Source organism: Caldiplasma sukawensis, assembly GCF_052315375.1.
Taxonomy (GTDB): domain Archaea; phylum Thermoplasmatota; class Thermoplasmata; order Thermoplasmatales; family Thermoplasmataceae; genus Cuniculiplasma.
This window is the reverse complement of record NZ_JBLSDG010000001.1, coordinates 172,885-230,555: the sequence shown is the minus strand read 5'-3', so window position 1 is coordinate 230,555 and position 57,671 is coordinate 172,885. Positions and strand designations below refer to the sequence as shown.

The window sequence follows — 57,671 nt, the reverse complement described above, 5'->3', positions numbered from 1 at the left end:
ATGAGTTAATAGATAAATGCCTTAGGAGGGCTGCAAAAATAGAGATTCCTTACGACAGGATTTTTGAGGAAAAAATCAGAAAGGAAAACATTGGAAGAATATCTACAATAGAATCTATTTCTGTGGGGTATCTTAAAAAAACGGTTAGACGGTTTCCTGGTATAGAAAGGATACATCCCTATTATGAGGATCTTATAGATCTTAAATTCGGAAGGGTTGAGTACAAAAGATCATTAAACAATGTAGAGTGGGCTGCAGATAAGATAGTTGAACTTTCAACAGATAGCATTAAAAAAATAAAAAAAACAAAGGAAGTTCACAATATGGTATCCATAAGAAAAGAGTTCTATGGGAGATTCTGTTCCATTATTGAGCACATAGATGGTGATTTAAAATTTCTTTCAAAAGTGAGGGGGTTTATTAAAAAATTGCCTGACGTAGAAGCAGACATTGCATATCTTATAATTGGTGGAATGCCAAACGTAGGGAAAAGTTCCCTTGTGAACGCTTTGACTGGAGGAAAAATAAAAACTGCACCATATCCTTTTACCACACTAGATGTTTCAGTTGGTCACTATTATACGGGTGACATAAAAATTGGGGTCATTGATACGCCCGGACTGCTGGACAGAGATTTTGAAAGCATGAATGAGATGGAAAAAAAAGCAATTCTTGCAATGAAAGATATCAAAGGTGAAATAATATTTCTTATAGATTATTCTGAGAGCTGCGGTTATTCCGTTGAAAGCCAGATGACGGTTCTTGAAAATTTAAAGAAAAATTTTAGAAAGGAAATTACCTCAGTTCAGGCCAAAGTAGACATCAGTGATGTTAAGTTAGATATTTGCGTTTCAGTACATGATGCAAAAACAATTGAAAGATTTAAGAAGATTATGGAGGAGAAATTGATCTATGCATCTTGATCAGGAAATTAAAAGATTGGCATTAAAAAATGCAATTTCACATGATGGAAAATGTGATGCGGGAAGCATAATTAACAAACTTATAGGATTGGATCCAAATCTGAAAACAAAAATCAGGGATATTAAGTCAAAGATAGATGAGGTTGTAAATCAGGTAAATATGTTATCCGTAAGTGAACAAAGGGAAATACTGAATGCTGAATTCCCTGAAGAGGCAAAAATAAAGAAAGAAAATGAGGAAGAAAAAAGATTACCTGATTTAAAAAATGTGAAAGGGAGGGTGGTCATGAGAATGGCCCCGTCTCCATCCGGTCCTCTGCATATAGGCCATACCAGGATGTGCATTCTCAATGACGAGTATGTAAAAAGATACGGAGGTGACTTGATATTGAGAATTGAAGATACAAATCCTAACAATATCTTTCCTGGTGCCTATGAGATGATACCTGAAGACAATAAATGGCTGGGTGTTGAATTCACCAAACTCTATATACAGTCAGAAAGATTTCAATATTATTATGATGTGGCAAGGGAGCTTCTTAGGAGGGGAAACGCCTACATATGTACATGTGTGGCTGATGAGTTTAAGGAAAAACTAGCAAGATCGGAGTCATGTGTACATAGAAATACAAATCCAGAGGAAAATCTGGAAAAATTTGAAATGATTTTATCAGGGAAATTCAATGAAAAATCAGCAGTTATGATGATAAAAACCGATTTAAAGGATCCAAACCCTGCACTGAGGGATTGGGTGGCATTCAGAATAATTGAAAAGCCACATCCACACACTGGAAAAAGATACAGATTTTATCCTTTGATGAATTTTAGTGTTGCCTGTGATGATCATGACATGGGATTGACACATGTTATCCGTGGATCCGATCACCTGAATAACACTTATAGACAAAAATGGATATTCAATTATCTTGGATGGGAAATTCCAGAATATTTTCACTATGGAAGAATAAATATTGGAAATGCAGTACTTAGTACAACTCAAATGAGAAAGGGAATTGAAAACGGTACATATGAAAACTGGGAAGACATCAGGATCGCAACAGTAAGGTCCTTTGCAAGAAGAGGATACAGGCCTGAAACATTCAGAAGATACTGGATAATGTCTGGACTGAATGACGTTAATTCTGAATTTTCTTGGGAAATATTTAATTCAATAAACAGGCAGATCATTGATCCCTATTCAGACAGGTACTTTTTTATCCCGGAACCTCAAATGATAAAGGTTGAAAAATCCCCATCAACAGTTTCAAAAATACCAAAATATCCAAACAATCAAAGCAGAGGTTACCGTGAATATGAGGTAAAGGAAAATGCCGAATTAATGGTGGACAAAAAGGATATCCAGAATATCGCTGATGGAGAAATCATTAGGCTGAAGGATCTTTACAACATAGAATTTAAGGATGGAAGATTCATATATCACAGCACAGAGGTAATTGATAGGAAAAAGAAAATTATACAGTGGCTTATTCCAGAAAAAAGCTCTCCTTTCAGCGTTCAAAAACCAGATGGAAGCTGGGAAAAAGGATTGGCAGAGACATACACATTGTCTGCCTCTGGAACCATTCAATTTGAGAGGTATGGTTTTGTGAACAAAATCAGTGAGAGTGAGGCACTTTATCTCCACAGATAATTAAAGCTTTGGAAAATCATGAAGGACAACTATGTCCTCAACTGATTTAACCCACTTGTATGGTATTCCTATGTTTTCTGCCCCATTAATAAGAGGCTTTGCTCTTATCTCTTCTCTCAATTCCGAGACGATGAGTTCTTTTATCTCTTTTAGTTTTCCGTTTTCCTCTATTACTACAAGAACCTCAATTATTTTCCCTATATACTTTCCAAACTGAGTGTAAACATCTTTTCCTATCATTTTTGACATTTCAACTGTTTCGTCCATCTGATCACCGACAATAATCAATGAAGTTTTGAAATATATCCTTTCCGTACATGGTGTGTTCAACTTCCGGATGAAATTGAACGCCAAATATTGGACGCTTAACTGATCTGAATGCCTGCACAGTGCAGTTTTTCGAAAATGCACATCTCAGCATCTCCTCAGGAAGCTCAAATATTTCATCATTATGGTTTTCCCATACTGTAACTGCATCTGGGAGGTTACTGAATATACCACCTTTATCTGTGAATGTTATCACAGTCTTTCCGAATTCTGGAGTTTGTGCCTTTCTCACCTTTCCACCAAGATGAAGGGCCGTGAACTGTGCACCCACACAAATGCCAAGGATTGGCCTATCCTGTTCATCTATAAGTTGACCCATGTTTCCAAGTTCCTTAACATCCGTGTTTATACTTGGAGCTCCTCCTGAAAGTACCCAACCATCTGCATCCTTGATTTGAAGAAAATCCATGCTGTTATCAACAATTTCACTTTCTACACCAAGCTTTGTGAGCAATCTCCACTCTTTGTGTGTCCATTGCCCACCGTTATCCACCACGTATATTTTCAAATCAATCACCATGCTCATAGATTGATAGATAATGATATTGCAACTCCATACTTTCTCTTCTTATATATTTGCCTCTGCTAAAAATTCTATCAAGTTCCTCCTGGGATATTTTAATTTCATCTGGAGGCCCTATCTCAATACCTTTTTTAAATTCTATTAGGTAAGCCTTTTTTACCTTCATTTTTTGAAATATCTCAGGAAGGAATTCGCGACATGGAAAATCATGAAAACTCGTTGACATAAAAACAATATTAGCCCCATTCATATTTTCAGTTTTACAAACATCCTCACATAAAACTGATATGTTATTGATTTTATTTTGGTAAATTTTATTTCTTACAATTTCACACGCCTTTTTACTTGTATCTATGGCAATGACTTTTCCAGCCCTTTTTGAAAATTCCAAGGAATAATAACCGTCTCCACATCCTAAGTCTGCAAGAACATCATTTTCATTAACTTTAAAAAACCTAAAAATCTTTTCTGTATCCATATATTTTTTTCTGAATTCCGATATTCGGTCATAATCAAAATCTTCCTTATGATGATGCATCGAACTGTATATCGATCTCATAAAATAATATTCTCTATCAGAAAAATTTTTTATTAATGTTTTGTAATATTAAATTATTGAAAGATTATTTCTTCCAAGTTCCCTCAGTGAATTGAAACCGGAGAGGGCCAGCTGTATTGAAAGTTCCCCGATCAATTGCCTGAAATATGCCTCTACCCCTTTCTCACCTCCAACTGCCATGGAATATGCGTAAGGTCTTCCTATCATAACTGCATTTGCTCCAAGAGCAAAAGCTCTCATTACATCTGCTGCTCTTCTGACACCTGAATCAAATATTAAATGACCATCGTAATTCCCTTCCCCAGTTATTTCATTTAATGCGTCTATTGATGCTATTGCTCCGTCTACCTGCCTTCCTCCATGATTTGAGACAATAACACCGTTCGCCTTATGCTCAAATGAAAGCTTTACATCTTCTGGAGAGTTTATACCTTTAACAAGAATTGGTAGGCTTGTCCATTTTCTTATATGATCGAAATATTCCCAGTCAAATCCTGGATTTACATATATAGAAGACCATTCCATAATCGCTGACATTCTATCCTCTTCAACAGGTTTTGAAAGTCTTTTCAGAAAATAAGGATCGGTGAAGTAATTTTTAGTGCCATGGCCCTCAACAAATGGAAGGTACCTGTTTTCCAGATCTTTCTCTCTCCATCCAAGCATTGTTGTATCAAAAGTTACCACTATGGCCTTGTATCCTGAGGTTTCTGCCCTTTTTACAAAATTTCTCATTACATCCATGTCCTTTCCTGGATACAGTTGGAACCATTTTTCAGCATTAGGTGCTGCTTTTGCCACTTCCTCGATACTCCAGGAACTAACAGTGGATAGGCAGAATATAAGGCCAAGTTTCTCAGCAACTGTTGCCCCTATGAGATCAGCCTGTGGATTAACTATTGACATGGCACCAAGTGGAGCAATTATAAATGGTGTTAGGAAAGATTTTCCAAATATCTCAGTAGAAATTGTTGAGTTTTCAACATTTCTTGCATACCTTGGTCTTATTCTGTAATGATTTAGTCTTTCTTCGTTATGTAATTCGGTTGAACCGCTGCCTGCTGAGCTTTCAATATACCACCATGCGTTTTTGTCCAGTTTCATTCTAGCAGATTCTCTCCATTTCTCTATGCTTACTGGAAAATCCCCCTCTTCATCTGCCTTCAGATATCTCATAAGCTGGTACTGTGTTCCTAAATTTGTCATCATGATTAAAAAGAGGTGAAAGATATAAAGATTGCTTTATTATTAGAATTAATAAAATTAAATGAAATTTCATATGAATAAAATTATTTAAAAAATAATAAAATTTAATCAAAGATTGCCAAAACATATTATTGTGGAATGGATGCATGACACATGCCAAAGTACGCAGAACTAGGAAAAACAGGAATAAAAATTTCTAAAATTGGCATAGGAACTTGGCAGATGGACAAATCAGAGAAAAGTGTTCAGGCAATTAAGGAAGGTATTAAGGCCGGTGCTAATTTTGTGGATACAGCTGAATTCTATTACAATGAGGAGATGGTGGGAAAAGCCATTTCAGGTGAAGACATAGTGATCGCAACTAAGGTTTTCACAACCCATTTTAGATATGATTCAGTAATAAAGGCATGCAACAGAAGTCTAGAAAAACTTGGAGTAAAAACAATTGATCTTTATCAACTGCATTTTCCAACGAGCTTCGTGAAGATTGAGGAAACCATGAAGGCAATGGAAAAACTTGTTGATGATGGAAAAATAAGATACATTGGTGTTAGCAATTTCAATGTCAACCAGCTTAAAAAAGCCCAGAGCGCTATGAAAAAATATGAAATAGTGTCAAATCAGGTGGAGTATAGCCCCATGGTCAGATATGTTGAGGATGAGTTGCTAGATTACTGTATTAAAAATAATATCACCATAATAGCATACAGTCCACTTGTTCATGGAGATATGAAAAAAATAGTTTCATTGCCAGAAAATCCAGTGGAAAAGCTAGGGAAAAAATACTCTTCAACACCCTATCAGATTGCCCTATCCTGGTTAACATCAAGAAACAATAATGTTGTTGCAATACCTAAAAGTTCCAATCCTGAAAGAGTCAGGGAGAATGTAAAAAGTATGGATATTAATTTGACAGAAGAAGAAATAAATGAAATTTCTGCATATTTCTCAAAATTTAAAAAAACTCCAACTGTAAAAAAAGTGGGCTGGCTTGTTTCCTTATCAGGAATCTTTTAAATTAACATAAACAATATTTAATAGAATTGGAATAAGGGGTAAGTCATGAATGATCTTGAAATAGTGATTCTTGTGCTTTTTTTATGGGTAATTATTCTTGTTTCACTGAGGCCAAGAATCAATAAATCAAAACATTTTCAAACATATTTTGGAATATTACTTCTTGTAAAAATTACAAAAAACAGAGGAATTCTTGATAAGGTAGCAGGGAACAAAAATAAGAAGTATTTCGCAAAACTTTCCGTACCAATTGTTTATTTCCTTCTAATTTCCGCAATTGCCATTTTGTTATACAGTGCAATTCTTTCCTTCTCAGTAAAAGAGAGTATTCCTTTAAATGAATATATTGCTTTACCTGGAATTAATCCAGATATACCGATAATTTATGGGCTCATAGCATTTTCATTGTCCGTGATCATACATGAAATGTTTCACGGAATAGTGGCTAGGAAACACAACATTGATGTAAATTCAGTTGGTGTAATGTTTCTTGTGGTTCCAATAGGTGCATTTGTTGAGCCAAAACAGGATCAGATTGAAAAGGCAGATCCTGTTGCGAGAAGAAGAGTTGTGGGTGCAGGTATAGCAGTAAATTTTGTGATAGGTGTGATCTGTTTTCTCCTTTTATCCCTTGCTATGTCCCATCTGGCAGTTCAGAAGGAGCCAGGTTCTTATCTTGATGGCGTATGTGAAGGCACCCCCATGTTCAAGGCAGAAAGTTATCCATCTGAACTTGTTAAGTTTGGGAATTATTCAGGAAACAATATATATGATATAGCATACAATTCAAATATTATGCCCGGGAAAACAGTTAATGTAACTTTATACAATGGTAAAACGTTCATTCAAAGTCAAACTTTATCAGGAGTTTTTGTAGTTTCCACCATTGAAGGATATGGAGCTTACGGGAATATTACAAACAGATCCTATCTTATATCAATTGATAAAACCATAATATATAACGAATCTCAGCTTTCACAATATTTGAATTCGATTAATCCTGGTACCAATATCACAGTTGAGTTTGCCACAATAAATATGTCCAGTCAAGGATATGGAAGGTTAAATTACCACAATACAACCTTCATTACTGGATCCGTTTATTCATACTATGAAAAATATGACCCGTCAGCAGCAACTCCGCAGATGAAACACGAATCTTTCATAGGCGTGGAAACAATATATGCAGGTCTAGAACTTGTTCCAATGAACTATTTCAAAAACATTATTTTTGGCGACATTGTATATTCAACCAACGTAAGAAATGACCTTGCAATTTTCGGTTTGCCATTGGAGGGGTTATCACCGGTACCCTCGGCCTTCGCACACCTATATTCTGTTCCACTTGGTTATAATGTATTTTGGTTTACTGCAAATCTGCTTTATTGGTTTTTCTGGGTAAACATACTTCTTGCTCTAACTAACGCCTTTCCGGCAATAATATTTGACGGTGCTCAATTTTTCAGAGACACCCTTTTGATTGCATCGAAAAAAGAGAGGTTTAAATACCTAAGGGATGAAAGAAATGTTGCAAATATAACATCACTTGTATCAACGCTTATAATTTTTCTTATTCTACTGACTCTAATTCTACCAAGGATAGTTTAGGAAAAACCTTAATAATTCAATAAAAATTTCCCCTGGATCATAGATGCCGTTTGCTGAATCGATAGAAAGAAGACTGAATAAGAAAATCTGCATGAAATGCGATGCAAGAAACCCTGTTAAGGCTACAAAATGCAGAAGATGTGGATATACAGGGCTTAGGATGAAAGCTAAGGAAAGAAGGGGCGGGCAGTAAAATTTGGATTCCAATCCACTTAAGGCAGCTATTCTTAGGATGGAAGGGACGAATAATGAGATGGAGGCTTTTCGCTCCTTCCAGGAAGTTGGTTTTAAGCCAGATTACGTACACATAAGGGAAATAGAATTAAATAGGAAAGATATTGAAAATTATGATGCCATTTTTCTCCCAGGAGGTTTTTCTGCAGGAGATTATGTGAGAGCAGGCATAATATTTGCTTCCAGATTAATGAAAGCAGCAGGAAAAAAAATACAAAAGATGGAAGAGGATGGAAAACCAATCATTGGTACATGTAATGGGTTTCAGGTTCTTGTGGAATCTGGAATGCTGAGTGTTAAAAATGGCTCTAAAGATATGGCCCTGTCTGTGAACAAAAGTGGAAATTTTGAATGCCGCCATATTTTTATCAAATATATGGGTGGGAACAAGATTTTTGATACTTTGTTTAAGAAAAATGAGGTTTTTGAGGTTCCGGTTGCTCATAAGGAAGGAAATTTAATAATATCAGAAAATGTGGATAAACAAAGCAGTATAATGGATAGTGGAAGGGCAATTTTCAGATATACTGATCAGTATGGGGAATTTAAAGATTATCCATGGAATCCAAACGGATCTTATGGATCAATAGCAGGAATTTCTTCGGAAAAAGGGAATGTTTTAGGATTGATGCCTCATCCTGAGAGAATTTTTTATGAATATCAGATGTCGACCTACGGCAAACTTAAGAAAATGGAGCCGATGGGTAAAAAATTTTTTAAATCCATATATTTGTATGCTTCCATTATTTGATTAAACTTCAGGATGATTTTCAATGATCTTTTCAATTAATTTTTTTGAATTTATACGGAAATCTTCAAGTGTACTGTCATTAACTATCATGTAATCCGCAAGAGATATTGCATTTCCCATACCCCATCCGAGTTCCCTGTTATCCCTAGACTCCAGTTCACTTTGATTTTTTATATCATCCTCTCGATTTCTCTTAAGTATTCTTCTTAGACGCTCTTCTCTTTCCGCGTATATGGCAACTAGAACTACGTTGTTCCCAAGACTTTTAAAATAGTTAAGTTCTTCAAGATTTCTCAAACCATCTATAATAATTCTCTTTTTTTCCTTAAGATTCTCAGAGAGCCGCCTTGCCCATATATCCATCCCAAATTTAACTCTCTCCTGATTAGCAAATTTTCCAATTTCAGAATCTATAAATGAAATTCCATTCATTGAGGCGTATTTTCTTACTGTCTCACCCATGTGATAATCAATGAAACCCATGGATCTTGCCACCTTAATAAATTCATCTTTTCCTGCACCGGGCATTCCTGTAACAATTATCATCAGGGAAAAGTGATTTCACCTTGCTTAAAATATTTTGCTAATAATCAGGTATTTTTATTATTCAATGGTCGTTATTTAGAATTCACAATAACCAATAAGTTTCGATCTTTTAAATAATACCAATTTTTCAAAATTTTTAATAAAATCAAAAATTTATAAAAATAACGTACCATGACATTAAAAAACATTTTGATCTTGAAAAAAAATAATTTAATAAAATTACTATAATGAAATTAAAATATTACGACAATTATTCTTTTGAAAACTATTTTAATTAAGATGCAATACCTTTCTCGATGAACAAAACAGATATTAACATAACTGTTGGAGGTCCTCAAGGTGGAGGTATAGATACATCATCAAACATCATAAGCAGGGCCTTTGCTGAAACAGGATATAACGTTTTTGGGGTTAGAGAGTATCATTCTAACATCAAAGGAAGGCACAGCTACACACATGTAAGAATTAAGGAAGAGAGACCAAGATCCCTGAAATATCCGGTGGATTTTCTAGTTGCCCTTGATCCAGACACCATTTTTGAACATCTGGAGGATGTGGGAGATAACACCAAAATCATTTACGATACTGATTTTGAAAAGGTTGACCTTATCCAATCCAGAATGATAATGAGAGACACATCCAAAAAAATAAGGGAGATGCTTGAGGAGGAGAAGTTCAAGACTAACATATCTGGTGCTCTGGAATGGATGAAGAAAAGAGGTGCAAAGCCAATAGGTATTCCATTTACAAAGGTTGTTCAGTCTGCAATATCTGAAGGAGTCCCTTCAAGATATTTTAACACATTTGGAGCTGCCATAACATTGGCAATTGCAGGTGTAGAAAAGACTTATCTGGAAAGCAGTATAAAACAAATATTTTCAGGTAAAACTGCTATAATAGAAGAAAATTTAAAAGTTATCAGTGCTGCATATGACTATTGTGAGACAAACAACCTGATTGGGAATAAACTACCATACAGGAAGCATGAGAAAAAGTTTATCCTGACTGGAAACGATGGTGCAGCAATTGGGAAGATAATGGGTGGTTTGAGATTCCAGACCTACTATCCCATTACACCAGCAAGTGATGAAAGTACAATTATGGAAGAACACAGCCATCTTAAGTGGATGGAAAATGAAAAGGAAAGATTAAAGGATGCAGGAGTAGTGGTTGTACAGACAGAAGATGAACTTGCCGCAGTTACAATGGCATCTGGAGCAGCACTTACAGGAGTTAGGGCAGCTACAGCAACGAGTGGCCCTGGTTTTTCACTAATGGCAGAAGCCATATCATTTGCTGGTACAGATGAGGTGCCACTAGTTATAACTATGTATCAGAGAGGCGGTCCTAGTACAGGATTGCCAACGAGAAATGGACAATCTGATCTTTTCTTTGCTTTAAATACAGGTCATGGGGAGTTTCCCAGGTTGGTAATATCATCAGGTGATGTGGAAGAATGCATATATGATTCCATGAAAGCTCTCAATTATGCTCAGAGATATCAGATGCCAGTAATACATCTTATTGATAAGAATCTGGCAAATTCAACCGATTTCATAACTGAAATTGACACGAAAAGGGTTAAGATTGAGAGACCTGATATGTCTCCCCATGGTGATTCTTTCAGAAGATACAATCTGAATACTGATAACGGAGTATCAAACTTTGGAGTCTTCGGTAAGGATATATTCTGGATGACTGGGGATGAACACGATGAACTTGGTCATGTAACTGAGGATTCAGAGATAAGGGACAGAATGATGGAGAAAAGATTCAGAAAACTTAAGACTGTGGAACAGGAGGTCCCAATGGAAGACAGAGCTATACTTTATGGTGATAAAAATGCAGATATTACATTTATCACTTGGGGTAGCCAAAAAGGACCTGTGCTTGATGTGATTGATCTTTTGAAGGAAGAAGGAATTAATGCAAATCTTCTCTATTTAAAGATGTTTAGCCCGTTCCCAACTGAATTTGTGAACAATATTCTTTCAGGAGCCAGATTGATAATTGATGTGGAAAGCAATTTCTTGGGACAGGCTGCTGAGATTGTTACATCAAAAACAGGAATAAAGATTGAAAACAGGATTTTAAAATATAATGGAAGACATATGACGGAGGACGAAATTTTGAGAGCCTCTAGGGATATTATAAACAAGAATGTGAAAAATGAGGTGGTGTTGAGACATGGTGCATAATTTTAAAACGGATCTGACTATTGACTGGTGCCCTGGATGCGGGGATTTTGGTATACTGAATTCAATTGTTCAGGCTCTTACCGAAATGAATTTTGATCCTCATCAGGTGGTGATGGTTTCAGGAATAGGATGCTCAGGAAAAACTCCACATTATATAAATGTGGCTGGAGTTCACACACTGCATGGGAGGTCTGTTCCATATGCAGTCGGAGTGAAATTGGCGAACCCAAAACTAAATGTCTTAGTGACTGGAGGAGATGGGGATCTAATGGGTATAGGTGCTGGACATCTGGTTGCTGAAGGAAGGAGAAATAGTGGTGTTAAGATAATTATGTTTGACAATGAGGTTTATGGACTTACAAAGGGACAGGCAGCTCCAACAATGCCTCTAGGTGAGAAGACCAAGAGTCTGTCAAAACCAAATATCTTCACAAGGTTAAATCCAATAAGTCTAGCCCTTTCTTCTGGTTATTCTTTTGTTGCAAGGGGTTTCTCTTTTGATATGAAACAGCTTAAGGAAATAATCAAAAAGGCAATAAATCACCCTGGTTCGGCATTCATAGATGTATTGCAGCCCTGTCCTACATATAATAATGTGAACACAATGGAATGGTTCAAAGAGAGAGTTTACAAAATAGAGGATAAGGATAAATCATGGAATCCAATAATTGACAAAAACAATCAGCAGGAAGAAGGAATTGTATTTGCAAGGGCCATGGAAAAGTCCCTGGAATTTGGAGACTCGATACCAACAGGAATATTTTACGAGAACAGGTTAATAGAGCCATTCACCAAAAGAATAGAGAGAAATGTTCCAAATTACATGGAAATAACCCCTGCAGAGCAGGAGATAGTTGGAAAGGATGGTTACACTGTTCTTGATCCGGAAAAAACATTTGAGGATAAAATCATAGGATGAATAATTTCATCCAATTATTGTACCTCTAAAATCCTTTTCATTGATTGCATTTTCAATATTAGAAAAATCCTTTCCACCAATTATAACAATTTTTATATTTGATCTCTTGGCAATAAGAATTGATACTGAATCCATAAATTGATTGCTACCAGCCCCCGTGTAGGAACTTAATGATAAGTTAAATGCTTCATCATATTTTAAGGTCTTCAAGAATCTTGCGTTTTTATTTTGTTTAGGATCTGAATCGTAAACACCATCAACCGATGTGAGATTGTAAACCTTTTTTATGCCAAGAGATTCTGCAAGCAACATGCTTACTGTATCGGTGGTGTGTCCTGGTACTGTTCCACCCATAACTACTTTTCCCTGCGAATTTATCATGTCAATGGCATCATTTATGCTCTCTGGAATATGAGTCTGATCCACGTCTATAACATATGAAACCAGTCTTGCATTCATTCTCGTTGCCTGAATGCCTATCTCGTCAAGAAAAAAGTTGTTATCAGTAAATTGCTTCATGCTTTGTATGTAATTTCTTGCTGTTTTACCTCCTCCAACGACAACTCCAAGACACTGATTACCGAACTTATTCCAGAAATCCCTGAATGAATTCAAAAACTTCAGATCGGGAAGGTCTGGTATCACAAGAGACCCTCCAAGAGAAATGACAAATTTTTCCATTGAAAAATTGATAGAGTTATATAGTATTTATAAATTTTGAGTTTATGGGAAATGATGAAACCCAGCTCAGAAAATATGAATTTAAAAAAGCTCTAGAGGAGCTGGAAAATCTTAGGGGAAGAGGTACCGAACTTATCAGCCTCTACATACCCCCTGATAAGATGATATATGACGTGGTACAGTATCTAAGGGAAGAATATTCCACATCAGCAAATATAAAATCAAAATCAACAAGAAAAAATGTTCTATCTGCCATTGAATCCATAATGTCCAAACTTAAGTATTATAAGAGTCCTCCAGAAACAGGACTGGTATTTTTTGTGGGACATATACAGAAGCGAGGGGATCAGACTGAGATGTACAGTCAAATTATAGAACCCCCAGAACCAATACAGACATTTATATATAAATGTGATTCTCAGTTCTTCCTTGACCCTTTGAAAATTCAATTGAAACCGAAGGAGGTTTATGGTCTTATTGTAATAGACAGAAAAGAGGCCACAATAGGATATCTAAATGGTACTAACATAGTGGTGGTGACAAACGAACAATCACTTGTTCCAAGCAAACATCACCAGGGAGGACAGTCATCACGAAGGTATGAAAGACTCATAGAAATTGCAGCAAATGAATATTTCAAAAAAATAGGAGATATAGTAAATAATACCTTTATGCCAAATATTAAGGAGATAAAGGGTATTTTTATTGGAGGTCCCGGTGCTACTAAAAATTTCTTTTTTGAAAATGATTACATGTTCAACGAAATAAAGAAGAAAGTTGTTGACCTTTTTGACGTTGGCTACACTGATGAATCAGGGCTGAGAGAACTTGTTGAAAAGGCATCTGAATCTATAAAGGATCTGGAGATAGCTAGGGAAAAGGATCTGATCAACAGATTTATGAAAGAAATAAGAAAGGGTCCTGAAGGGCTGGCAGTTTATGGTGAAAATGAGATTATTGATGCGCTGAACCGAAAGGCATTGGATCTTCTTCTCATATCGGAAAGTCTGCGAAGGACAAAATATTATTATAAATGTCCACAATGTTCACATGAAGAAGTGTTCAGCAGCAGACCTGAAGATAATACATGCCCTGTTTGCGGTTCTTCAATGGAAATGGATCATGAAGAGGATCTTGTAAAGACACTTTATAAAATGGCTGAAGACTCTGGAGCAACAGTTGAAATAATCGGTGAAGGAAGTGAAGAAGGGGAGGTTCTTAAAAAAGCTTTTAATGGACTGGCAGGTATATTAAGATATTCTCTCCAGAAGCAGCAAATTTAAGAAAAAATTTTTTATTTTTATTGCTCTTTCACCATTATCTGGTTAGGTCCAACGGTAATCTGGCTTACAGGTATTCTTATGTTGTTGTTTGTATCAAACTTGAATTCAGTCTTCACATTCTCTCTTGGCTCAACAATAAGGTATAGGATTCTTCCAGTAACTGGATTGAATCTAAGATCAAGTACCCTTCCAAGGTTTCTTCCACCCATTGTTGAGACCTGAGCATCCTTTATGTTGTTATAGAGCGTTAGCACCTCTTTTTTCTCCATATTTATCCCTCAGTTGTAAAGTCCTGTTTCCTCCAGTGACCTTCTTTTCTCTTTGCTGCTTTTTCCAAGGTTCTTGGAAAGATTTTCATAAAACTTTACCACCTCATCATCAACTGACGGCTTTATAACTTTTGTGGCATTTATGAAATCTTCATGAGTCACACCAGAAACTGAAGGATCTCTCCTGTAACTTATCATTCCAGCCTCTCTGCATAGATTTTCAAGGTCTGCACCAACATATCCCTCCGTAATCTCTGCTATTTTTCTCAGATCCACTGTGCTATCAAGAGGCATGTTCTTTGTGTGTACTTTTAGAATCTGATACCTTGCCTCAAGGTCAGGTGGAGGGATGTAAATCATTTTATCAAACCTTCCTGCTCTTATTAGTGCATTATCTAGGATGTCAGGTCTGTTTGTGGCACCAATAACCACAACACCCTGAAGAACTTCAACACCATCCATAGAAGTGAGAAGCTGATTTACAATTCTCTCTGTTACACCTGAATCACCGTATGATCCCCTTTTTGGTGCGATTGAATCTATTTCATCGAAAAATACAATGGATGGTGCAACCTGCTTTGCCTTCTTGAAGATTTCCCTCACAGCCTTCTCACTTTCTCCGACCCACTTGCTTAAAACTTCAGGGCCTTTTACAGATATGAAATTTGCATTGCTTTCATTTGCAACAGCCTTAGCAAGCAAAGTCTTACCAACACCCGGAGGTCCGTAAAGAAGAAATCCTTTTGGTGCTCTGATTCCAAGTTTTTTGAATACATCTGGGTTAAGTAAGGGCATTTCAACACTTTCCCTCAGTTCCCTCTTAACTTCCTCCATCCCACCTATATCAGACCAATGAACGTCAGGAATTTCTGCCATGACTTCCCTTAGACTACTGGGCTCTATACTTTTAAGAGCTTCCCTGAAGTCATCCTCTGTGACCGCCATCTTTTCCAGTATTTCCGTAGGAATTGGTTTGTCAAGATCAATTTCTGGAAGATATCTTCTGAGGGCATTCATTGCTGATTCTCTTGAGAGTGCTGCCAGATCTGCCCCCACAAATCCATACGTCATATCTGCAATTTCATCAAGGAACTTTGACTTCTGATCCTCATCCATATTCAATGGCATTGCCCTTGTATGAATCATCAGAATCTCCTTTCTCCCGTTTTTATCTGGAACCCCTATATTTATTTCTCTGTCGAATCTTCCTGGTCTCCTGAGGGCCGGGTCCACCGCATCTATTCTGTTTGTAGCTCCAATTACTATGACGTGGCCTCTCTCCTTAAGACCATCCATCAATGTAAGCAGCTGAGCCACCACTCTCCTTTCAACCTCTCCTTGAACATCCTCTCTTTTTGGAGCTATAGAATCGATTTCATCAATGAATATAATTGAGGGTTCTTTCTCCTCTGCATTTGTGAATATCTCCCTCAACTTCTGCTCACTCTGTCCGTAATATTTACTCATGATTTCTGGTCCATTTATGGAGTAGAAATTTGCCCCTGATTCGTTTGCAACCGCTCTTGCTATGAGTGTTTTTCCTGTACCAGGAGGTCCATATAGAAGGACGCCTTTCGGTGGTCTAATTCCTAACCTTTCAAATAGCTCTGGATGCTTTAGTGGGAGTTCTATGATCTCCCTCACCTTACTCAACTGATTTGAAAGTCCTCCAATATCCTCATAACTTATTTTCGAAACGTCTTCAAGAACATCAGAAGCTGGCTCTTCCCTTATCTCTATTTTCGTAGTTTCTCCTATCTCAACAGGTACTCTTGATGGTATGGTCTTAACAACTTTGAATAAAAGACCGGAATGGCCAGCTAGTGTAAGCCCAGGCACACTAATATTATCCTGTTCAATAATAGGCCTTCTTGAAAGAGCCCTTTGAACAAAATCATCTATACCCTCTCCAAACTTCAACCTCTGCTCCTTTCTTATTATGGGTGCAAGCACAACTGATCTGGCGATTTCAGTTCTTACTTTTTTTACCTTAACTTTGTCACCTATTGATGCCCCACAATTGTTCCTCATTACGCTGTCAATTCTAACTATTCCCTTTCCTTCATCCTCATTTCTTGCTCTAAAGACCCTCCCCACAGTCTTTTTGCTTTTTTCAATTTCCACCACATCGCCTATATCAACATTTAATTGAGCTCGTGCATCTGAGTCAAGTCTCACCCTTGACATTCCTGGATCAGTAGGATTGGATTCTGCAACTCTAAGAAAAATGCCTTCCCCTTCAACGTAAGACATATTTGGTAAATTTTTTTTAACTATTTAATGGTAATTAAAAAAAGGTAGATTGTATTTATTATGGGATTTTAACAATAATAAAATAGAAATAAGCAAAACCATCTGTTCCTGTTAGCAATAATATCTTGTCCACAAATGAAGTGGCTGAAGGATTCGATTGATTATAATATGGTAACATGTTGAAAGTTGAACTATTTACATACAATTTCAGAGATATCTGAGTGCCATTTTTAAACCCTGTAATTTTTTCAAAGTTGTAAACGCTGTTGAACTGGGTTATATTATAATTCATTCCATTAACGGTATAGTTTGCAAAATTGAAAGCATAGACAGTGGAACTTGAACTATAAAGTGTGAAGTTAATATTAATTGTTTGAGTGCTGCTCTCTATTTCCTTCACTATAACATAATTGTATGTACCGTTGACATTAACCTTTTCAACAGTTGACCCTGTGATATTTATTGAATTTTCATTTATATATGCATAACCCTGACTTGTTCCAAGAGAAACATTACTCTTTAAAATTGTTGCACCAGCCATCAGTGCAAAAATAATCAAGAGAACAACTGAAAGTGTGGCAGTTGTTTTTTTTCCAATCATAAAAGAACATTACTTGAGACTATTTAATATTTAATGTATAAATTGATTATTACTTAACTATTTATATTCAAAAGTGATAAACTGCTGGTGATTTATTGGTTCAATATAAATGGGTGGCTCTTTCAAATACAACCCTGGGAGTTTTAATGGCTTCAATAAATGGAACCATTATCCTAATATCATTACCCCCTATATTCAAAGGTATAGGTATTGATCCATTTTTGGGTTCTTCATTCCAATACCTTTTGTGGATCTTGATGGGTTACATGATAGTTACAGCTGTCATGCTTGTAACAGTTGGAAGACTCTCAGATATTTTTGGGAGGGTTAGATTATTCAACCTTGGATTTCTTGTTTTTACAATAGGATCAATTCTACTCTTTCTAACACCGGGAAAGGGGGACCAGGGTGCTCTTGAATTGATCATTTTCAGGATGATACAAGCTGTTGGTGCCTCATTTCTCTTTGCAAATTCAGCTGCAATAATAACAGACAGTTTTCCACCAACTGAAAGGGGGAAAGCAATGGGTATAAATCAGATAGCAGCTCTTGCGGGATCATTGATTGGACTTATACTTGGAGGTATCCTTTCAGTAATAAACTGGAGATATGTGTTCCTTGTGAGCGTTCCTGTTGGAATTCTTGGAACAGTCTGGTCATATGCAAAGCTTAAGGATAAATCTCAGAGAATTGCAAACCAAAAATTGGACATTCCCGGAAATATTTCATTCGCAGGCGGTCTCACACTTATTCTGCTAGGTGTTACATACGGATTGATGCCTTACGGTAGCTCATCAATGGGATGGGGTAACCCGCTGGTGATCATATCAATGATTGTGGGTGTTGCTCTCCTGATACTTTTTGTGTTCATAGAAAGGGTTGTTGAACAGCCAATGTTCAATCTTGGACTGTTCAGGAACAGGGCATTTACAACAGGTAGCTTTGCTTCCATGCTTCAGTCAATGGGAATGGGAGGAATGATGTTCATGATAATAATTCTTCTTCAGGGAATATGGCTCCCCATCCATGGATACAGCTTCAGCAGTGTTCCCTTCTGGGCAGGTATATACACAATACCAATGATGCTGGGTTTTGTGGTCTTTGGCCCCATAAGTGGAGCCCTTTCGGATAAGATGGGTGCAAAACTTCTATCTACACTTGGTCTGGTAATAAGTGCATTTGCCTTCTTACTTCTTTCAACGCTTTCATATGATTTTGCATACGTACCATTTGCTTTGATGTTGTTTATGATGGGCTCAGGCATGGGTCTGTTCGCAGCTCCAAATATTGCAGCAGTTATGAACTCTGTGGCCCCACACATGAGAGGTGTTGCATCCGGTATGAGGTCAACATTGCAGAATACAGGGCAGACTGCAAGTATGGGAATATTCTTCACCATAGTTATTGTATATCTTTCAGGACTTCTTCCAGGATCATTCACACCTGCTCTTGCGAAATCAGGGGCTCCTGTTCTGATACCCATATTTGATAAAATTCCCCCAACTTCAGCCCTTTTTGCTGCTTTTCTTGGAGAAAACCCAGTTGGAGTTATAGTTAGTGCACTAGGGCCCATTTCAACAATAATTCCCCCAGCCGTGCTTTCCACACTTGAGAGTAACACATGGTTTCCACTTGCAATTTCAGGGTCTTTCATGCAATCATTGAGAATGACGTTCTACGCAGGCTTCTTCATATTCATTATTGCAGCCATTCTTTCTGCACTAAGAGGTAAAAGAGTGATTTATGATGAAAAGACTTTCCAGAGTGAAGAGCAATCAAAGACAAAGATAGAACAATCGAAAATAACTGAACTAAATGCAAAAATAGAAAATTAATTTTTTTTAAACTATTTCCATTTTGAATTTTTCAAGTAGATTCATATTAAAAGCTTTTTCGAAATAAAGATTTAGGGCATCTTTCCCTCTTTGTCCGAAATCTATGGAAAGTTCATTTACATACATTTTTATGAATTTTGTCTCAAGTTCAAGGTCCTTGTATCTGGCATATTTCATTGCGTATCTTGCTGCTTCCTCTGTATGTTCAAGGGCATATTTAATTGACTTTTCAAAATCTTTTATGTACATATCTTTGACTTCCTGTGGAAGGCTTTTTCTTATTGCATTAAAACCCAAGGGTATTGGCAGGTCACCAGCATATTCCTTCCATTTTTCATATATGTCTGCAACTTTCATTAAACCCTTCTGTTGATAAGTTAACTGCTCATCATGTATAATAATTCCAGCATCTATTTCTCCCCTGATTATTGCCTGGGGAATCATATCAAATCTCATGGGCATCATTGTTGCATCTTTTTCAACAAACATTCTGAAAAGGAGATGAGATGATGTTCCGGGTCCTGGTGTTCCCACCTTTGCTTTCTTAAAATCAACCACACTTCTTGCAACCACTATTGGACCGTAATTTATGCCAAAGCTTGCCCCTGAATGAGTCAACTGATATATTCTAAATACCCTTGCATACTCATTTGCTGAGATTGCTGTCACATCGTAAAGCTCTTCCTCAGCATTTTTATTCAATGTCTCAATATCTTTAATTATCTGTTCATATTCCATCGATGTTTCAATTTTTCCTGTTACCATCGCGTAAAACATAAATGCATCATCCGGATCCGGTGTGTGAGCAACTGTTAATTTCATAGTTCTGGATAAATTAATTCAATAAAAAGAATTGTACTAATTATAATGATTTTTCGATTGTGCAAAACATCATGCCAAAATATTTTTCCATATAGTAATAAACTTTTTTGCTTACGTAATTATTTCCTTCCATCAACCCGGAAAGTATTACCATATTCCAGTAACTGTCAGGTTTGGCCTTCTCGATTATTTCATCCTTTACCTCCCTTATTTTATAAACCTTATTTTTTTCAAAAAATTCCTGTATCATATTGTCATATTCATCGGCTTCAGGTGAGTAACCATAAGGGCCGGTTTTACTGTGTGTATGTGCCTGATCTGCACTGAATATGACAGTCACTTTTTTTCCATAGTTCTCGGCAACATTGTGTAAAATTTGTCCAAATCTTATAAGGAGGTTTCTGTCGCTGATTCTAGGTTGCCCAATTATTACAACGCTTCTTCCCTTAAAAAAATACAAGGGTATTGCAGAGCCAAAATCCTCTGGAAAATCAGATAATTCACCTGATGATGTCACAAAATCTATGAGAACACCTTCCCTGAAATTTTCAGATAGTTTTTCTGCAAGTTTTCTTTCAACTTTTCTACTTTCCTTAAGGATAAAATTATCCATCTCGTAGTAACATGAAACGTTTTCTGTATGTACTATTCCTATTCCATTGCTCAATCTTACGGAATGTGGTGATATTATTAGAATTACCTCACTTCTGTCGTTTTTTGTTTTTTCCCTTATACTTGAAAACATTATCTCTGATTCATTATTTGGTCTTGTAAGTATTTCGTCTCCATGAGGTATAACAAAAATATTTTCAATTGTCATTATCTGAATATATAAATTAAGTATAAATAGAAAGTCTATGTTGATAAAAAGTTATTGAATATGTTTCTTTTTTTAATCAACGCTTTGATCCTTCAAACTTATCTCAGCTCTAGCAGCTGCAAGTCTTGCTATTGGTATTCTGAATGGACTTGCAGATACGTAATCCAGATTTATTTTTCTGCAAAAATAAATTGTTTCAGGATCTCCCCCCTGTTCACCACATATGCCTATTTCAAGGTCCTTTCTTGTAGATTTTCCCTTTTTTACTGCCATTTCCATTAGCTGTCCCACTCCTTGAGTATCAAGTGTCCTGAATGGATCGTTTGGAATTATTTTTTCATCCAGATATCTTGGAATGAATTTTCCCTCAGCGTCATCCCTGCTATAACCAAAAGTCATCTGTGTAAGATCATTTGTTCCAAAAGAGAAGAATTCAGCATGTTTTGCAATTTTATCAGCTGTAACACAAGCTCTTGGTATTTCAATCATAGTCCCAATTTTGTATTCAATAAAATCGTTTCCAAGCTCCTGTTTTATACTGTTTTCTATGTTTGTTCTCAAATTCTCCATCTCTTTTTCTGTTCCAATCAATGGAACCATTATCTCTGGAAGGATTTTCTTACCCTCCTTTTTGATTGACATGGCAGCCCTCATTATTGCCCTGGCCTGCATGTTGTATATTTCAGGATATACTATACCAAGTCTGCAACCTCTGAAGCCAAGCATTGGATTGAACTCTCTCAAGGATTTTACAACATTCAGAAGGTCTTCCTTCTCCCTTATGGAATTTAAGATTTTTTCAAGCTCTTCAGTATCATTGGCCTTTGTTAACCTAAATTTAAGTGAGAATATCTCTTCCATTATCTCCTCAGTGTCGGGAAGAAATTCGTGCAATGGAGGATCAAGCAACCTGATTATTACAGGAAAGCCATCCATAGTCCTGAAAAATTCTTCGAAATCATGTACCTGCATAGGCATCAAACGGGAAAGTTGCGCCTCCCTTTCCTCCCTTGTCCTGCTCATTATCATTGCCCTCATTATACCAATTCTTTCATTTCCCAAAAACATCCTTTCAGTTCTGGCCAGTCCAATGCCTTCTGCACCATTTTTCCTTGCAAGTTGAGCCTCCTCAGGTGTATTTGCGTTTGCCCTTATTCCAAGTTTTCTTATTTTATCTGCCATAGAGAGCAGTTCATCTGTGAAAACGTCATTTTTTATAACCTCAAGTTCGCATTTTCCAAGAATAAAATTACCTGAGGTGCCATCAACCGTTATCACCTCCCCCTCTCTCACTGTGGTTCCGTTTATTGAAAAAAACTTTTCTTTTAAATTTACTGTCATTTTTTCTGCCCCAACCACAGCAGGTTTACCCATTGCCCTCGCCACTACTGCTGCATGAGATGTCATTCCACCCTTCTGTGTTAAAAATCCTTCGGATACTGCCATACCTCTCACATCATCAGCAGTTGTTTCTTGTCTTACAAGAATTATTTTTTTACCTGATTTATGAGCTTCTATTGCATCTTCCGAAGAAAAGTATACTGATCCTGAAGCGGCTCCAGGAGAGGCAGCCAAACCCTTCCCCAGTATGTTCTCCTTACCATTGTATTTTACCTGTGGGTGGAACAGTATATCAAGTGTCTCTGGAGTGATCCTCATTACTGCCTCTTCCAAGGAAATCAGATTTTCCCTGTACATCTCAACAGCAATTCTCACTGCTGCCCTGGCACTTCTCTTTCCAGACCTTGTCTGAAGCAGATAAAATTTTCCATTTTCAACTGTGAATTCTATATCTTGCATATCTCTGTAATGCCTCTCCAATATGTCACAAGATTTTAAGAAATCCCTGTAAGCTACCGGCATTAGTACCTCCATCTCCCGTACATCCCTTGGTGTTCTGATTCCAGCAACAACATCCTCACCCTGTGCATTTTGTAGGAATTCTCCAACTATCCTTTTTTCGCCAGTGTTAGGGTCTCTTGTGAATGCAACACCTGTTGCACTGTTCTCCCCCATGTTTCCAAATACCATCTCGACTATATTCACTGCAGTACCAAGATCATCCGGGATTCTGTTAAGTTCTCTGTAAACTTTAGCCCTTTCAGAGTTCCAGGAATGGAACACTGCCTCAATTGCCATCTCAAGCTGTTTCCATGGATCCTGTGGAAAAATTTTATCATGTTTAGAATAAATCTTATCATAGATTTTTATGAGTTCTTTTAAATTCTCAACGCTGAGTTCGTAATCATATAAAATGCCAAGTTTTTCTTTTAATCCATCAAGTGCCTCCATAAATTCGGAATGTGGTATGGACAAAACTATTTCACCAAACATTTGCTTTAGACGCCTGTATGAATCCATTGCGAATCTTTCGTTTTTGAATTTTTTCGATAAACCGGAAACACTATGATCGTTTAAACCCACATTCAGTACTGTATCCATCATACCAGGCATGCTTATTTTAGCACCTGATCTTACTGATACCAGAAGAGGATTATCAGGATCTCCGAATTTTTTTCCAGATTGTTTTTCAATCTTTTCAAAACCATTTTTAACCTGATCCATCAAACCATCTGGAAACTTTCCTATTCTTTGAAATTCTCTGCATGCCTCAGTTGTAATGGTAAAACCTGCGGGCACATTCAGGTGAAGGGATGTCATCTCTGCGAGGCCAGCACCTTTCCCCCCAAGCAGGTCAACCATTTCTTTAGAACCTTCAGAAAACAGGTATACATATTTTTTATCCGAACCCATGTTTGCTTATCTTTTTTGTATAAATATTTTTTCTATAATTTTTTGTTAAAATCTATAATATTATATTGAAAAAATTTTATAAAATATTTTTTTGATCAAATCTAAAAAATTTTTTATCTTCAGAACAGATAGGCATATATATGAGAAGAGATTACATTGAAACCTCCTTTGGAAGAATTTCGTATTTATATAAAAATGGTAAAAAGGTAATTTTACTGCTTCATGGATTGGGTGGAATGGGAAATAATTTTTTAAAACTTAGCTCATGCTCAGGTGACGAGTTTGGTTTTATATTACCAGATTTACTTGGACATGGAAGATCTCAGAAGATGCATAAACTTTCAGTGGATATTCAGGCAAAATCCATCTTTGAAATGATTGAAAAATTAGGACTTGAAAATTTCATAATTGGAGGTCACTCCTATGGTGGGTGGGTTTCCCTTTATATGGAAAGCAGGATGGATACAAAATCAGAAAAAATTATATTGATAGATAGTGCTGGGGTTTCTCCAGGGGTTGGTGAAACCGGAAAAGGCGACTTTATGCTTGAAAGGGTAATGAATATGAACCCAAAAAATGATCCAGAAATAATAAGAGAAATAATCTTGGAGAATTCCAATGAAATATACAAAATAAAGGATGAGGATTTGTCAAAAATAAATAAAAAAACCCTTATAATTTGGGGGGAAAGGGACAAACTGATACCGCCTATTTACGGGAAAATTATGGCGGAAAAAATTAAACAGTCTAAATTCGTTATTATTAAAGATGCGGGACACACACCATTACAGGATAATTTAGAGTATGTTTGCCATTCCATATCTGATTTCCTTAACTGGAAATGAATAAATTCCCGGATCTTCTTCCCTTCTCATATCCCTTCTTTTCCTTATCTTTTCAGGATCCACAACAACGCTGAACTTTTCCATGTTTTCACATAAAAACTTTGATATTCTTACACCCGGATCATCTTCATATGGAATGCATGCAATTGAATCGCCGTCAAATAATGGATTTAGTGAATTAACAGATATAATAGGTATCCTGTTTTCAAGGGATCTTCCAGATATGTATGTGTGCCATTCATCATGAAATCCCTTAATTATGAGGGATGGATTCAATATCATATCACTTTTATTTCTGCTTGACACAGCTGCAAAAAATGGGAAATCTATATCGTAGCAAACTGCAACAGAAAAAGAATAATTGGGGTTTTTGAATATTTTAACTGCATTTCCTCCAGTGATTTGCCCTTTTTCACTTCCATATGGAACTATTTTATCCTGAAAACCTATAACATGACCATCATTGTATACATATGACCTGTTATATATCCTTGCCATTCTTCTTATCAATATGGATCCAAAAATAACCGTCCTTCCTTTGGAAAACTCCTCAAAAATTTTTTTGATATCTATTGGGATTTCTTCAAAAACACCGTTAATGAATCTCTCAGGAAACATTATTATGTCAGATTTTTCATCTATGTTTCTTAAAAAAGTTGAAACCTCATCAAGTTTCAAGATATTGGTCTGAAAACCGGTTATTTTAATTTTCATATTGAACCCTTCTCCAACAATGAAAATATTTTAAAAGCGAGTTTTCTCTTATCCAGATTTCCTGAAAATAATTTATTTCCCATGGAGTATATTTCATAATATGTTCCGTTTTCTCCGAATGGATTGTTTGAAAGCATATTTCTAACAACGATTCCTGAAGTAACTTTATCAGTGCCATCTGAAAGTTTCCATTCCACTAACTTACACTTTATATTTTTCTCTGCTATTACTGATTTTAAAAGATCTCTCAACTTTTCCCTTGGCTCTGCCTTCAAATTCAGGGCCTCATTACTCTTAATTTTCCCCTTTTTCTTCTCTATCTTAAAATCAGATAAAGCTGCTGGAAGAAAAATGTAATCAGGGGTATTCTCAATTTCCCTCAATGCATTGGTATAAAATTCATCAATTTTCAATGCAGGTATAAATTTTATGCTTTTTGGTATCTGAACTTCCGCATTTCCAATCAGGGTTACTTCATATCCTCTCATATAAGCCTCATGTGCAATATTTAACCCTGTTATTCCTGAGCTTTTATTTGTTATGGTTCTTACATCATCAATATCGTTTTCGGATTTTCCTGAAATTATAAGTACTTTTTTTCCGTTTGGTTTTCCCCTTGAAATTCCCCAGACTATATCCTCAGGAAAGGGAATTTTGGCCTTTCCTTCTTCAATTCTTGGTTCAATTATGTTAACACCCATAGTCTCAAGTTTTTTGATGTTGCTTTCCAGTATGGGATTTTTGTACATCTCCATATGCATTGTTGGAGCGATGAAAATTTTTACTCCTGAACCAATAGCATTTGCAAAAAAAGTTTCACCAACACCATCAGCTACTCCACTGGCCATCTTTCCTATCTGGTTATATGTGGCGGGACACATAAGCAAAATGTGATCATAATCACAGTCCTTAATGAGACTTATATGTTCCATCCTACCCGTAAGATTAGTTATAACCTTCTCCTCAGTTGCCCATTCAATGGCCTGTTCTCCAATAATTTTTCCTGCTGCCTCAGATAGTATTGCCGTAACTCTTGCCCCGTTTTTCTTCAATTCTCGTATAATATCTGGCACTCTGTAACTGGAAATACTTCCTCCTATTGAAATAATTACGTGCTTGTTAGAAAGTGGTTTAATGCTATCATTTTCCATATACATTACCTGTAGACATTCCATATTCCGGATGCGCTTATACACTTTTTATTTTCGGAGTCCTTGATAACTATTTCAACAAAAAACAGTTTTCCTCCTTTTTTCTTAACCCAGGACTCCACAATAAAATGAACACATTTAACTGTATCCATAAATTTTGTATCCAGGCTGACTGTAACTGCATTTAAAATTTCTTCATTAGAAAAAACTGACAATGCACCGCATAGATCCATAAAATAGCAGGCTAATCCACCATTTAAAATGTTTCCAACCCTCAAAAGTTCTTCATCCATTTCCACTTTTATCACAGTATGATCAGGTTCAGCCAAAACAACATTTATGTTCTTTCGGCTTGCAAACTTTTCAGCTTTTATTAAATGCTCAGTTCTCTGCAACGTTCATATAATATGTAATAATGATATATATTTTCTGAAACTTTTTCTTTTATATATCATTCCTTAGATATTACCTCTCTATAATATTTTAATTTCCCCAAGAACATCAATGGAAGAATGGCTGAAAGAAAACCGCCTGAAGTGGCAATTAACCAAATTATAATGTGATTGGTTGATATTGTAAGGGCAAATCCCCCCAGAAGCGGACCAAAGGCTCTTCCGAATGAAATAAAAGCATTGTAAATACCTAGATTTTTACCAATATTTTTCCTTCTTGATATCTGGGCAACCAGTGAATTGCCGGTTGGGAATGAAAGATCCTCTCCAACTGTAAAAATTACCGTTGAAAGGGAAAGATCAGTGAGGTTGTTACCCATTCCATAGGAAAAGAAGCCTAATGTGTAAATAAGATTTCCAAGAATTAGAGGTATGTACTCATTACGATCTTTTATTAGCCTGTAAACAAACTGCTGGGAAACTGCAACCATTATTCCATTGATCATGTATATTAGCCCTATCTCTATGAAATTGCCTGAAAAAACTGAGTGTGAATATGTAGATAATGTTATTGTTTCTTGAGCCTGAACAGTGAAAAGAAGAAATCCGCTCACAGACAAAATTATGAGGGCCAGATTGTCTGTTTTAAAATTTAGCTGCCTTGGTTTAATCTCAGATAAATTCACTGGTGTAACCGTAAAAGCAAAAAACAATGCTATCAGGATTGTCATAAATGCAAATATGTAAATGGAGTGAAAACCGAAATAATATATAAAAAAACCGCCGAGCCCGGGGCCTACCCCCCACCCGATATTATTAGCTACCCTGAAGATTGAAAAACCTCTTAGTTGGATCTGGCTCTCCATGGATATAATTGAGCTTGCCTGGGGGTTCTGAAAACCGTTAATAAACATTATTCCAGTGAATACTGCGCTATATAGGTATCCGGACATCATTATTGTCTGTGAAAATGCCATAAGGCCAATTAAAATTGAAATTAATGCGTATGATATGGCATAAAATTTTCTGTACCCATATCTATCACCTACCACACCACCATATAGTTGACCAATGGCAGATAAAATTCCCCCAATTACAAATACCTCAGAAATATTCAAATATGTCCAATGAAGTATTATGATATAGTATAGGGAAGAGAATATCCATACAGATGAGTATCCCAGCCCTCTCATCATACTTGCAATTGAAATTTTCTGTATATTTGTTAAATGCGTCTGACCATAATGTATTGAATAAGATAAATTATTCTAAAGAGGAAAATACACTTATTGTTTCAGTTTTTTCGATTCCACGTATTGAACGAAGTTTGTCCAGTACAAGATTTCCAAGCCCATCATTATCCGGAACCCTCACCTTAACGAGCATATCCCATTGGCCTGCAACTATGTGAACTTCATATACGAATTTTAAATGTGAAATTTCCAGGGCCACTTCTCTCTGGGATCTCCCAGATTTTGGATCGTACTGTATAAAAATAAATGCAACAACAGGAAGTCCAATCTGTCTATAATCAGGTATTGCCGTAAATTTTCTTATAATACCTCTTTCCTCCATTGATTTTATTCTCTCATACACAGTTATCCTTGGAATGTCTAACTTTCTGGATATGTCGGCTATTTTATCCCTTCCCTTTTCCATAAGGTAATCGAGTATCATCTGATCCTTCTGATCCATATAATATGATTATGAAAAAATATATGAACATTATGTCTACTTTAGAAATAATATTTATTAATTTATTAACAATTAGTTCAAATTTTATAAACAAATGATATTTACCCACATTAAATAACAGAATATGGAAACTATAGAAAAAAATGAGAAGCTGGTTTTTGAGTGCCATAAACGGCTGGGAACTGAGGATGTAAAAAAGGCAATGAGGATACATACAACTTTGAGAAAATCTATTGGTGAGATTCTGAGATCCAAAGGTTTTCTGGAGATACCACCGGTTATATTTTCCCCTATTACAGACCCACTTAACCATCCAGTTTATGATCCTTCATTTACATATCTTGAAGATAAGTACGCACTCACAAAAAGCATGATATTCCACAAGCAGATTGCAGTAAAACACCTTGAAAAAATTTTTATTTTCTCCCCAAACGTAAGACTGGAAACTTCAGATAAGAGATTAACTGGAAGGCATCTACTTGAATTCACACAGGTTGATGTGGAGGCAAAAGGATATAGTAGGGAACAGATGATGGAGATTCAGGAAGAAATTATCATAAAAGTAATTGAAGACGTAAAAAGAGAGAATCCAGATGAACTGAAATATTTTGGAAGAGAATTACCTAAATTCCAGAGACCTTTTAAAAGAATAAGATACGGTGAGGCAAGGGAAAAATATGGAGAAGAATTTGAGAAAATACTTTCTGAACAGGCTAGAGAGCCTTTCTGGATCATTGATATTCCATTAAAGGAACGTGAATTTTACGATCTGGAGAAAAAAGATGAGCCCGGTGTACTAATGGACATGGATTTAATTTATCCGGAGGGCTATGGAGAAGCATCTTCCGGAGGGGAAAGGGAATACAATATAGACAGGATACTTGAGAGGATAAGACTGAAAGACCAAAAGCCTGAACAATTTTCATTTTTCATAGAATTTGCAAAATTAGGTATAGAGCCATCAGCCGGGTTTGGTATAGGTATAGAGAGGCTTCTCAGATATGTGTGTGGAGTGAAAAATGTTAAAGAGATATTACTATTCCCAAAAGTTCCTGGTGAGATATCCATTTAATCATGGAACTGTTCTATATTCCTCCCGTGAGGGCATTTTGATGGCTTTCCTAAACCATCAAAAATTTTATCTACTGCATCATGATCAATGAGATAATCAAGGCTTGAAGCTATTTCACAACATTTTTTTATATCAATACCGTATCTATTCAATAAACTTTCTAAAACCCTGTGGTTTTCCATTATTTCATTGTAAAGTTCACTACCACTCTGAGTGATCTCTATCATACCCTTTTCCTTTAGAAGGAGACCTTTATCTTCCAGTCTTTTTATGACATTAATTGCCGTTGGCGGTTTTATACCCATTGATTTTGATAGATCGATGAGTCTCAGCGGGAAATTTTCATTGTGTTCACCAACAATGAGAAGACAGTCTCTCTCCTTCCTGGTTACTTTCTCACTCATCCATTTAGTATGTGATATATGAATTTAAATTAATTGTTTAATCATGCTATTGAATAACTGATTTTTTTGCCTGCAAGAATTGCTCTTTCGATTGTCTTTCCAACATCTGAGTTTATTTTTACCCTTATTATACCCTTGCTTGAGGTCATTCCCTGAAGGATCATAAGGTCATCAGCGTATAGCTTGCATAATTTTCCTGGTTCTCCTGTTTGCACATAATAGATGTTATTTCTTGCCTCTATTTCAGCTGGAAATTTAGTCTCCTCCCCAACAGATTCCACGTCAATTGGAACCCCCGCCAGCTCTTCCAGGTTAGAAATGTTTTTTCCACTTTTTCCTATCATTTTTCCCTTTAAATATTCAGGAACGCTGATCTTTCCCCTTCTCCCATTTTTTATTTCAAATTTTATTTTTTTACCTTTGTACCTTTCGTTTAAGTAATCTTCAACCCTCTTTTTTGCATTTTCCATTTTTTCCATATTTTCTTTTAGGGGTACCACAACTATTTGTTCTCCAAAGCTGTAAATCTCATATTCAACTTTTGATGTGCCCCAATCAACAGCCTCAATAACGGGCCTGGCAAGATCTTCCTTTGCCATTCCCTCTGGAACCTTTATACTGTATCTTAATGAAAGAATTTTTCTTACCTCTCCTCCATTTATGTAAAGTATTCTATTTATCACCTGAGGGATCACACCAAGTTCAATTCTTCCTATGAATCTCTGAATGGCGTCTATTGGCTTTGTAGCGTGCACAACACCTATCATCCCCACTCCTGCCAATCTTAAATCGGAAAATACCTTGAAATCAGATGTTACTCTCATCTCATCAAAAATTGTATAGTCATTTCGGACCAAAAGGAGTATATCACCGGTCTTTTCCATTGAACCATCCAGGGATGTATACTGTGTTATTGTTTGCACCACCTGTAAGTCCCTGGGCCTTTCCATTGTTTTGACAATTAAACCCATGGAATCGAGATAATTTGCAAGGGCCTGAACGAACGTGCTTTTTCCCGCCCCAGGAGCACCTGCCACCAGTATTCCAGTTGAACCTGAAATTATATCCTTGATTATTGAATTGTCAATATTGTAATCTTCCAGTGACAGGTTTTTAATCTGCCTCACTGCTGTAATTTCCAGTTTTGTGGAGAACGGTGGTCTTGTTATCACTATTCTGTACTTACCCAGCTGAATCACAGTGGCCCCATCTGAGTCCATTTCAATGAATGAAAAAGGTTCGTTGCCCGCCCTTCTTATAATGTCATTCGCTAGATTTTCTAGCTCAACATAATCCATTACTTTTTCCTCTTCAACAAGAGAAATATTTCCAGGAGAACCGTTCTTTAATCTTACCTTGCAACCTTCAGAAAGATGTACAGACATTGTTTCCTCTTTGAAGAAATCTTCAATTTTCATTGAAGATTTTTTCTCTGGTTCAAGATAGACTGTTTCTATGTTCTTAATTCTTGCAATCTCCGCCTGTACCCTATCACCTGTCACAAGGACTGCATCATATTCCATTGCAAGATTTCTGATTTCAGAATCCACAGATCCCAGTTTACCAAATTTTAGTTCACCATAATCCATTCTTTTTCCTACAAATGCAATTGAAATGGATCTAAGATTTGCCTTTTTCCTTATGTAATTTAACTCGTTTAGAGCCGCATACCCCATGCTTCTGTTCTGGTTTGCCTGATATTCTATTTCACCAAGAACTGGTTCTGGTATAAATATCATGGAACCGCTTTCAATTTTCTCCATGAAGTTTGAGAACCTTCCATCCACAATTACGGAGGTATCCGGAAGATATTTCACATTATGTTAATTATCTTAATTATTTATTAGTTCCTATTACATTACAATATGTGGATATCTCCATAGAGGCAAATTTTTTAATTGAAAAACTTAGGGAACAGATGGATTCTGTGCCTGAAGGGACTGCCCTTGCTTTTTCAGGTGGTGTCGACAGTATGCTCCTTAAAATTATTTATGGAGAGAAAATAAAACCATACAATTTGTCCTTCAAAAATTTTCCTGACAGGGAATTTTGCAAAAAACTTTCTGAAAAACTTAACTTTTCTATCAATTTTCTGGATATTGAGGAAATTGATGTGAAAGAAAGCGTGGATTTCCTTAAAAACAAATTTTCGGGAATATCCAATCTTGATATTTCATTTGAAAGCCTTCTTGTAATATTTTTAAAAAAAATTGATGAAAAATACATAATGACAGGACAGGGTGCGGATGAACTATTCTATGGTTATGCAAAATTTTTCGATGGTAGAGAAATAGACAATTCAAACAGTGTCAATAAACTTATTAATGAGACATTATCAAGGGAGAAAAAAATCGCAGAACATTTTGGAAAGAAACTCATATGTCCTTATCTTTCAGATGATATTTTCAAACACTTCTTTACAATTGGCGAAGAAATGAAAAAAACCGGGAACAAAACTGTCATAAGGGAAGCTTTAAAAAAACTTGGAATGCCTGATTTTGTTTATTTAAGGAAGAAAAAGGCTGCACAGTATGGTTCAGGCATTTGGAAAAATATGAGGTGAAATATTGTGAATAGAAACTCGATTTCAATTGGCCTCATAATGGGTTTAAGAGCACTTTACTCAATGAACTGGTATAATGTTTCACCAATGATTTTCAGAATACTGAAAGAGTACAACGCACCCCTATCCTACTCTGGCCTAATTCTGACAGCTTTTCTCCTTGGAACGGGAATAATGCAAATTCCATCTGGCATTGTGGCATCAAAGATTGGCTCCAAAAACACCTCAATGCTCGGGATGTTCGTTTTATCAGTAGCTTCTTCACTGTCATTTTTGAGTTATAACATTTTTCTTTTCCTTATTTCAAGATTTATGATAGGCGTTGGTGCAGCTTTCTTCTTCTCATCTGGTATCGGTCTTTTGAAAGAGATTGATGAAACAAATATTGGAAAAAACATAGGTCTTTTCAATACAGTATTTTCAATTGGAGGGGGATTTGGTATTATACTATTCACCATTGCACTTAATATATATGGGAGGCCCCTTATTCTTCTTTCATATGGAGGCATTGCTACCCTTCTACTCACTATTGTTTCTTTCTTTTACATAGATGGAAAAAAGAGCATAATTGATGAAAAAAATTTTATAAAAAACGTGAGAGGGCGCATATTTTCTAAACCACTTTTCATGGTGTCAATGAGTCTTGCTGGGTACTGGGGGCTAAATTTTACCATAGAGGAGTTTCTAAAATCCTATTCTCAATTTGCCAATTTTTCCTCTACCATAGCAGGAACCCTTGGATCAATATCTCTTTTTTCAGGAATTCTTGGTTATCCACTTTTCATTAGAATGTCAAGAATTGGGGATTTTCGTTCCCTTGTATATTCATTGATTGTTGTTATAATTACCACTGCTTTTATGTTTACAGCGAGTTTGTATTACCTAATAATTGTGCCATTTGTAACAGGATCCATGAGTATTGTAATATTTTCTGTCGAATATAATTATGTTGTTAAAATAGAAAAAGATCAAAAATTTGTCCCCCTTAGCATATCTATTATGAATTCTCTTCAGATTATGATAGGTTCCCTAATAACCTTCATATTTGGATATTCCTATGCATTCAATCCATACATCAGCTGGATAATACTTGCCATCATTGCATTTTTGTTTTTTCCTATGGGCATTGGAACTCTCAGAAAAGGTGATGTTCACATTTCCTGATCATTATATTTTATTTTATTCCATAGGGGCAGGAATAAAATGATGATGATAGAACCAAATATTATTAGGGGAACCCACATTAAATTCAAACTTTTTGAAAAATAAGAAAGGAGAAGAGTTCCAACAACCATGGAAAATGGAGATATTAGTCCGAAGATTGATTGAAATGAGGCAAAATATTTTCCCCTGTTTGAACTGTCCGATATTCTGCTTACAAGTGTGTTTATGGATGGTGATATTACATTCTCTCCAATTGTGATAAAGAAAGTATCAATTATTAAAAATCTGAAGCCTGTAAAAAATATAAGTCCTGAATAACTAAGCATGTATATAAGGAAGCCTAGATTTATTCTTTTAACGTCCGTTGTTTTTTTCAACATATAATTAACTGGGATTTGAAAGAGTGTGACTACTATTCCGTTTTCAGTATAGAGATAACCGATTGATATATCACTTATATGATCAAAATTTTTCCAGAAAAAGGTCAAGGGTGTTCCCCACTGACCTATCACTATATAGAAGAGAGCAATTCCTATCGATGTGAGAAGAAAAATTTTATTCCTTAATGGTAAGATTATGCTGGAAATTGAAATCCTTTCATTGTTTTCTGAATTCTTTATATCATCTGGCTTTATCAATGTGTAAATAAATATTTCAGCAAGAACAAATATTGTGGTTATGAAAAAAATATAAAAGTATGAAAAATTTGCAATAAAACCCCCAACTGCTGGACCAGCTGAAAAACCAATATTCTGTAAAATTCTAACAGCACTAAATGAATCATTCCTCTCATTAAATCTTGTTGAGTTACTGACCAGTACATTGTCAGCTGAGCCGATTATATTCATAAGGGGTTCAGATATTATAAGTGCGAGGAACAGACCATATATATTGAAACCCGAAAAAACAAAAAAAGTGAGAATGGAGAAGTCAAAGAATAAAATTAATTCAGCAATTATGGAAATTTTTTTTGGGCCGGTTTTATCTATCCATGGTCCTGCAATTAATGTAAAAGGGATGGACACAAGAGCCATTATGGTTAATATTATACCTATCATATAATATGGTACATCCCTTCTTTCATAAAGATATAGAGGTAAAAAGATCCATAACTGTGATCTTGCAAATACCCTAATCAACTGGTTTATAGAGACCAGAAAAACTGTTCTGTTTTTAAAAAAGCCGTTTATCATTCTTTCCATAAAAGGTTTAAAGTTATATCATACCTATAAATAAATTATTAGAAAAAGTTTTAATGAGCTGGAAAATAGAAATTTGTTTAATAAAATATGAAAATAATGTTTATAATGATGCTGGGGCAAGCCGCCGACGGGATTCGATCCCGCGACCTCGTGCTTACCAAGCACGCGCTCTACCAGGCTGAGCTACGACGGCATAGCAGTACAACACAAAACACTTAATAAATGTTAAAGTTAGTGCTTTTTTATTGAGACTGCAATACCATCTCAGATCTTACAGTGAAGGAAATCTTGCTTCCCACCATCACCTTTCCTGCTTCAAGTATCACGTTCCATTTAAGACCAAATTCTTCCCTTGTCAAACTCCCTTCAGCAACAATTCCTGCTCTCATATTTCCATATGGATCTTTGATTATTCCTTCCACCTCTCCCTTTACAACAATGGGTTTTGTAACATCCTTTATTGTAAGATCTCCGTAAATATTGTATGTATTTTCTCCAGTTTTCTCTATTTTGTTGCTTTTAAATTTTATATCTGGAAATTTTTCAGATTCAAAGAAGTCTGAAGATCTTAGATGATTGTCCCTGTCCTTATCCCTTGTATTTACAGAGGCTGCTTTTATTTTCACTTCTACAGAGGCATTTTCAGCATTAGATTCATCTCCAACAACTGTTATTTCAAAGTCAGTAAAATAACCCTTCACAGTGGATATCATCATGTGCCTAGCCCTGAATTCTATTTCTGAATGAGCAATATCGCTTTTCCATACTTTCTGAATTTCTTTTTCCATAAATAGGTATCATTATTAAACTTAAAATATTAATGTAACTAACTGTAAAATAAGTATCACACAGGCAATCAAATTACATTTATTAATCTGGAATGGCATATTTTATAATTTCATCAGATGTAATACACCTTAACTGCCCCTCATTTTCCATATGTCTTAGATGTGATAAAGCTTCACCGATTGCAAAGTTCTTTTCTGTAGTTGTCATTTCAGAAATCTTCCTGCCTCTGCTCCAGGTCATTTTTTCTGCACAAATGTAAGGGGTTATAGGTCCATTCATTTTAATTATATTTTTTATTTCTCTCATCCTTTTTTCGTGATGATCTAGAATTTCATTAACCCTCTCTTGTAAGCCTGAAAAAGCTTTTCCGTGCCCAGGCATTATAAATTTTGTGTCAACTTTCTTTATTTTTTCAAGGCTTTTTATATACAATCCAAGCATGTCAGTATGATCATCGTAAAATGATATATTTGGTGTTATCCTCTCCAGAATATGATCTCCTGAAAATAAGACTTCATCAGACTTTTCATAAAAACAATTGTGGCCTGGAGTGTGCCCTGGAGTTGAAATTATTTCAATGTCAATATCCTTTTCAGGAAGTCTTTTGAATTCCATCTGTCGGTATATATCAAAACCAGAAAAAAATCCATCGTTTACTCCCAGCTCATCTATAGCTGATTTTGAAAACCCCAGTTTAACAAGATATTGTCTGTATTCTTTTAGATATCCTTTTGTATCCTCTGATATCTTTCTAACGATTTTTAAATCCTCTTCTCCCAAGTAACAGTCGATTGTCCTCATTTTCTGCATATATCCTATTCCTCCTGTATGATCTATGTGAAGATGTGTAAGAAAAACCCTATCGATTTCACTTAAATTCACACTATGTTCAGATAAATACTTGATTGTGTCTTCACCCATTCCGGAATCTATTAGTGTAGTTTTCTCCCCTTTAACCAAATATATGCTTGCTGTTTTTAAAGCCCTTATATTTATGGGAACGTCATATTTGTCAATCTTCAAATTCATTGCTATGGATTTCAGGAAATTGCATATACTTATTTGTTTTGGAATTCCCTTATTATAGAAAATTTGTTAAAATTATTGGGTTTATTCCAGTTAAATATAAAATAAAGATTTTAGTAAAATTTATTAGCTAACGTAAATTTCCCCCAATACGTTAACCGAGGAAAAACTTAAGGAATTGACGCCATCTTCAAGGCTTATAATTTTAACCCTTAAAAGCATGAAGATAGCAGATGTAAAAACTTTGATTAAGGAAACCGGTCTGTCAAAAAGGGCTTTAATGGGATCTCTGAAAAACCTGAGAGAGATGGAACTAATCAGTGTAAAAACCTGTCTCAGCGATACAAGAAGGAGATTTTATTGTTTTGTACAGGATGGAGAAGAATAATAAACTAAACATTAAAAAAATAAGCAGCTAAGCTGACAACTATACCTAACACAACACCAATCATAATAACAACAATAGGATCCAAAGAGGGGCCTTCTATTTCTTCTTCATCAAAATACCTTATTAAACCAGCTCCAGACTGGAATCCATCTTTTTTATCTGCCATTAAAAAGATAATGCAATTTTAAGATTTATTATTTTTGCAAGATTCACAAATTTTCCTTTTCTGCGCCACCAGTAACTTTTAATTCGTACACGTTTTCAGTGAACTTCTTACCAATTGCTATTGCGGTTTCAACGTCTCTAGATCTGCAGGGTATGAATACTGATGAGCCCCCAGTAACAATGTATGTTAACCAAACCTTGTCTCTCATGGTTTTTATTTCATCAATAAGATCCCTCATCTCATTTGTTATTATCCTTACATCAACCTTGTTATTCAGATTGTGATAATCGTCTGTGTCCTCCATTGAAAGCTCAAAAATATCTCTGATACTTTTCTTTTCAGCCAGATATTTTAATCGTTCAACTCTTTTGTTTGCTCTCTCTATCCTGAAAATGTATTCTTCATGCTTTGGTTGATTGAAATGTATGGAGTCAGAGGGAAGCCTCTTATGAGGAAAGACTGCCGCAACTATTGAATAATCTGAAAATTCACTTTCACTTAGAATTTTTCTAGTTGCGGGATTATCCGTGCCCTCCGTTACGGTTAAACCTCCATAATAACTTCTTCCGGCACTCTCTGATATCCTCCTCATTTTCAGTTCTAGTGATCTTTCATCCTGGATTGATAATGCCTGTTTAAGACAATACCCAAAGGCTGCAGCCCCTGAATCAGAGCTCCCACTAATTATATTTTCATTATGAGAACGAAAAGAAATATTCATTCCGTCATACTTATTTTTAAAATCCTGTTGAAATTCGTGCATGACCTTAAATGGAGATCTGCTGTCATTAGTGTCAATCTCTACTCCATTTATGTAACTTTTTTCAATTTGTTCTGTTATTCTTAACTCAGTGTGTGTAACTGATTCCCTCCCTTTTATTGTGTAGGCTATACCTGCTGAATTATGATATGGAAGTCTGTTTTTATCATCCTTTAATCCACCAAGAAGGACTATTCCCATTGTTGGATGGGCCTTTGCTGAAAAGACAAAATTTTTCATAAATCCATTATGAATTCTGATTAAAATATACTTACTATACCTGATTTAACAATATTAAAAAATAGATAAGTATTAATTTAGAAGAATAATCTTTAACTATGGAAGAAAAAATAAAGATGCTATTTATAATAAGCAGTGGCGAAGAAGCAAAAGAAAAGGCTTTGGCTGGCCTTACAATGGCTGTTAGAACAGCTGAGGCAGGAAGGGCAGATGTAAGGATATTATTCTTTGGGCCCAGTGAAGAGATGATTGCAAAAGGGGATGAGACTGTAAATTCATTGCTTAAAAGAGCAACAGAAATCAACATTTATAAAACAGCCTGTACATTCATAGCTTCCAACAAGAAAATAGAGAAGGAACTAACTGACAAAAAAGTTCTTCTTGAGCCAGCAGGACAGGTAGTTGCAAAAGCTATCTCGGAAGGTTACGTACCCCTTACATTCTGATGCGGGTATTGAGAGATTTCAGAAATCGGGAAGTTAAAATTCCCGATAAAATCAATACAATTATTTCTCTCAATCCATCAATTACAGAGACGCTCTTTTTAATTGGTATGGGAGAAAAGGTAAAAGGGGTTAGTGCTTTCTGTAGAAGACCAAGCGAAGCGGAGAAAGTAAGGAAAATAGGAAGCTATTCATCTATTAACAAAAATATTGTGGATGAAATAAATCCTGACATCATATTCACTGTTTCCGGTTATCAAGATCCTTTGTCATCTGACATATCAAAAGAATACAATGTATTTGAATTGGAATTGCCATCCTCTCCTTTCGGAATAATAGATATGGTACTTCGTGTAGGTACGATAGTTTCGAAGTATCAGGAATCAATTTCACTTTCAAAAAAAATGATCTCCAACCTTCCCCATGTAAATTTTAACTTAAGAGGATATTTGGAAATAGATCTTGGAGGGCCAGTTTCATTTGGAAGGTTGAGTTACATAACATCCACTCTTAACTATATGGGCATTAAAACTCCATATGATATGGATTTGAGGGAATGGATTAAACCTGAATTTGAACAAATTACAGAATTTGACCCTGAAATCATAATAATGGAGGGAAAAATGTTTAGAGGCCTTGATGAAAAAAATGCATATGAAATACTTAATTCAAGGGGCTGGGAGGAAGTTTCAGCGGTTAAAAAAAGAAATGTTTTTGTGACACCAGGTAAACTTGATTTTTTTGCTCACCATGGACCTGATTTTTTCATGACTACAATACCATGGTTAATAGATAATATTAAAAAGAAACTAAATAAGCCTTTGTAAATCCTCAATTAAATCTTCAGGATCCTCTATTCCAACTGATAATCTTAAGAGGTTTTCATCAATACCAGAGATTTTTTTCTCCTCTGTAGATAATGAACGATGGGACATGGTGTAGGGATGTGAAATTAATGAGTTTAAAGATCCAAGAGTGTTTGCAAAGTTAATTATTTTTAGTTTTTTTTGCATTTCATTAACAATGACTTTTTTGTTTAATACAAAACTTATCACACCAGAGGGGCCTTTAAACTCATCCTTGGTATATCCCCCGCTATCTGGAAAGTAGACCTTTTCACACTGATTCCACTGTAGTAGAAATTCATGGATTTTTTTTGCAGATTGATTGATTTTATCCATCCTTAGGTGAAAAGTTTTTAATCCAATTAAAATGAGATATGCACTCATTGGATCCATGGATGTTCCCATGGTTCTCCTTAACGCGTCTATTTTTTCCACTACATCTCTTTTTCCTGTCACCAAACCTCCAATCACGTTGTTGTGTCCGCTTAAAAATTTAGATGCGCTGTGAATAACAAGATCAGCCCCCAATTTCAAAGGTTTTATGTTAGCAGGTGTCAGAATAGTATTATCAACAAAAAGTAATGAATTTGAACTTTCTTTAATTTCCCTTAGTTTTTTTATATTTATTGTGTAGAGTAGAGGATTAGTCAGAGATTCTACGAAAATTATAGACTTTTTTGAATTAACAGCTTTTTCAATTTGGTCTTCATTTGGTGCACAAATCTTTACAACATAGCCCATAGAAGGAAGTATTTCCTTGAAGAATCTGAAAGTTCTTGCAAAAATTCCATCTGTTGTAACAATCTGATAACCATGATCAAGAGTAGAGAGTAAAGATGTGGTAATTGCAGACATTCCCGATGAGAAACAATTACCCATTTCCCCTCCTTCTAGCCTTGCTACTTTCTCTTCTAGATATTCCACGGTTGGATTTTTTTCACGCCCATACCTGTATTTCTCACCTTCAGGCATTCTGAAACCACCTGCAAAATATACAGGTGGATCAAAACTTCCTCTTCCATCATAATACCAATCATGCAAAAATTCTGTTTCCTCTTTCATCCAGAATCCCTCCACCAGCAGCTGAGATTTTCTCCTCATATTTTAAATTCCATTTATTCATCAGGTTCTTGCAGAATGATGAAAACTCATTCAATCTTGTTTTTTCATCACACAAAGTAATCACTGATGGCCCGGCCCCGGATATTGCGCTTCCTATTGCACCAAAGGTTTTTGACTTTTCCTTTATTTCTGGAAAATAAGGATAAAGATTACTTCTTATAGGTTCAACTATTGTATCGTTCAGTCCTTCTGAAATTGCTTCCCTGTCATCCGACATGATTCCTGAAATAAAAAGGGATGCGTTTGCAATATTACTAACAGTGTTTTCCAAACTGATTTCACTTTTTATAACAGACCTTGCCTTCATTGTTTTGTTTGATATATTGCCACTTATAACTAGTATATGAATATAGATCCAGTCTGGGAAATGAATCTTTTTAATTAGAGGAGGAGACTTATTTTTTACTATTACAAAATCACCATATAGACTTGCTGAAACATTATCCAAATGACCTATACCCGAAAACTTTTCCTCGCCTTTGGATGAAAATCTTATTATTTCTGTTGGATTTAAATTAAGTGATAATTCATCATTCAGACCTGAAACTGCTGCAACTGCTGAAGCACCACTACCCCCTAAACCTGCAGATAGGGGAATTCCTTTTTTGATTTCAATAAAAACGGTTCCTCTTATTTCGTATTCATCCATCAGAGTTTTAATGGCTACACCACTTGTGTTTTGAAGAGGAGGTATTATTTCATCTTCATATTTCAGAATTATTTTACTTTCATTTGTTTCTTTATATGAAATTCTCAATGTATCTTTAAAAGCGCTTAGGGCCAATGCGAATACATCAAAGCCTGCACCCATATTAGCTGAGGAACAGTATGACTCAACAGTCTTCACAAAAATTGCATCGTTCTCTCCGAATAAATTTTATCTAATTTAAAATTATCATAGGTAATTTTTTATAAATATAATGTTGAATTTTAGCAAATATTATGGTGGATAATCTTTAATTAATATGAGTTATGGTAATTAATTTATATTAACTAATTATCCTCCGTAAAATGAAGGTGAAAATACTAAAGGTGGGAGGAAGTGTTCTCAAATGTCTAAATGATTATTTTATTGTTGCTGAATCTATAAAAAAGAGGTTTTCAGAAAGTAAGATTGTTATTGTTCTCTCAGCGATCAACGGATTCACAGATTATGTTTTTGCCAAAAAAGAAATAAACAATATGGAAGGTAAATTAAAATTTTCAGGGTATTTTGAGGCGTCAATGAAATATCCTGAAATTGGTAATATTTTAAATGAATTTGAAGAAAAATATTCATTCACAAAGGATTTTAATCTTGCCTATTACGGTGAGCTAATTTCGGCAAAGATAATGGAAAAGGTGCTTGGCGAATTTTCATTAAAATCGGAAATAATTGAGCCTGATAAATTTATAGAAATTTCTGAAGAAGGTATAAAGATTAAGGGTGAAAGATATCTTGAGGATTTTATATCAAAGAATCACATTACTTTGATACCAGGATTTTATGGCTCAGATCCTCTTGGCAATATAAGATTATTACCACGGGGTGGAAGTGATCTTACGGCCGCTATGATTGGTGGATTTTTAAAAGATTCCGATCTAATTTTCATAAAGGATGTTCCAGGTATTTATAATGTGGATCCAAAAGTCTTTAGGATGAGTGAACCTGCAAGATGTATTTCCTATGATTCGCTTAAAAGGATTTCAGATATGGGTGCGAGGATATTAAGCAAAGAGGCGTCAGATTGCATTGGAAATATTAAGGTTAGAGCTTATCTGACTGATGTGAATTTAAGCAAAGGTACAGAAATAGGCCCTGAATTTTCTAACAACATTTTTCTAATTAAAGATGCTGAAAATGGATTGAATCAAATTGTGTTTGATTGCAACGAATATGACTTTCGTCCCCTGTTAATTAAAGCGCTGGGAATTATTGAAAAAAATATTGGTAACATAAAAAAAATTGAGATAGATCGGGATAAGAAAATTTTATCAGTACAGGATAATAGCACAAATGTTATTTTTAATACCCTGGCAGAGGAGTGGTGATAAAATGGATAGATTGAATGCAGCAATTCTTGGAGCTACAGGAATTATAGGTCAGGAATTTCTTAGATTAAACAGGGATGAGAAGTTATTTCATATCTCATCTCTGTATGGCTCCGAAAAGAGTCAGAGTAAGTCTTATATTGATGCCGTCAACTGGATATTTGAAGATGATTGTCCAGAAAGATTCAAGAACATGAAAGTTGAAAATGTTAATTCAATACTTCAACACGTTAAAGATTATGATATTGTATTTTCTTTTCTTCCAACACAGGCTGCCAATATAGAGAAGGAGATAGCAGAGTATTTACCAGTTATCACTAAATCATCATTACACAGAATGGATCAACTTGTTCCACTTGTAATTCCTGAGATAAATACTAAACATCTAGATTTAATACCACACCAAAAGAAAAAGAATGGATGGAGAGGATACATAACAGCTGATCCAAACTGCTCAACAAATCAGCTTGTTATTTCAATACACCCTTTTTTGAAATATAATATAAAGAGAGTATACTTAACAAGTTTTCAATCATCATCTGGTGCAGGGTTCCCAGGTCCTTCTTTTTTAAATCTAAATGGAAATATCATTCCATATATAGAGGGGGAGGAGGATAAAATTCATTTAGAGACAAAGAAAATTATTGGTGAACTTAGAAATGAGACAATAAGTTACAATAATTTAGAAATAGTTGCAAGGTGCCTGAGGTCTCCTGTGAGGGTAGGGCACCTTCAAACTGTTTTCATTGAATTTGAAAATGAAATCGACGAGAATGAATTAGTCTACAGTCTTAAAAATTCAAAACTTCTAGAAAATAATTACAGTAGAACAATAGGAACATATGCCACTCTTAAAGTTGTAGAGAAAGAAGACAGGCCTCAGCCATTACTTGATTCTGACACAGGATCAGGAATGACTGTTACAATTGGTGGTATTCAATTTCATAATAATGCAATTTCCTTCAATGTTCTCGGTAACAATCTATCCAGAGGAGGATCAGGGAATTCAATTCTTCAAGGAGAAATGCTATTAGAAAAAGGCTATATTTGAGTGAGAAACAAAACTAACAAATATTATTTATATTAGAATGGGATAGGTTTGGGTCAAAAAAAGACAGGACGTAACCAAATGGAGGGAATAACGAAAATTAAGGACCTCACACCTGAGTCAAGAAGGGTAAACGTTCTTGCAAAGGTAGTAGAAATAGGCGAGCCAAAGGAAATAAACACAAAATTCGGTGAAACCAAATCTGTAACCGAAGTTGTAATTGGTGATGAAACAGGGAAGATCAGGCTTTCATTATGGGGAGATCAGGTTAACTCTGTAAAGCACGGTGCAACATTGAATATAGATAATGGTTATATTTCATTGGTCAGAGGACAGATGAGATTGAATGTGGGAAAATACGGAAGCATGAAGGAAAGTGAAGAAGTTTTAGACGCAGTGAACGATGAACTGGACATGAGTGAAAAAGTTTACGAAAACACTTTTAACAGAAGACCAAACAGAAATTTCAGAAGAGGCGGTTACCAGAGAAGAGATTTTGGTAGCAGATCCTCTGATGAAGACAGAGAAGAGGAATAATATTATTCCTCAGAAACAATACTTTTTTTCTGATTTTTATACATTTCAAATATTTCAAATGAGGATGTTGCATCCTCAGCTTTTTTATCTTTTCTCCAGTTACCTATAAATCTTGGAAACCTTACTGCAAGGCCCTTTCCGTCGTTGTAATTGTTTGCACATGTGTGAACAGGACTTACAGTTATCTCAGCTCCTACTATCTCAATAACCTTTTCTGGATAAATCCATACATCAGGTTGAAGATTCGTTGACACATTGAATGGCTTTTCCTCTCTCAATAAATTATGAAATATTGATGGAAGTTCTGCTAGATTTTCATCAGAAAATCCAGAACCCAGTTTACAAACGCTTTCATAAACATCAAGATCACTGTTATATGATGCAAGAAGAAGTGCGCCAAATGTACCCTTTCTTCTCCCATGACCGTAAAAAGCACCTATTACAACGAGATCAAGTGTGTCTGCAAGTTCGTTCTGATAGTCCCTTTTAAGTTTTATCCACAACCATCCTCTGGCCCCAGCTCTGTAAACTGATTCCGGTCCGGTATTTTTCGCCACTAGACCTTCACAGCCATCTGAAATTGCGTTTTCAAAAAATTTCTCCACCTGATCTGCGTCGTTGCTCTCTAGTCGAGAGGCAAATTTTAGAAGGTTAGTTTCTCTAAAGTTTTCTCTTAATATTTTTGACCTCTCTTCGTATGGAAGATTATTCAATGGCTTTCCCTCAAAATAAATTATGTCAAACAGAAAAACACAAAGAGGAATTTCCTCTGAAATCAGGTTTCTTGAGATATTTTTTTTCTCCTCCTCATAGAGGTAAAATTGCCCCTCTTCTCTGGATATACCGTATTTCCTTCCCCTTCTCCTTGATACTTTTTGAAAAGGATATAATTCACCGGTTTCAGGATTATAGGGTACGGCCTCCCCATCCAGAATGAAACTTTTATTGTTTAAGGATAAAAATGCACTTTTTATCTCTGGAAACTGATCCGTTGTATCTTCATTACCCCTAGAAAATGTTTTAAGATTTTCTCCCTCTTTATGGATCTGTATTCTTAATCCATCATATTTGTATTCAAATGCTGTTTGTCCTTCCATTTTTTCAATAATTTCAGCTATGGTTGAGAGCCTTTCCGCTAACATTACTTTGAAGGGAATTAATGGTCTTGGAGAGGCGTTTTTTATTTCTTCCGGATAATTAGTTAGTATTCTGTAAAGATTTCCTATGTCAGGATAGAAGTTGTAATAGTTTTCTAAATCATCAAAATTTAGCCCTTCCCTGAACTTTTTGTTAAGAGCGTTCAGTATTGTTGAATCTGAAACGCCAACTCTCATTTTCCCTGTTACTATTCTTGTAAGATATCTAGCCTCTAAGGGGTCTGCCCTTGAAAGGAGATGGGAAAAAATTTTTTCCTTTTCCTCAGCACTACCATGACCCTTGGTCTTAGCCATCCTCATAAGTTCTTCATAAACTTCATTAACCTTAAGTGGTTCTGAAAATAGAGTCAACTGACTTTTTCTCTCCCTTATGAAATATTCAACAGTATTGCCAAGGTCTCCCTTATCCTTATAGATTTTGATGAATTCATTTTCTTTTAGATTCGCCACATTCATAAGGCAAGAAACTATTGATTTTTCTGAGATACCCGTTTCAATTCCCTCGTAGTCAGGCCTCAGTTTTCCCTGCATCATGTAAAGAGCCGTAGTGTCACTTTCCTGATCTTTTCCTAAAAAATCAGCTATCAAATCGACCATGTCCAATCTTTTGGTCATATTTTCAAGTTGGTTGAGAAGATCGGAAAATTTTGAAAAAAGCATGTAGCAAAAATACAAGCTTTGCTTAATAATCTTGTGTATTCTCATCAATTATTACTGACTTGCCTGTTTTACCAACAAATGGTGTCATTATCATGCTTATTAGAACAGTTGCAAATATGATTTCAGAAAATTCATATGAAGTTATTAACTGTGACTGAAATGCAATTGTCCCTATGATAACGCCCACTGCACCTCTTCCGCCCATTATACCCACAAGTGTTCTGTTCTTAGAATTTTGAAAAAATTTCCTGGAATAAAAATAGTTGAGCAAACCACCCAATAATACGGTGACAGTCATTATTATCAACATATTGTAAATTGCATTTTCAGGTGGGATGACTGCAGATAGTGCGGATATACTGAAAAAAAGTGGAATAAAAAATGAATCGTCAAATCTGGAAAGAGTTCTCTTTAAAATTCCAAGAATTTCATCTCCAACAACAACATCACTTATTAGAATTCCGGCAAAAAAACCACCGAGAACATAAGTCAAACCTATAAAATCAAAAATAGATGAAACAATCAAACCTAGAATGATGATTGAACCAAAAACAAGTTTGTCGTTTTTTGCATAGGTCCTGAGTCTCTTGAAGATTTCCTGAATCATATTTGAATTTTTTCTAAGTACTCTGTCGATTAGAAATATGAAAAGAAAGAAAATAAGGAGTGAGGATATATCAATAATTACATGTTTTGAATCTATAAAATAGGAAAGTATTATGAATGATATTATATCAGTGAGAATAACTGATGATATTATTATTTCACCCCTTTCTTCACTCATCAGACCTAGATTATTTACAATTACAGATATGATGGAAATTGAAGGTACAGATATTGCCATTGCGGTGAGTACAGATGATCTGCTAACAGCACCAAGATACAAAAGTATAATAATAACAGAAAGAAATGGTATTATGAAACTGGTTAATGTAAGTATTACCCCTTTTTTTAAACCTCTTATGAGTGTTTCGGTCGTTGACTGAATTCCTATAAGTAAAACTATAAAGAAAAGAGAGACGTCTGCAATATTGCTGATTGTGGTGTTTTTTGAAATTAAGTTTAATCCAGTACCACCAAGAATCAGTCCTGCAAGAAGTTCACCCACCACTGAAGGAATTCCAAATTTATCAGCAAGTGATCCCAGTACAAGGGCAAAGATCAACAGAACGAAAATTTCAAAGAGAACACTCACCCTAGCTAAAAACTTGTGGATAAATAATTTTTTCCATTGTCATTAACTTACATTTTGAAACAGTTTTCTATACTTACTAATACATCCATATAATCATTTATTTATGAAGGCAATATTGATGAAGGATTTTGGTATTGAAAATACAGAATTGATTGAATTCAACGAAGAGGGTTTAGAAAATGAAATAAAAATAAGAACAAAGATAGCAGGATTAAATCCACTTGATTACAACGTAATAAATGGAAAGGTTGTCTATGGATTAAACCCAATGCCACATATACCAGGCTCGGAGATTTTTGGAATCGTTGATGAAGACGGAAAAAATTTTAAGAAAGGTGAAAGAGTGATAATTTATAACAGAATATTTGATGAAACATGTACAAATTGTATATCTGGAAATGAGTATCTCTGTGAATCTGGTGGTATTTATGGTGTGGTGACAAATGGAGGTTTCAGGGAAATAATATATTTGGACCCAAAATATTTATTCAGAGTTCCTGAAACAATAAGTGATTATGTTGCTGCCTCCCTTCCCATAGGAGGCTTGACATCTTATCATGCTTTGAAGAAGGCTGATGCAAAAGCTGGGGAGACAATGCTTGTATTTGGTGCATCTGGAAACACAGGTATTTTTCTCACACAACTGGGGCATATGATGGGGCTTGAAGTGATAGCGGTATCTTCAAAGGATAAAAACCAGATATATGGAGCGGATCAGGTATACAGCATTGGAGAAATACCAAAAAATCTCAAAGCTGATATTATATTTAATTCCCTGGGTGGTGAGATATTCAAAGAATCTTTCAAGTATGCAAAAACTGGTTCCAGGATTGTAACCTATGGTGTCTTAAATGGTAGAATAACAGAAATTGATGTTGCCTCAGTCTACACAAAGGAACTGAAACTCATTGGTTCTACAGGTGGTTCCAGGAAAGATCTGGAAGAACTTATAAAAATTGCATCTAAAAATGTATTTAAGGTGAATGTTGAGGCTGCCTATAGTTTTCTGGAATATAAAAAAGCTTTCCAGCATTTTGAGAGAAGAAAAACAGGCAGAATTCTTCTAACATTTTAATTTGGCAATATTTTCTTGGATATTTCCATTAAATATAAAAGAGGCAGATACAAGTATATCTGCACCTGCGTTTACTGCCATTTTTCCTGTTTTATCATTTATCCCCCCATCTATCTCTATCTGGGTTTTCAGACCATTTTGGTCAATATATTTTCTAAGAATTTCAACTTTTTTTAATGATGATTCAATAAATTTTTGTCCAGAAAAACCTGGATAAACGCTCATAACCAGGACTGTGGAACATATATGCAGGAGATCAAAAATTTTTTCAACGCTCGTATCAGGATTTATGACTATTCCAAACTTCTTTCCCTTTTTCTCAACTTCAACATGAAGTTTTCTTGCATCTATGAAAGATTCGTAATGAAATAGAAGGGTGTCAGCTCCTGCTGATTGAAATGAATCCCAATACTTTTCTGGATTTGTAAGCATCATATGAGCTTCAAGTTCAAGATTAGTGCACCTACGTATTGCCCTTATCATATCCTGGCCCATTGTGAGGTTTGGTACAAAGTGTCCATCCATTATATCAAGATGAAATGAACTCGCTCCTCCTCTCTCACATTCCTCAATTTGTTCCTTCATGGTTTCCAGCCTGCAAGATATAATGGATGGTGAAATCTTTACCATATGCCTAAAATTATGAATTGGATAAAAAGTTAATTATGACTTTTTAAAAAATTGTTGTATGTTAGAATCAGTTTTTCCCGGATAACATTATCTGAAAAATTACTTAAAAACCTGGAAACACCCTTTGATCCAAGTGCATCTTTATTTGAAATTGCATCTTTAATGGCATCCTTAAAGCCCACTGCATCAAGTGGATTGACCAATATTCCCGCATCACCCACAACCTCTCTCACAACACTTATATCAGAAGAAACTACAGGTAAGCCCACTTTCATTGCCTCGGCATTAGGGGAACCAAAACCTTCATAAAGAGTGGGAAAAAAAAGCACATCACATGCATTATAAAGCATGTTGATGGTTTCACCATTGATGTTAAAATAATTTATTGAATTTCCAACTGGAGAGCCAACTCTCACAAGGCGGAATCCATCGCCAAGTAAGTCAATTGTTTTTTTTATTGTTGGCAGATTTTTCCTTTTTTCTGATGAACTTACAGATAAAATTAAAAATTTATCCTCGGGAAGACCCAGTTTCTTTCTTAGAGTATATTTATCATCATTTATTTTTTTAATGTCTTCATTTACAAAGGGATAAATTACTGAAATTTCACTTTCATTCTTTTTAAAAACTCTCACTATTTCACTCTTTATAAAATTTGATACCGTAATGATTTCATAGTTTTCAATAAATTTTTTCATTATCCTTCTCTGATGGAATAGCTCCTTACCTCCAGTGGAATAATCTTTTATAAATGGTATAATATCGTGAACTGTCAATATGGTATTCTTATCTCTTAAATTTAAGTAGTATAACAGTGGACTGGCTATATGGAATATACCATCCAAACCCATTATTTCATCTTCAATTTTCTTAAATTTCATATTTGTGAACATCAGTCTCAAAGCTTTTCTTAAAACACCTTCGTTTGATAGGTCAATTTTGATGTCAGAATATTCAGGAAATTCGTTCTTTGGATCAAATTTGATATGTATCAGTTTTGATCCATTGAATTGCCTCTTAATATTCTTTGCATAAAGTCCTAATCCGGTAAATTTTTTGGTATCTGTAATTATGTTTAGATTCACCACCTTGGATTCTTTGGAAATGTATTATTTTTTCCAAATTAAATATCAGAAGTGGAAGTTTTTTAATGTTTAAATAATTGAAAAATATTTCATAAAAGTAAAAGTGATTTCATATGAAAAACAAGATTTTTGCAATTATTATTGTAGCAGCTCTCGTCATAATAGGCTTACTCTCTTATAATGCGATTATTCAAAAGGGGCCAAATGATTCTGAACTTACAATATATTCCAAGAATTTAGATTCCTATCATTTTACTAGGATTGTAAGCCTTGACCCTGCTGCTACGGCAATGTTATATGGACTTGGAGCTTATAAATATCTGGTTGGTGGCAATGTTTATGACTGTTACCCACAGATATACAATCTTCCAAATGTTACAGATTATCCATCAATGGATATAGAAGAAATAGTGAACCTTTCCCCTCAACTGGTAATAGGATGTTATGATTACTCAGGTTCACAAATCTCTCAACTGAACTCCCTAGGGATTCATTTTATGTATCTAAATTCCGGAACTGGAACCAATATGACAGTTATAGAACAGCAAACAACCGCCCTGGGAATGATTACAGGAACACAGAAGAACGCATCATTGATAAATGCTTGGATGAACAGTTCCATTCAGGTTTTCAATTCATTAAATATATCAAATCCCTATACAATGTTTTATGCACTCTATCCTGGTTCACACGGTACATGGACTGCTGGAAACAACACTTTTATGAATCAGATGTTCACTTTAGCTCATCTTAAAAATATTGCCATAAACCAGTCTGGTTTTTATGAAATTTCAAATGAAGTTGTATTAAATTCAACTCCACAGGTTCTCCTTCTTGATCAGTATTTTAACAAAAGCCTTGTAAATACCATACCATTTGACCAAACTCCGGCATATAAGAACGGAAAAATATATTCAATCTTTAATGATAATTTCTTTCAGGAACCAGATTTCAGAGACATTTATGGTATTAAATGGCTTATTAAAACAGTTTACAACATAAATGTTACTTTGCAAGCGTTTCCCATAAATTTACAGTATCCCCCTTATCCACTGTGCTGTGAGTGAAAACCATATGTATAGATTCAAACTTCAAAACATTGGTAATATCATATATGTTAAAAGGAGGATATTTTACTATGCTATTTCTTCAATAATTTTTATTGCTTCTTTTTTTTATTCTCTAATGGTTAATTCAATACATATTTCATATATGACAGTAATTCATATCCTTCAGGATCAGATATTCAGAACCCAATATTCCATTCCAAGTAAAACCTATGAAATCATAACCATTCTTAAGGAGCCGGAGGTCATAGGGGCTGCGGCAGTTGGAGCATCTCTAGCAATTGGTGGAGCTGTTGTACAGAGCATTTTCAGAAATCCAATATCTGAGCCTTACATTATCGGAATTTCAGGGGGAGCAACTCTTGGTGCAGTAATTGCAATAGTATTCGGTGAATATATTTTTGGAGCCTTCTCTCTTCAGATTTTTGCTTTTATATTTTCCCTAATTACAGTTTCCATGGTTTACGGAGCTTCCATGAGATCTGGAAGGGCCCCGCCAACTGTGATGTTGCTAACTGGAATAGCAATATCACTTTTTGTTACTTCACTTGTTGCACTCCTTCTTTATTCAAATCCTAATTACGAAAACGAAGTATTTTACTGGCTGCTTGGATCCTTGCAAGGTATAAGCTGGCAGGAAGATTTAGTTATCGTTCCCCTTGTTTTTTTTACAAGTATTATCTTTATGTATATGTACAGAGAATTGAACGCTCTGCAAATGGGTGATGTATATGCTAGAAGTATAGGAATAAATACAGAGAGATCCAAAGCAATTTTTCTAATATTGACAACAGTTTCAGTTTCTGCTGTTGTATCCATAAGCGGTCTAATAGGTTTTGTAGGGTTGATTTTTCCTCACGTTTCAAGGCTTATTTTCGGTGGATCCAACAAGCATGTTCTTCCAGCCTCTGCAGTTCTTGGGGCATCTTTTTTAATGCTGGCAAACGATGCTGCCCATATTGTAATCATTGGTGAGGTAATACCCATAGGAATAATTACAGGTATAGTTGGTGTACCCGTATTCATGGCCTTGATGATAAAAACCAGTAAGAATGGTTACTATGCCTCTTGAGATAATTAATTATAAGATAAAGAGACCTTCTTTTGAAATAGGCCCCATTAATCTTAAAATGGAGCCGGGTACGGTAACTGTAATATGCGGAAAAAACGGATCTGGAAAGTCATCTATACTTAGCTCTGTTTTTGGCTTTCCAAAACGAGTTTCCGGAGACATTTTAATTAACGGGGAAAGCGTATTTAAGATGAATTCACGATTGCTGAGCAGGAAAATATCATTGGTTCAGCAGGAGTTTCCAATTCCACTTGATTTCACGGTGAATGATATTCTTGAGTTATCCACATATGGGGGAAATAATGAGAAAATAACAAAATTGGAGGCGTTGGAAATGTGTGGAGTTGAGGATTTTTTGAACAGGGATTTTCTTACTCTCAGTGGTGGTGAAAAAAGAATGGTGATGATAGCCGCGTCAATATATCAGAATTCAGATTACATGTTTCTGGATGAGCCTGTTTCTTATCTGGATCCGGACAAGATATCTCTTTTATTCAGGATAATTTTAAAAATGAAAGAGAGAGGAAAGGGTATACTTATGGTACTTCAGGATGTGAATCAAGCATGGGGAATAGCCGATAATGTTATACTCATGAAGAGGGGAGTTGTTTTGTATAATGGGAGAAAGGATGAAGTGCTAAAAGAAGAAAATCTTTCCACAGTTTATGATGGGAAATTCATGTCATACGATTCTCCAGAAGGAAAAAGATTTTTTATTGTTTAAGACCATATTTTTCAATTTCCTGACTTATGAGGAAAGGCAAATCTTCAACACTTTTTATTTTATAATTTCTAAATATGTATCTCCATAAGATGTCATCAACGTTACATCCATCCCCTTCAAGAAAAATTTTCATTTTATCATGTATCTGCTTTCCTTTTCTGTCAAAATCTGTTAACAGTATGACTGTTTTAAATTTTTCAGATATCAAAATTGATAAATTGCCCAGGGGTATTCCAGTATTTATTTTGAATAAAGGGTTTTGTAAACCTATTTTCTTAAGGGTTTCAACATCATGATCCCCTTCAACTATTATAGGAATTTTATCATTTGATTGAATCACCAAAATTTTCCTTATAAGTTCGGATTCCTTCAGTCCCAGTACCTCCTGTTTTTTGCATAATCGTTTTCAGATTTTATTATTTCCAGAATTAGATCATCTTCATTGAAATATCTCACCTGCAGTAGTCTGCTGGCAGTTTCGGGGCCTACACCTCTGGCTGCCAGAGCAATCAAAGCTTCTCTTCCCCTCTCCTTGTAAAGATAGGCAGACTTCATAAGACTTTTTTTCTCCCTTTCTGAAATTCTATTTGAATCCAGAAGTTTTAGTGTCCCATCCTTTTGATATGGAGAAAGCACTGCCAAAAAGATATTTCCACAATTAAGGCATTTCATACTATTCTGATTTTTCACCCTATCTGTTTTAGTCCAGTGGCACTTCATACAAAGAAGTGTTATTTCCTCATTAAGAAGCCTCTCCCTTACTGAATCTATTATGGCCTTTGTTGGCTTAATGGGATTTATTCTTTCTGAAAAATGTGTAAGAAAATATTCAGATCCCTCACTGAAATGATCATATTTCTCTATCTTAATATCATTGATTGAAAGAATGAATGATCTAACTGCTTCAATATCCATATAATCGTATATCATTTTATTTATAGAATCCTCAAAAAGCACTGAATTCTCATATGATTCGATTATCTTCTCAAATCTCACTCTGGAGAGATCAGCATCTGGTTTTATAATTCCAAATTTTCTTGCCTCATAAAGGAATATTCCACTAAAGAATCTTGATCTTCTGGCGTTTTTTAAAATTATATCCAAAACAAGTTCTGGATTTATCTGCCTTATTATGGATTCTATTTCGGAGGGAGACATCCTTCTTGAAACTCTAAAATATATGTGATATGGGGAATAATCTGCCTCTACACTTTCATTTGTTATAGATGATAAAATAGAAGACAATATTTGAGACATTGTGAAATTGCCTTTTGTTCCCAGAAGTATTTGAATGATGATTTCTGAATTCTGCACCTCAATTATTATCCTGTCTTTCTCTGCAAGTCGCTTATTATACCAATTGGTCAGTAAATCTGCTGATTTTTTTTCCACGAAATCTCCAATGAACTTCAATTTTCTATTTTGTGAGACCCTATCAACAACATCCATAAGCACAGGGATGTCCTCTCCGGTCCATTTTGGAGCAAGTGCAGCAGTTGGAAAAGGTTCAACATAAATTCTCTCTTCTTCAATCTTCATAACTCTCCATGTTGAACCTTTAATGACGAAATATGATCCGGGGGAAATTTCATTAACAACATACTTTTCATCAAGCGTTCCAACAAATTTCCTATTTATTGAGTCAATTACACGGTAATTTTTTTCACTTGGAATCATAGAAATGTTTGATATGAAATAATCAAGAGAAGCAGCTGATCTGAAGATCCTTTCACCATCAAACCTTATTTTCCTGCTGTCATTGAGAAAATTTAAAATCTCAATGAATTTCTGTAAATTAAGAAATCTACCACAATATGCATTTTTAATAGTTTGAAAAAGTGTTTTCAGTTCAATGACCTTCCAAATTCTTGTTTCAAGTATGATTTGATTTACAACTGTTGCAATTGATTTTTTACTTATACTAACTGGTTCCAGGCTCTCTGCTTTTACCTGTGATATGATTGCCATTGCCTCTTCAAGTTCAATTACATCTGTGCATATTATAACGCCCTTTGATTTTTTATATATTGAATGCCCAGATCTTCCAATTCTCTGTACAAGTTTGTTTATCTGCCTTGGGGAATTAAACTGAATCACAAGATCTGCTGTTCCTATATCTATTCCAAGTTCCAACGAGGAAGTGGCAATCAGTGCCTTAATCTCACCCTTCTTGAATTTTTGCTCCGCATCCTCCCTCGTTTCCCTGGATAAGGACCCATGATGTACGAGCACTGGGATATCACCATAGTATAGTTTCATTCTGAATGCAAGATCCTCTGCAACACTTCTGGTATTTACGAACACGATAGTACCCCTCTCATTCATAATGTACTCGTAAATCCTTTTAACTGCACCAGCATAGTGAGAATCACATGCCATTTTGTTTGCAATTTCATCAGGTGCACTATCTGGTATCTCAATTGTAAATTCCATATCTTTGTGAAGACCCGTTTTAACAATTTCAACCTGTCCATTTGGATTCAAAAAAGATGCAATTTCAGATGGATTTCCTACTGTGGCCGATAATCCTAGCCTTTGAAAATTCGGTGCGATTTCTTTTAATCGTTCAAGAGCTATGGAAAGCTGTGCACCTCGCTCATTCTGTGCCAATTCATGAAGTTCGTCCACAATCACCCATCTTAAGTTTTTCAGCTTACTCCTTAACTTATTAGAATTTAACAAAATTTGAAGGGACTCAGGGGTTGTTATTATTATGTGTGCAGGATTTTCCATTATTTTTTTTCTTTCTGATATTGATATATCACTGTGTCTAACCTGAACCCTTATTGATAACTCCCTACCATAGGATTCAATTCTGGAAAACATATCCCTGTTAAGAGCGCGAAGCGGCGTAATGTAAAGACAGGCAACTGATTCTGCCTCCTCTTCCAGTATTCTGCTGAAAATTGGGAATATAACTGCCTCAGTTTTGCCGCTTCCAGTTGGAGAAATGAGTATAGCATCCCTACCAGAAAATACAACTGGGGCAAATAATTCTTGGGCCTCAGTCATCTCTTCATATTTTAACTTTTTAAAAAGATTAACCATCTTTGGAGAAAAACCTTTAGTGTCAATAAAAATTTTTTTAGAATTCATATTTCTCAACTTTTAATCATCATCATCGTCATCTTCATCATCATCGTCATCTTCTGAAAACTTATTGAAGAAGGACATTTTTTCACCTCGAAATACTTAAATAATTTTGGTATAAATATTTTATTAAAAATTTTCTTCCTAATTTTACAAATTATTGATTTATTATTTTTATTTTAGTACGCAACTTGTAAAATCTTTTTAAACACTTTTTTTATAAGAAAAAATATGCAAACATGAATAATATATTTCCTTTGAATTTCCATCGGTATAATTATAATATTAAATAAAGAGAATTAATAAAGTTTTGTGAATACAGATGAGATCTCCCTTGAAATAATTTCTAATTTAAAAAAAATAATAAAGGATTTGTCACCTGAAAATTTAGTTGCGTCAGAAGCCAATGCAATTAGAGAATTCTTTAATGATGGCTCCGTGACCGTTTTTTCTCTTGGAAAAGCCGCTGAAACAATGATGAGAGGAATTGACAATAAATTTCATTTTAATTTTGACAAGAAAATTTGCATTACCAACGAAATTTCTGCCGGCTCACCCTGTTTCAAGGGTAATCACCCTGTGCCAGATAAGGAAACTTTTGAATCCAGTATCCAGATACTTAACATGCTTAGGGAGGATAGTAATGAAAATCTGTTGGTTTTGCTCTCAGGAGGTAGTTCATCAATATTTGAGGTCCCTGAAGATAATTATTCTCATGAATATGTAAATAGGAGATATAAGGAACTTTTATACAGCGGTTTGTCAATTGAGGAAATTAATCTTTTAAGGGGAAAAATATCAAAAATAAAATTGGGAAAAATTTTGAAAATTATAAATTATAAGAAAATATATGAATTAATTATTTCAGATGTCCCATCGGATAATCCATATTTTGTTGGTTCAAACCCGTTTTTACCTGAATTAAAAATTGATAAGTTACCTATTAAATATGAAAATTCTTTAATAAGCTATAAAATAATATTAAACGGTAGAATATTTTCAGAAAATTTAAGGAGAATGTTCTCAAATTACAATACTGTTGATCTTGAGAATATTCTTAAAGGGGACGTTTATTCCTGTTCCAATAATATTGTTTCAAAGGTGAGAAAAATTTATTCGGAATTGAAAAAACCATTTTTCTTTACTGGCTATGGGGAAACAGCTTCTAAGGTTACTGGTGACGGAATGGGGGGAAGGAACTGTATGCTCTCATTCTTAATAATGAAAGAATTCAATAACAATGAAATTTTTTCCGTCATATCTTTCGCAAGTGATGGCCAGGATGGAAACAGTGGCCTTGCGGGCGCTATTGTAAATACGAACATTAAAAAAATGATAGATGTCAATGAGATTGATAAAGAAATTTTGAATAGCAACACAGGGGGATTGGCCATTAAATATAATATAGGTTTGGATACGGGGCCAACAGGTAATAACGTTTCTGATATACTAATTGGATTTTATGGCGGTGAAACAACATGATATTAATGGGAAATAATGAAAGTTATTACATAGATGAAAAAAACAATATTTTATACA

The 57,671-nt window shown here is 35.2% G+C and carries 58 protein-coding genes and 1 tRNA gene (2 of these 59 only partly in view); 26 read left to right on the top strand and 33 right to left on the bottom strand.

The window, feature by feature from the left end; all coding sequences use genetic code 11:
* Both ACNF4Z_RS01155 and ACNF4Z_RS01150 read left to right on the top strand, forming a co-directional pair.
* Positions 1-923, top strand: the 3' portion of a protein-coding gene (locus ACNF4Z_RS01155) for an NOG1 family protein (RefSeq protein WP_458327407.1). Its footprint begins 31 nt before the window's first position; only the last 923 of its 954 coding nucleotides appear in the window; its start codon lies beyond the left edge, outside the window; the stop codon is at positions 921-923.
* Positions 913-2,574, top strand: coding sequence for a glutamate--tRNA ligase (locus tag ACNF4Z_RS01150; RefSeq protein ID WP_458327406.1), 1,662 nt, complete (start codon positions 913-915; stop codon positions 2,572-2,574). Before ACNF4Z_RS01155 ends, ACNF4Z_RS01150 begins: the two co-directional genes overlap by 11 nt.
* Here the strand turns inward: ACNF4Z_RS01150 and ACNF4Z_RS01145 are convergent, their stop codons facing one another.
* The 4 genes from ACNF4Z_RS01145 to ACNF4Z_RS01130 all read right to left on the bottom strand — a co-directional run bounded on the left by ACNF4Z_RS01145 (position 2,575) and on the right by ACNF4Z_RS01130 (position 5,192).
* The gene (locus ACNF4Z_RS01145) at positions 2,575-2,841 is read right to left on the bottom strand and encodes a PRC-barrel domain-containing protein (protein ID WP_458327405.1); all 267 of its coding nucleotides are present in this window, start codon (positions 2,839-2,841) and stop codon (positions 2,575-2,577) included. It lies immediately after the preceding gene.
* Between the two features lie 4 nt (positions 2,842-2,845).
* Positions 2,846-3,418, bottom strand: a complete 573-nt coding sequence (locus ACNF4Z_RS01140; RefSeq protein ID WP_458327426.1) for a GMP synthase subunit A — start codon at positions 3,416-3,418, stop codon at positions 2,846-2,848.
* Positions 3,411-3,902 carry a class I SAM-dependent methyltransferase gene (locus tag ACNF4Z_RS01135; protein WP_458327404.1) on the bottom strand — a complete coding sequence of 164 codons (492 nt, stop codon included), beginning with the start codon at positions 3,900-3,902 and terminating at the stop codon, positions 3,411-3,413. The genes ACNF4Z_RS01140 and ACNF4Z_RS01135 overlap by 8 nt, the downstream gene beginning before the upstream one ends.
* A 129-nt stretch (positions 3,903-4,031) precedes the next feature.
* On the bottom strand, positions 4,032-5,192 hold the full coding sequence (locus tag ACNF4Z_RS01130; protein WP_458327403.1) for an alpha-hydroxy-acid oxidizing protein: 1,161 nt from the start codon (positions 5,190-5,192) through the stop codon (positions 4,032-4,034).
* Between the two features lie 150 nt (positions 5,193-5,342).
* On the opposite strand from ACNF4Z_RS01130, the gene ACNF4Z_RS01125 reads away from it, so the two are divergent.
* From ACNF4Z_RS01125 to purQ, 4 genes are read left to right on the top strand one after another with little or no spacing between them, the layout of a single operon-like run.
* The gene (locus tag ACNF4Z_RS01125) at positions 5,343-6,206 is read left to right on the top strand and encodes an aldo/keto reductase (RefSeq protein WP_458327402.1); all 864 of its coding nucleotides are present in this window, start codon (positions 5,343-5,345) and stop codon (positions 6,204-6,206) included.
* 45 nt (positions 6,207-6,251) lie between these two features.
* Positions 6,252-7,814: a site-2 protease family protein gene (locus ACNF4Z_RS01120; protein ID WP_458327401.1), complete on the top strand. Its 1,563-nt coding sequence runs from the start codon at positions 6,252-6,254 to the stop codon at positions 7,812-7,814.
* A 43-nt stretch (positions 7,815-7,857) separates the two neighbouring features.
* Positions 7,858-8,007 (top strand): 50S ribosomal protein L40e, encoded by a 150-nt coding sequence (locus ACNF4Z_RS01115; RefSeq protein WP_458327400.1) that lies wholly within the window; start codon positions 7,858-7,860, stop codon positions 8,005-8,007.
* A 3-nt stretch (positions 8,008-8,010) separates the two neighbouring features.
* Entirely contained in the window at positions 8,011-8,799 is a 789-nt protein-coding gene (gene purQ / locus ACNF4Z_RS01110; protein ID WP_458327399.1) for a phosphoribosylformylglycinamidine synthase subunit PurQ, read from the top strand.
* Here the strand turns inward: purQ and ACNF4Z_RS01105 are convergent, their stop codons facing one another.
* Positions 8,800-9,345, bottom strand: coding sequence for an AAA family ATPase (locus ACNF4Z_RS01105; protein WP_458327398.1), 546 nt, complete (start codon positions 9,343-9,345; stop codon positions 8,800-8,802).
* A 296-nt stretch (positions 9,346-9,641) separates the two neighbouring features.
* On the opposite strand from ACNF4Z_RS01105, the gene ACNF4Z_RS01100 reads away from it, so the two are divergent.
* Both ACNF4Z_RS01100 and ACNF4Z_RS01095 read left to right on the top strand, forming a co-directional pair.
* Positions 9,642-11,543 carry a 2-oxoacid:ferredoxin oxidoreductase subunit alpha gene (locus tag ACNF4Z_RS01100; RefSeq protein ID WP_458327397.1) on the top strand — a complete coding sequence of 634 codons (1,902 nt, stop codon included), beginning with the start codon at positions 9,642-9,644 and terminating at the stop codon, positions 11,541-11,543.
* Positions 11,533-12,462, top strand: coding sequence for a 2-oxoacid:ferredoxin oxidoreductase subunit beta (locus ACNF4Z_RS01095; protein WP_458327396.1), 930 nt, complete (start codon positions 11,533-11,535; stop codon positions 12,460-12,462). Before ACNF4Z_RS01100 ends, ACNF4Z_RS01095 begins: the two co-directional genes overlap by 11 nt.
* Positions 12,463-12,468: 6 nt before the next feature.
* Here ACNF4Z_RS01095 and pyrH read toward each other — a convergent pair whose 3' ends face one another.
* Positions 12,469-13,143, bottom strand: coding sequence for a UMP kinase (pyrH, locus tag ACNF4Z_RS01090; protein ID WP_458327395.1), 675 nt, complete (start codon positions 13,141-13,143; stop codon positions 12,469-12,471).
* Between the two features lie 44 nt (positions 13,144-13,187).
* Here pyrH and prf1 point away from each other — a divergent pair, with 44 nt between their 5' ends.
* Positions 13,188-14,426 carry a peptide chain release factor aRF-1 gene (prf1, locus tag ACNF4Z_RS01085; protein WP_458327394.1) on the top strand — a complete coding sequence of 413 codons (1,239 nt, stop codon included), beginning with the start codon at positions 13,188-13,190 and terminating at the stop codon, positions 14,424-14,426.
* A 17-nt stretch (positions 14,427-14,443) separates the two neighbouring features.
* On the opposite strand, the gene ACNF4Z_RS01080 is transcribed toward prf1, so the two are convergent.
* The 3 genes from ACNF4Z_RS01080 to ACNF4Z_RS01070 are packed head-to-tail and all read right to left on the bottom strand — an operon-like array spanning position 14,444 to position 17,549.
* Positions 14,444-14,695, bottom strand: a complete 252-nt coding sequence (locus tag ACNF4Z_RS01080; protein WP_458327393.1) for a PRC-barrel domain-containing protein — start codon at positions 14,693-14,695, stop codon at positions 14,444-14,446.
* A gap of 9 nt (positions 14,696-14,704) precedes the next feature.
* On the bottom strand, positions 14,705-16,948 hold the full coding sequence (gene vat / locus ACNF4Z_RS01075) for a VCP-like ATPase (RefSeq protein ID WP_458327392.1): 2,244 nt from the start codon (positions 16,946-16,948) through the stop codon (positions 14,705-14,707).
* A gap of 58 nt (positions 16,949-17,006) precedes the next feature.
* Positions 17,007-17,549 carry a hypothetical protein gene (locus ACNF4Z_RS01070; RefSeq protein ID WP_458327391.1) on the bottom strand — a complete coding sequence of 181 codons (543 nt, stop codon included), beginning with the start codon at positions 17,547-17,549 and terminating at the stop codon, positions 17,007-17,009.
* Positions 17,550-17,644: 95 nt separating this feature from the next.
* On the opposite strand from ACNF4Z_RS01070, the gene ACNF4Z_RS01065 reads away from it, so the two are divergent.
* Entirely contained in the window at positions 17,645-19,384 is a 1,740-nt protein-coding gene (locus ACNF4Z_RS01065) for an MFS transporter (RefSeq protein ID WP_458327390.1), read from the top strand.
* Positions 19,385-19,390: 6 nt separating this feature from the next.
* Here the strand turns inward: ACNF4Z_RS01065 and ACNF4Z_RS01060 are convergent, their stop codons facing one another.
* The 3 genes from ACNF4Z_RS01060 to ppdK all read right to left on the bottom strand — a co-directional run bounded on the left by ACNF4Z_RS01060 (position 19,391) and on the right by ppdK (position 23,780).
* A complete protein-coding gene (locus ACNF4Z_RS01060; RefSeq protein WP_458327389.1) occupies positions 19,391-20,206 on the bottom strand; it encodes an MqnA/MqnD/SBP family protein in 816 nt (271 codons plus the stop codon).
* A gap of 40 nt (positions 20,207-20,246) precedes the next feature.
* Entirely contained in the window at positions 20,247-21,026 is a 780-nt protein-coding gene (locus ACNF4Z_RS01055; protein WP_458327388.1) for a DODA-type extradiol aromatic ring-opening family dioxygenase, read from the bottom strand.
* 72 nt (positions 21,027-21,098) lie between these two features.
* The gene (gene ppdK, locus ACNF4Z_RS01050; protein WP_458327387.1) at positions 21,099-23,780 is read right to left on the bottom strand and encodes a pyruvate, phosphate dikinase; all 2,682 of its coding nucleotides are present in this window, start codon (positions 23,778-23,780) and stop codon (positions 21,099-21,101) included.
* A 140-nt stretch (positions 23,781-23,920) separates the two neighbouring features.
* On the opposite strand from ppdK, the gene ACNF4Z_RS01045 reads away from it, so the two are divergent.
* Positions 23,921-24,625, top strand: coding sequence for an alpha/beta fold hydrolase (locus ACNF4Z_RS01045; protein WP_458327386.1), 705 nt, complete (start codon positions 23,921-23,923; stop codon positions 24,623-24,625).
* Here the strand turns inward: ACNF4Z_RS01045 and ACNF4Z_RS01040 are convergent.
* From ACNF4Z_RS01040 to ACNF4Z_RS01020, 5 genes are all read right to left on the bottom strand, one after another.
* Complete coding sequence (locus ACNF4Z_RS01040) at positions 24,578-25,339, bottom strand: carbon-nitrogen hydrolase family protein (RefSeq protein ID WP_458327385.1); 762 nt, start codon at positions 25,337-25,339, stop codon at positions 24,578-24,580. The two genes, ACNF4Z_RS01045 and ACNF4Z_RS01040, sit on opposite strands and share 48 nt — an antisense overlap.
* Entirely contained in the window at positions 25,336-26,490 is a 1,155-nt protein-coding gene (gene coaBC / locus ACNF4Z_RS01035) for a bifunctional phosphopantothenoylcysteine decarboxylase/phosphopantothenate--cysteine ligase CoaBC (protein WP_458327384.1), read from the bottom strand. Before coaBC ends, ACNF4Z_RS01040 begins: the two co-directional genes overlap by 4 nt.
* A 5-nt stretch (positions 26,491-26,495) precedes the next feature.
* Positions 26,496-26,885, bottom strand: a complete 390-nt coding sequence (locus ACNF4Z_RS01030) for a PaaI family thioesterase (RefSeq protein ID WP_458327383.1) — start codon at positions 26,883-26,885, stop codon at positions 26,496-26,498.
* Positions 26,886-26,941: 56 nt separating this feature from the next.
* The gene (locus tag ACNF4Z_RS01025; RefSeq protein WP_458327382.1) at positions 26,942-28,078 is read right to left on the bottom strand and encodes an MFS transporter; all 1,137 of its coding nucleotides are present in this window, start codon (positions 28,076-28,078) and stop codon (positions 26,942-26,944) included.
* Positions 28,079-28,145: 67 nt separating this feature from the next.
* Complete coding sequence (locus ACNF4Z_RS01020; RefSeq protein ID WP_458327381.1) at positions 28,146-28,577, bottom strand: Lrp/AsnC family transcriptional regulator; 432 nt, start codon at positions 28,575-28,577, stop codon at positions 28,146-28,148.
* Positions 28,578-28,701: 124 nt separating this feature from the next.
* On the opposite strand from ACNF4Z_RS01020, the gene ACNF4Z_RS01015 reads away from it, so the two are divergent.
* Complete coding sequence (locus ACNF4Z_RS01015; RefSeq protein WP_458327380.1) at positions 28,702-29,649, top strand: asparagine synthetase A; 948 nt, start codon at positions 28,702-28,704, stop codon at positions 29,647-29,649.
* Here the strand turns inward: ACNF4Z_RS01015 and ACNF4Z_RS01010 are convergent.
* Both ACNF4Z_RS01010 and ACNF4Z_RS01005 read right to left on the bottom strand, forming a co-directional pair.
* Positions 29,646-30,053, bottom strand: coding sequence for a metal-dependent transcriptional regulator (locus ACNF4Z_RS01010; protein ID WP_458327379.1), 408 nt, complete (start codon positions 30,051-30,053; stop codon positions 29,646-29,648). The two genes, ACNF4Z_RS01015 and ACNF4Z_RS01010, sit on opposite strands and share 4 nt — an antisense overlap.
* Before the next feature lie 41 nt (positions 30,054-30,094).
* Positions 30,095-31,870, bottom strand: a complete 1,776-nt coding sequence (locus ACNF4Z_RS01005) for a PIN domain-containing protein (RefSeq protein ID WP_458327378.1) — start codon at positions 31,868-31,870, stop codon at positions 30,095-30,097.
* Positions 31,871-31,920: 50 nt separating this feature from the next.
* Between ACNF4Z_RS01005 and ACNF4Z_RS01000 the strand changes: the two genes are divergently transcribed.
* On the top strand, positions 31,921-32,616 hold the full coding sequence (locus ACNF4Z_RS01000; RefSeq protein WP_458327377.1) for an asparagine synthase-related protein: 696 nt from the start codon (positions 31,921-31,923) through the stop codon (positions 32,614-32,616).
* A gap of 6 nt (positions 32,617-32,622) precedes the next feature.
* Entirely contained in the window at positions 32,623-33,780 is a 1,158-nt protein-coding gene (locus ACNF4Z_RS00995; protein WP_458327376.1) for an MFS transporter, read from the top strand.
* Here the strand turns inward: ACNF4Z_RS00995 and ACNF4Z_RS00990 are convergent.
* From ACNF4Z_RS00990 to ACNF4Z_RS00975, 4 genes are all read right to left on the bottom strand, one after another.
* Complete coding sequence (locus tag ACNF4Z_RS00990) at positions 33,768-34,982, bottom strand: MFS transporter (RefSeq protein WP_458327375.1); 1,215 nt, start codon at positions 34,980-34,982, stop codon at positions 33,768-33,770. The genes ACNF4Z_RS00995 and ACNF4Z_RS00990 overlap by 13 nt on opposite strands.
* Before the next feature lie 119 nt (positions 34,983-35,101).
* Positions 35,102-35,175 (bottom strand) — tRNA-Thr (locus ACNF4Z_RS00985).
* 49 nt (positions 35,176-35,224) lie between these two features.
* Positions 35,225-35,770: a YceI family protein gene (locus ACNF4Z_RS00980; RefSeq protein ID WP_458327374.1), complete on the bottom strand. Its 546-nt coding sequence runs from the start codon at positions 35,768-35,770 to the stop codon at positions 35,225-35,227.
* An 82-nt stretch (positions 35,771-35,852) separates the two neighbouring features.
* On the bottom strand, positions 35,853-36,800 hold the full coding sequence (locus tag ACNF4Z_RS00975; RefSeq protein ID WP_458327373.1) for an MBL fold metallo-hydrolase: 948 nt from the start codon (positions 36,798-36,800) through the stop codon (positions 35,853-35,855).
* Positions 36,801-37,017: 217 nt separating this feature from the next.
* Between ACNF4Z_RS00975 and ACNF4Z_RS00970 the strand changes: the two genes are divergently transcribed.
* Positions 37,018-37,185 carry a hypothetical protein gene (locus ACNF4Z_RS00970; protein ID WP_458327372.1) on the top strand — a complete coding sequence of 56 codons (168 nt, stop codon included), beginning with the start codon at positions 37,018-37,020 and terminating at the stop codon, positions 37,183-37,185.
* Positions 37,186-37,189: 4 nt separating this feature from the next.
* On the opposite strand, the gene ACNF4Z_RS00965 is transcribed toward ACNF4Z_RS00970, so the two are convergent.
* Both ACNF4Z_RS00965 and ACNF4Z_RS00960 read right to left on the bottom strand, forming a co-directional pair.
* Complete coding sequence (locus tag ACNF4Z_RS00965) at positions 37,190-37,351, bottom strand: preprotein translocase subunit Sec61beta (protein ID WP_458327371.1); 162 nt, start codon at positions 37,349-37,351, stop codon at positions 37,190-37,192.
* Positions 37,352-37,394: 43 nt separating this feature from the next.
* Positions 37,395-38,351: a mevalonate-3-kinase gene (locus tag ACNF4Z_RS00960; RefSeq protein WP_458327370.1), complete on the bottom strand. Its 957-nt coding sequence runs from the start codon at positions 38,349-38,351 to the stop codon at positions 37,395-37,397.
* Positions 38,352-38,449: 98 nt separating this feature from the next.
* Here ACNF4Z_RS00960 and ACNF4Z_RS00955 point away from each other — a divergent pair, with 98 nt between their 5' ends.
* Both ACNF4Z_RS00955 and ACNF4Z_RS00950 read left to right on the top strand, forming a co-directional pair.
* The gene (locus ACNF4Z_RS00955; protein WP_458327369.1) at positions 38,450-38,797 is read left to right on the top strand and encodes a hypothetical protein; all 348 of its coding nucleotides are present in this window, start codon (positions 38,450-38,452) and stop codon (positions 38,795-38,797) included.
* A gap of 8 nt (positions 38,798-38,805) precedes the next feature.
* Positions 38,806-39,621 (top strand): ABC transporter substrate-binding protein, encoded by an 816-nt coding sequence (locus ACNF4Z_RS00950; RefSeq protein WP_458327368.1) that lies wholly within the window; start codon positions 38,806-38,808, stop codon positions 39,619-39,621.
* Here ACNF4Z_RS00950 and ACNF4Z_RS00945 read toward each other — a convergent pair.
* Together ACNF4Z_RS00945 and ACNF4Z_RS00940 are read right to left on the bottom strand one after the other, a co-directional pair.
* Positions 39,604-40,701, bottom strand: coding sequence for a PLP-dependent transferase (locus tag ACNF4Z_RS00945; protein ID WP_458327367.1), 1,098 nt, complete (start codon positions 40,699-40,701; stop codon positions 39,604-39,606). The genes ACNF4Z_RS00950 and ACNF4Z_RS00945 overlap by 18 nt on opposite strands.
* Positions 40,673-41,608, bottom strand: coding sequence for a homoserine kinase (locus ACNF4Z_RS00940; RefSeq protein ID WP_458327366.1), 936 nt, complete (start codon positions 41,606-41,608; stop codon positions 40,673-40,675). The genes ACNF4Z_RS00945 and ACNF4Z_RS00940 overlap by 29 nt, the downstream gene beginning before the upstream one ends.
* A gap of 164 nt (positions 41,609-41,772) precedes the next feature.
* On the opposite strand from ACNF4Z_RS00940, the gene ACNF4Z_RS00935 reads away from it, so the two are divergent.
* The 3 genes from ACNF4Z_RS00935 to ACNF4Z_RS00925 all read left to right on the top strand — a co-directional run bounded on the left by ACNF4Z_RS00935 (position 41,773) and on the right by ACNF4Z_RS00925 (position 44,377).
* The gene (locus tag ACNF4Z_RS00935) at positions 41,773-42,792 is read left to right on the top strand and encodes an amino acid kinase family protein (protein WP_458327365.1); all 1,020 of its coding nucleotides are present in this window, start codon (positions 41,773-41,775) and stop codon (positions 42,790-42,792) included.
* 4 nt (positions 42,793-42,796) lie between these two features.
* Positions 42,797-43,843, top strand: a complete 1,047-nt coding sequence (asd, locus tag ACNF4Z_RS00930) for an aspartate-semialdehyde dehydrogenase (RefSeq protein ID WP_458327364.1) — start codon at positions 42,797-42,799, stop codon at positions 43,841-43,843.
* A 78-nt stretch (positions 43,844-43,921) separates the two neighbouring features.
* Positions 43,922-44,377, top strand: coding sequence for a single-stranded DNA-binding protein (locus tag ACNF4Z_RS00925; protein ID WP_458327363.1), 456 nt, complete (start codon positions 43,922-43,924; stop codon positions 44,375-44,377).
* Positions 44,378-44,379: 2 nt separating this feature from the next.
* On the opposite strand, the gene ACNF4Z_RS00920 is transcribed toward ACNF4Z_RS00925, so the two are convergent.
* Positions 44,380-46,194 (bottom strand): ATP-dependent DNA ligase, encoded by a 1,815-nt coding sequence (locus tag ACNF4Z_RS00920; protein WP_458327362.1) that lies wholly within the window; start codon positions 46,192-46,194, stop codon positions 44,380-44,382.
* 22 nt (positions 46,195-46,216) lie between these two features.
* Positions 46,217-47,389 (bottom strand): cation:proton antiporter, encoded by a 1,173-nt coding sequence (locus tag ACNF4Z_RS00915; protein WP_458327361.1) that lies wholly within the window; start codon positions 47,387-47,389, stop codon positions 46,217-46,219.
* Positions 47,390-47,492: 103 nt separating this feature from the next.
* Here ACNF4Z_RS00915 and ACNF4Z_RS00910 point away from each other — a divergent pair, with 103 nt between their 5' ends.
* On the top strand, positions 47,493-48,464 hold the full coding sequence (locus ACNF4Z_RS00910) for an alcohol dehydrogenase catalytic domain-containing protein (RefSeq protein ID WP_458327360.1): 972 nt from the start codon (positions 47,493-47,495) through the stop codon (positions 48,462-48,464).
* On the opposite strand, the gene rpe is transcribed toward ACNF4Z_RS00910, so the two are convergent.
* Together rpe and ACNF4Z_RS00900 are read right to left on the bottom strand one after the other, a co-directional pair.
* Positions 48,453-49,094 (bottom strand): ribulose-phosphate 3-epimerase, encoded by a 642-nt coding sequence (gene rpe, locus ACNF4Z_RS00905; RefSeq protein WP_458327359.1) that lies wholly within the window; start codon positions 49,092-49,094, stop codon positions 48,453-48,455. The two genes, ACNF4Z_RS00910 and rpe, sit on opposite strands and share 12 nt — an antisense overlap.
* A 29-nt stretch (positions 49,095-49,123) precedes the next feature.
* Positions 49,124-50,179, bottom strand: a complete 1,056-nt coding sequence (locus ACNF4Z_RS00900; protein ID WP_458327358.1) for a glycosyltransferase family 4 protein — start codon at positions 50,177-50,179, stop codon at positions 49,124-49,126.
* 113 nt (positions 50,180-50,292) lie between these two features.
* Here ACNF4Z_RS00900 and ACNF4Z_RS00895 point away from each other — a divergent pair, with 113 nt between their 5' ends.
* From ACNF4Z_RS00895 to ACNF4Z_RS00885, 3 genes are read left to right on the top strand one after another with little or no spacing between them, the layout of a single operon-like run.
* Positions 50,293-51,246: an ABC transporter substrate-binding protein gene (locus ACNF4Z_RS00895; RefSeq protein WP_458327357.1), complete on the top strand. Its 954-nt coding sequence runs from the start codon at positions 50,293-50,295 to the stop codon at positions 51,244-51,246.
* Between the two features lie 7 nt (positions 51,247-51,253).
* A complete protein-coding gene (locus ACNF4Z_RS00890; protein ID WP_458327356.1) occupies positions 51,254-52,318 on the top strand; it encodes a FecCD family ABC transporter permease in 1,065 nt (354 codons plus the stop codon).
* Positions 52,308-53,042, top strand: a complete 735-nt coding sequence (locus ACNF4Z_RS00885; RefSeq protein WP_458327355.1) for an ABC transporter ATP-binding protein — start codon at positions 52,308-52,310, stop codon at positions 53,040-53,042. The genes ACNF4Z_RS00890 and ACNF4Z_RS00885 overlap by 11 nt, the downstream gene beginning before the upstream one ends.
* Here the strand turns inward: ACNF4Z_RS00885 and ACNF4Z_RS00880 are convergent.
* Together ACNF4Z_RS00880 and ACNF4Z_RS00875 are read right to left on the bottom strand one after the other, a co-directional pair.
* Positions 53,032-53,382 carry a toprim domain-containing protein gene (locus ACNF4Z_RS00880; protein WP_458327354.1) on the bottom strand — a complete coding sequence of 117 codons (351 nt, stop codon included), beginning with the start codon at positions 53,380-53,382 and terminating at the stop codon, positions 53,032-53,034. The two genes, ACNF4Z_RS00885 and ACNF4Z_RS00880, sit on opposite strands and share 11 nt — an antisense overlap.
* A gap of 29 nt (positions 53,383-53,411) precedes the next feature.
* Positions 53,412-56,090: a DEAD/DEAH box helicase gene (locus ACNF4Z_RS00875; RefSeq protein ID WP_458327353.1), complete on the bottom strand. Its 2,679-nt coding sequence runs from the start codon at positions 56,088-56,090 to the stop codon at positions 53,412-53,414.
* Between the two features lie 354 nt (positions 56,091-56,444).
* Here ACNF4Z_RS00875 and ACNF4Z_RS00870 point away from each other — a divergent pair, with 354 nt between their 5' ends.
* Both ACNF4Z_RS00870 and ACNF4Z_RS00865 read left to right on the top strand, forming a co-directional pair.
* Positions 56,445-57,614 (top strand): DUF4147 domain-containing protein, encoded by a 1,170-nt coding sequence (locus ACNF4Z_RS00870; protein WP_458327352.1) that lies wholly within the window; start codon positions 56,445-56,447, stop codon positions 57,612-57,614.
* Positions 57,611-57,671: the start of a hypothetical protein gene (locus tag ACNF4Z_RS00865; RefSeq protein ID WP_458327351.1), read on the top strand. The gene runs 692 nt beyond the window's last position; 61 of the gene's 753 nt are visible here — the first part of the coding sequence; its start codon is at positions 57,611-57,613; its stop codon lies off the right edge, out of view. The genes ACNF4Z_RS00870 and ACNF4Z_RS00865 overlap by 4 nt, the downstream gene beginning before the upstream one ends.

What these genes read in the sequence shown, in the direction of transcription:
- ACNF4Z_RS01150 (WP_458327406.1), top strand. Translation starts at nt 913, where the DNA reads ATGCATCTTGATCAGGAAATTAAAAGATTGGCATTAAAAAATGCAATT.
- ACNF4Z_RS01145 (WP_458327405.1), bottom strand. Translation starts at nt 2,841, where the DNA reads ATGGACGAAACAGTTGAAATGTCAAAAATGATAGGAAAAGATGTTTAC.
- ACNF4Z_RS01135 (WP_458327404.1), bottom strand. Translation starts at nt 3,902, where the DNA reads ATGGATACAGAAAAGATTTTTAGGTTTTTTAAAGTTAATGAAAATGAT.
- ACNF4Z_RS01130 (WP_458327403.1), bottom strand. Translation starts at nt 5,192, where the DNA reads ATGATGACAAATTTAGGAACACAGTACCAGCTTATGAGATATCTGAAG.
- ACNF4Z_RS01125 (WP_458327402.1), top strand. Translation starts at nt 5,343, where the DNA reads ATGCCAAAGTACGCAGAACTAGGAAAAACAGGAATAAAAATTTCTAAA.
- ACNF4Z_RS01120 (WP_458327401.1), top strand. Translation starts at nt 6,252, where the DNA reads ATGAATGATCTTGAAATAGTGATTCTTGTGCTTTTTTTATGGGTAATT.
- ACNF4Z_RS01115 (WP_458327400.1), top strand. Translation starts at nt 7,858, where the DNA reads ATGCCGTTTGCTGAATCGATAGAAAGAAGACTGAATAAGAAAATCTGC.
- ACNF4Z_RS01105 (WP_458327398.1), bottom strand. Translation starts at nt 9,345, where the DNA reads ATGATAATTGTTACAGGAATGCCCGGTGCAGGAAAAGATGAATTTATT.
- ACNF4Z_RS01100 (WP_458327397.1), top strand. Translation starts at nt 9,642, where the DNA reads ATGAACAAAACAGATATTAACATAACTGTTGGAGGTCCTCAAGGTGGA.
- ACNF4Z_RS01095 (WP_458327396.1), top strand. Translation starts at nt 11,533, where the DNA reads ATGGTGCATAATTTTAAAACGGATCTGACTATTGACTGGTGCCCTGGA.
- pyrH (WP_458327395.1), bottom strand. Translation starts at nt 13,143, where the DNA reads ATGGAAAAATTTGTCATTTCTCTTGGAGGGTCTCTTGTGATACCAGAC.
- prf1 (WP_458327394.1), top strand. Translation starts at nt 13,188, where the DNA reads ATGGGAAATGATGAAACCCAGCTCAGAAAATATGAATTTAAAAAAGCT.
- ACNF4Z_RS01080 (WP_458327393.1), bottom strand. Translation starts at nt 14,695, where the DNA reads ATGGAGAAAAAAGAGGTGCTAACGCTCTATAACAACATAAAGGATGCT.
- vat (WP_458327392.1), bottom strand. Translation starts at nt 16,948, where the DNA reads ATGTCTTACGTTGAAGGGGAAGGCATTTTTCTTAGAGTTGCAGAATCC.
- ACNF4Z_RS01070 (WP_458327391.1), bottom strand. Translation starts at nt 17,549, where the DNA reads ATGATTGGAAAAAAAACAACTGCCACACTTTCAGTTGTTCTCTTGATT.
- ACNF4Z_RS01060 (WP_458327389.1), bottom strand. Translation starts at nt 20,206, where the DNA reads ATGAAATTAACAGTTGCTCACACACCGGATCCGGATGATGCATTTATG.
- ACNF4Z_RS01055 (WP_458327388.1), bottom strand. Translation starts at nt 21,026, where the DNA reads ATGACAATTGAAAATATTTTTGTTATACCTCATGGAGACGAAATACTT.
- ppdK (WP_458327387.1), bottom strand. Translation starts at nt 23,780, where the DNA reads ATGGGTTCGGATAAAAAATATGTATACCTGTTTTCTGAAGGTTCTAAA.
- ACNF4Z_RS01045 (WP_458327386.1), top strand. Translation starts at nt 23,921, where the DNA reads ATGAGAAGAGATTACATTGAAACCTCCTTTGGAAGAATTTCGTATTTA.
- ACNF4Z_RS01040 (WP_458327385.1), bottom strand. Translation starts at nt 25,339, where the DNA reads ATGAAAATTAAAATAACCGGTTTTCAGACCAATATCTTGAAACTTGAT.
- coaBC (WP_458327384.1), bottom strand. Translation starts at nt 26,490, where the DNA reads ATGGAAAATGATAGCATTAAACCACTTTCTAACAAGCACGTAATTATT.
- ACNF4Z_RS01025 (WP_458327382.1), bottom strand. Translation starts at nt 28,078, where the DNA reads ATGATGAGAGGGCTGGGATACTCATCTGTATGGATATTCTCTTCCCTA.
- ACNF4Z_RS01020 (WP_458327381.1), bottom strand. Translation starts at nt 28,577, where the DNA reads ATGGATCAGAAGGATCAGATGATACTCGATTACCTTATGGAAAAGGGA.
- ACNF4Z_RS01015 (WP_458327380.1), top strand. Translation starts at nt 28,702, where the DNA reads ATGGAAACTATAGAAAAAAATGAGAAGCTGGTTTTTGAGTGCCATAAA.
- ACNF4Z_RS01010 (WP_458327379.1), bottom strand. Translation starts at nt 30,053, where the DNA reads ATGAGTGAGAAAGTAACCAGGAAGGAGAGAGACTGTCTTCTCATTGTT.
- ACNF4Z_RS00990 (WP_458327375.1), bottom strand. Translation starts at nt 34,982, where the DNA reads ATGGAAAGAATGATAAACGGCTTTTTTAAAAACAGAACAGTTTTTCTG.
- ACNF4Z_RS00980 (WP_458327374.1), bottom strand. Translation starts at nt 35,770, where the DNA reads ATGGAAAAAGAAATTCAGAAAGTATGGAAAAGCGATATTGCTCATTCA.
- ACNF4Z_RS00975 (WP_458327373.1), bottom strand. Translation starts at nt 36,800, where the DNA reads ATGAATTTGAAGATTGACAAATATGACGTTCCCATAAATATAAGGGCT.
- ACNF4Z_RS00970 (WP_458327372.1), top strand. Translation starts at nt 37,018, where the DNA reads ATGAAGATAGCAGATGTAAAAACTTTGATTAAGGAAACCGGTCTGTCA.
- ACNF4Z_RS00965 (WP_458327371.1), bottom strand. Translation starts at nt 37,351, where the DNA reads ATGGCAGATAAAAAAGATGGATTCCAGTCTGGAGCTGGTTTAATAAGG.
- ACNF4Z_RS00960 (WP_458327370.1), bottom strand. Translation starts at nt 38,351, where the DNA reads ATGAAAAATTTTGTCTTTTCAGCAAAGGCCCATCCAACAATGGGAATA.
- ACNF4Z_RS00955 (WP_458327369.1), top strand. Translation starts at nt 38,450, where the DNA reads ATGGAAGAAAAAATAAAGATGCTATTTATAATAAGCAGTGGCGAAGAA.
- ACNF4Z_RS00945 (WP_458327367.1), bottom strand. Translation starts at nt 40,701, where the DNA reads ATGAAAGAGGAAACAGAATTTTTGCATGATTGGTATTATGATGGAAGA.
- ACNF4Z_RS00935 (WP_458327365.1), top strand. Translation starts at nt 41,773, where the DNA reads ATGAAGGTGAAAATACTAAAGGTGGGAGGAAGTGTTCTCAAATGTCTA.
- asd (WP_458327364.1), top strand. Translation starts at nt 42,797, where the DNA reads ATGGATAGATTGAATGCAGCAATTCTTGGAGCTACAGGAATTATAGGT.
- ACNF4Z_RS00925 (WP_458327363.1), top strand. Translation starts at nt 43,922, where the DNA reads ATGGAGGGAATAACGAAAATTAAGGACCTCACACCTGAGTCAAGAAGG.
- ACNF4Z_RS00920 (WP_458327362.1), bottom strand. Translation starts at nt 46,194, where the DNA reads ATGCTTTTTTCAAAATTTTCCGATCTTCTCAACCAACTTGAAAATATG.
- ACNF4Z_RS00910 (WP_458327360.1), top strand. Translation starts at nt 47,493, where the DNA reads ATGAAGGCAATATTGATGAAGGATTTTGGTATTGAAAATACAGAATTG.
- rpe (WP_458327359.1), bottom strand. Translation starts at nt 49,094, where the DNA reads ATGGTAAAGATTTCACCATCCATTATATCTTGCAGGCTGGAAACCATG.
- ACNF4Z_RS00895 (WP_458327357.1), top strand. Translation starts at nt 50,293, where the DNA reads ATGAAAAACAAGATTTTTGCAATTATTATTGTAGCAGCTCTCGTCATA.
- ACNF4Z_RS00890 (WP_458327356.1), top strand. Translation starts at nt 51,254, where the DNA reads ATGTATAGATTCAAACTTCAAAACATTGGTAATATCATATATGTTAAA.
- ACNF4Z_RS00885 (WP_458327355.1), top strand. Translation starts at nt 52,308, where the DNA reads ATGCCTCTTGAGATAATTAATTATAAGATAAAGAGACCTTCTTTTGAA.
- ACNF4Z_RS00875 (WP_458327353.1), bottom strand. Translation starts at nt 56,090, where the DNA reads ATGGTTAATCTTTTTAAAAAGTTAAAATATGAAGAGATGACTGAGGCC.